Origin of the sequence: Nocardia sp. NPDC023852, assembly GCF_040639505.1 — a bacterium.
Taxonomy (GTDB): domain Bacteria; phylum Actinomycetota; class Actinomycetes; order Mycobacteriales; family Mycobacteriaceae; genus Nocardia.
Genome location: NZ_JBFAAB010000026.1, coordinates 1 through 56,324, shown reverse-complemented (window position 1 = coordinate 56,324; position 56,324 = coordinate 1). Strand labels below are relative to the sequence as shown.

Here is a 56,324-nt window from a genome sequence, read left to right as displayed (position 1 = left end):
GCCTGGTCGACGGAAGTGGTGACGCCGAGAGCGGTTTCCACGAGTTCAAGGCCGAATACGGCAAGACTCTGGTCACCGGCTTCGCGCGCATCCACGGGCATCCCGTGGGCATCGTCGCCAACAACGGCGTGCTGTTCAGCGAATCTGCCATGAAAGGCGCGCATTTCATCGAGCTGTGCGACAAGCGAAAAATCCCGCTGCTGTTCCTGCAGAACATCACCGGGTTCATGGTCGGCCGCGACTACGAAGCGGGCGGCATCGCGAAGCACGGCGCCAAGATGGTCACCGCAGTGGCCTGCGCGCGGGTACCGAAGCTGACCGTGGTGATCGGCGGTTCCTACGGCGCGGGCAATTACTCGATGTGCGGGCGCGCGTATTCGCCGCGGTTCCTGTGGATGTGGCCCAACGCCAGAATCTCGGTGATGGGCGGCGAGCAGGCGGCCTCGGTGCTGTCGACGGTGCGCGGTGATCGGCTCGACAGCAGCGGACAGCCCTGGTCCCGCCCGGGTGGGGGTAGGGAGAAATCAGACGCCGACGCGGAGGCGTTCAAGGCGCAGATCCGGGAGCAGTACGAGAGCCAGGGCAACCCCTACTACTCGACCGCCCGCCTCTGGGACGACGGTGTGATCGACCCCGCTGACACCAGAACCGTACTCGGACTTGCCCTTTCGGTGTGTGCGCAGGCGCCGCTCGAACCCGTTTCCTACGGCGTATTCCGGATGTGATCGCGATGCTGAACAACTCCGTTCCGGTCGAATTCGACACCGTGCTCGTCGCCAACCGCGGCGAGATCGCGGTACGCGTGATCCGCACGCTGCATGCCATGGGTATTCGTTCGGTGGCCGTCTACAGCGACGCCGACACCGACGCCAGACACGTCCATGAGGCCGACACCGCGGTGCGCTTGGGCCCCGCGCCCGCCAGAGCGAGCTACCTCGCCATCGACAAGGTGGTCGCGGCCGCCACACGGACCGGTGCGCAGGCGGTGCATCCCGGCTACGGATTCCTCTCCGAGAACGCCGCTTTCGCCGCCGCGCTGGCCGAGGCGGGCATCGTCTTCCTCGGCCCGCCCACGCGGGCGATCGAGGTGATGGGCGACAAGATCGCCGCGAAGAACACCGTCGCCTCGTTCGGTGTCCCCGTGGTGCCCGGCATCGCGAAGCCAGGGCTGACCGACGACGAGCTGATCGCCGCGGCCACGGAAGTCGGATATCCGGTGCTGGTCAAGCCCTCCGCCGGCGGCGGAGGCAAAGGCATGCGCCGGGTGGACGGCCCGGAACGGCTGCCGGACGCGCTGGTCAGCGCACGGCGCGAGGCCGCGGCAGCGTTCGGTGACGACACGCTGTTTCTGGAGCGCTTCGTCACCCGACCCCGGCACATCGAGGTGCAGATCCTCGCCGACCAGTTCGGCAACGTCCTGCACCTGGGCGAGCGCGAATGCAGCCTGCAGCGCCGCCACCAGAAGGTGATCGAGGAGGCCCCCTCGCCACTGCTCGACGCCGACACCAGAGCCAGGATCGGCGCCGCCGCCTGCAACACCGCGCGCAGCGTGGACTACGTTGGCGCGGGCACCGTAGAGTTCATCGTTTCCGCCGACCGGCCCGACGAGTTCTTCTTCATGGAGATGAACACCCGCCTGCAGGTCGAGCACCCGGTGACCGAGCTGGTCACCGGCGTCGACCTGGTGGAATGCCAGATCCGCGTGGCGGCCGGGCAGAAGCTCGCGGTGGCGCAGGACGACATTCGCATGGTCGGCCACGCGATCGAGGCCAGGGTCTACGCCGAGGATCCAGGACGCGGATTCCTGCCCACCGGCGGCACGGTGCTCGACCTGGCCGAGCCGGAAGGCCGAGGTGTGCGGGTCGATTCGGGCCTGCGGGTCGGCACGCTGGTCGGCAGCGACTACGACCCGATGCTGTCCAAGGTCATCGCGCACGCCGGAGACCGGACCGCCGCGCTCGCGAAACTCGATCGGGCGCTGGCCGATACGGTGTTGCTCGGGGTGACCAGCAACCTCGAGTTCCTGCGGTTTCTGCTGGCCGACCCCGACGTCGCCGAAGGACGGCTGGACACCGGCCTGCTGGACCGGCGGGTGGCCGACTTCCATCCCATCGCCGTCGGCGACGACGAGTTCGTCGCCGCCGCCACTTGTCACTGGCTGCGGCGCTGGCCCAGAACGCAGGGCAATCCCTGGGACGTCCCTTCCGGGTGGCGGATCGGGGCCGCCGCGCCTACGCCGATCCGGCTCGCGGGTGGCGATCGGGTCGAGCACGTCTATCTGTCCGGCACGCCCGATAACGGAACGGTTCGCATCGGCGACGGCGAAATATCGTCGCTCACCGCGACCTTCACCGGACGCACCGAGTCGTACACCGGTGTGCTCACACTCACCAGGCATGGCCTGCGGCGCGAATATCGCGTCGCGGAGCAGGACGGCCACCTCTGGGTGGCCGGACCGTCCGGCGTCGCCGTGCTGCGCGAGGTCGCCGAGGTCGATGTGCGCGGCGGGGACGAACACGTGGGCGACGCCGAGATCCGCAGCCCGATGCCCGGTTCGGTGATCGCGGTGCCGGTCGCCGCGGGCGCCACCGTCGCCGCAGGCGCTCCTGTGGTCATCGTGGAGGCGATGAAGATGGAGCACTCGCTCACCGCGCCAGTCACCGGAACCGTCGAACTGCTGGTCGAGCCCGGCGCCCAAGTGCGCCTCGACCAGGTGCTGGCGCGGGTCATCGGCGCGCACGCCGAACCGCAATCCGCCGAGCACAAAGGAATCCCCCTATGACCGACTTCCTGTCCACCGGCACGCTGCCGCAGGAGTACCGCGATCTCGCACTGACAGTGCGCGACTTCGCGCGGTCGGTGGTCGCTCCCGTGGCCGCCGAGCACGACGCGAATCACACCTTCCCCTACGAGGTGGTCGCGGGGATGGCCGAGATGGGGCTGTTCGGCCTGCCGTTCCCCGAGGAGTACGGCGGTATGGGCGGCGACTACTTCGCGCTGTGCCTCGCACTGGAGGAACTGGGCAAGGTCGATCAGAGCGTCGCCATCACCCTGGAGGCGGGCGTCTCCCTCGGCGCCATGCCGATCTACCGGTTCGGCAACGACAAGCAGAAACAGGAATGGCTGCCGCGGCTGACCAGCGGCCGCACCCTTGCCGCGTTCGGGCTCACCGAGTCGGGCGCGGGCAGCGACGCGGGCGGCACCAGGACCACGGCGGTCGCCGACAGCGGCGAGTGGATCATCAACGGCAGCAAGCAGTTCATCACCAATTCCGGCACCGACATCACCGAGCTCGTCACGGTGACCGCGGTGACCGGGCAGTCCGGCGGCAAGAAAGAGATCTCCACCATCCTGGTGCCCGCCGATACTCCCGGCTTCGTCGCCGAGCCCGCGTACAACAAGGTCGGTTGGAACGCGTCGGACACCCATCCGCTCAGCTTCACCGACGTGCGCGTGCCCGAGGAGAATCTCCTCGGCGAGCGCGGCCGCGGCTACGCCAACTTCCTGCGCATCCTGGATGAGGGGCGCATCGCCATCGCCGCACTCTCGGTCGGCGCCGCGCAAGGCTGTGTGGACGAGAGCGTGCGCTACGCCAAGGAGCGCGAGGCGTTCGGCCAGGTGATCGGCCGCAACCAAGCGATTGCCTTCAAGATCGCCAGGATGGAAGCGCGGGCCCACGCCGCCCGCACGGCCTACTATGACGCCGCGGCGCTGATGCTGGCAGGCAAGCCGTTCAAGAAGCAGGCGTCCATCGCCAAACTGGTGGCCAGCGAGGCCGCGATGGACAATTCTCGCGACGCCACGCAGATCTTCGGCGGGTATGGCTTCATGAACGAATACGCGGTCGCCAGGCACTATCGGGACAGCAAGATCCTGGAAATCGGCGAGGGCACAACGGAGGTGCAGTTGATGCTGATCGGGCGGGAGCTCGGCCTGAGCGAGCAGCGCCCGGAGGAGGTAGCGGAGCGTAACCACGCAGGGCGCCCGCCCAGGCCGAAAGGACGCGGCCTGTGACGCAGCGGCGCGCGGTGGTGCAGCGCGGGCTGTGGTTCGAGGAGTTCGACACGGCGGTGGTCTACGAGCACCGGCCCGGGCGCACCATCACCGAGGCGGACAACGTCCTGTTCACCACGCTGACCATGAACACGCAGGCGCTGCATCTGGACGCTGCGTTCAGCGAGCAGCTGCCCCCGTTCAACCAGCGGCTGGTGAACTCGATGTTCACGCTGTCCACCCTGGTCGGGCTGTCCGTCGCGCAGCTCACCCAGGGCACCATCGTCGCCAACCTCGGCTTCTCCGAGATCGCGTTCCCCAAGCCGCTGTTCCACGGCGACACCATGTACGCCGAAACCGTGGTCACCGACAAGCGCGAATCGAAGAACCGCCCCGGCGAGGGCATCGTCACGTTCGCGCACACGGCACGCAACCAGCACGGCGACATCGTGGCCACCGCGGTCCGCAAGACGCTGGTCCGCAAGGCCCCGGAGCCCGGCAGGAGCGGCCGGCCCGGAGGCGGCAGCCCGCGCGACCACGAAGGGCCCGGGTCTGCCGAAGGAGATACAGCATGAGCTGGCAGATGGCCGGTCCAGCCTGGTTGTTCTGCCCGGCCGATCGCCCGGAACGGTATACGAAAGCCGCTGCGGCAGCCGACGTGGTGATCCTCGACCTGGAGGACGGCGTCGCCGCCGGTGACAAGTTCGCGGCGCGCACAGCACTCATCGAGACGCCGCTGGATCCCGAGACCACGGTGGTGCGCGTCAACGCGGCGGCCACCGCGGAGCATGCGCTCGATCTCGCGGCGCTGGCCGAGACCGGCTACCGCCGGATCATGCTGCCGAAATGTGAATCCACCGACCAGATCACGGCGCTGCCCGACCACGAGGTGATCGCGCTGATCGAGTCGCCGCTCGGCGCGCTCGAGGTCGGACGCGCTGTGCTGGCCCGCAACGCGATCGGCGTGATGTGGGGCGCCGAGGATCTGATCGCCGGGCTCGGCGGCAACGCCAGCAGGCACGCGGATGGCAGCTACCGGGACGTGGTCCGCCACGTCCGGGCCACGACGTTGCTGGCCGCCAAAGCGTACGGGAAGTTCGCGCTGGACTCGGTATATCTGGACATCCGCGATCTGGACGGCCTGCGGGCCGAGGCGCTGGACGCGATCGCGATCGGCTTCGACGCCAAGGTCGCGATCCATCCGAGCCAGGTTCCGGTGCTGCGGGCGGCATACGCGCCGTCCGAGGACGAGATCGCCTGGGCTCAGCGGGTACTCGACGAGGTGCCGAAGCATCGCGGGGTATTCGCCTTCGAGGGCAGGATGGTCGATGCCCCCGTGCTGCGGCATGCCGAGCAGATCGTGCGGCGCGCCGACCGCGACTGACCACTGAGTTCGTACAGCCAGGAGGACTGCGATGCAACCACAATGGGTGCCGACCGAACGCGACATCGCGGAGGCGAGGATCACCGACTTCGCGGCGTTCGTCGCGAAGCGCACCGGGGTGCGGGCGCCGGACTACGCCGCGCTGTGGCAGTGGTCGGTAGCGGATCCGGCCGGGTTCTGGCGGGCACTGTGGGACTATTTCGAGCTCGGTGAGGTTGCTGGCGAAGTACTGGCGAACGCGGAAATGCCCGGCGCGCAATGGTTCCCCGGCACCCGGCTGAATTACGTGGACCAGGTGATCCGCCAGCTGAATACCGACCGGCCCGCGATCAAGGCGGTCAGCGAGGACGGTCCGATTCGCGAAGTGTCCTGGGCCGAATTGATCGACAGCACCGCCACCTTCGCCCGCACCCTGCGCTCCCTCGGCGTGCGACCCGGCGACCGGGTGGCCGGATACCTGCCGAATATTCCCGAGGCGGTCATCGCGTTTCTGGCCACCGCGAGCATCGGTGCCGTCTGGAGCGCCTGCGGGCAGGACTATTCGGCGAAGGCGGCGCTGGATCGGCTCGGTCAGCTCGAACCGACCGTCCTGGTCACCGCCGACGGCTATCGCTTCGGCGGCAAGGCGCACGACAAACGTCCCGACGTCGCCGCGCTACAGGCCGGGCTCGGCACGCTACAGGCCACCGTCGCGGTCACCCAGCTGGGGCTGGACGTGCCGGACACGATGCCGTGGCACGACGCGATCGACAACACCGAGGCAATGCCCGCGGTGATCACCACGGAGTCGGTCGATTTCGACCACCCGCTGTGGGTCGTGTTCTCCTCCGGCACGACCGGACTGCCCAAGGGAATCGTGCACGGGCACGGCGGCGTGGTGCTCGAACACCTCAAAGCCGCTGCCCTGCAATCCGACCTCGGCCAGGAGGACACGTTCTTCTGGTACACCAGCCCGAGCTGGATGATGTGGAACTTCCAGATCGCGGGCCTGCTGGTCGGGGCGACCATCGTCTGCTACGACGGCAGCCCTACCTATCCGACGCCGGACGCGTTGTGGCGCATCACCTCCGAGGTCGGCGCCACCGTGCTCGGCACAAGCCCCGGCTACGTGCTCGCCTGCATCAAAGCAGGCTCCGTGCCGCGCGCCGATCACGACCTGTCCACACTCCGCATGGTCGGCATCACCGGCGCGTCGCTGCCTACCTCCTCGGCGCTGTGGCTCGGCGCCAACGTCGGCGACCACGTCCAGGTGTCCTCGATCAGCGGCGGCACCGACGTGGTGTCCGCGTTCATCGGCGGCGCGCGCACCGTACCGGTGTGGCCTGGCGAGCTGTCGGCGCCGTACCTCGGCGTCGCGCTGGACGCCTTCGACGCCGCGGGGCAGCCGGTGCGCGGCGAGGTCGGCGAACTCGTCATCACCGCACCGATGCCGTCCATGCCGGTGTGCTTCTGGCGCGACGACGACGGAAAGCGCTATCACGACGCGTATTTCGACACCTATCCCGGCGTATGGCGGCACGGCGACTGGATCACCATCACCGACCGGCACAGCGTGATCGTGCACGGCCGCTCCGACTCCACGCTCAATCGGCACGGCATCCGGATGGGCAGCGCGGACATCTACCAGGCCGTCGAGCGGCTGCCCGAAATCGCCGAAGCCCTGGTGATCGGCGCCGAGCAACCCGACGGCGAGTATTGGATGCCGCTGTTCGTGGTCCTCGCGCCCGGCACCGAGCTGACCGACGAACTGACATCGCGGATCAACGACACCATCCGTACCGAGGTGTCGCCGCGCCACGTCCCGGACGAGATCATCCTCGCCCCCGGCATCCCACACACCCGCACCGGTAAAAAGCTGGAGGTGCCGATCAAGAAGCTCTTCCAGGGCGCCGATCCAGCTCGGGTCGTCGAACCCAGCGCGGTCGACAACCCGGACCTGCTCGACTGGTACGCGGCCCAGCGGCCACGCCCTGCAGGGTGAGAATTGTGGCTATAATTTAATACGAATATATGGCGACAAGAGGAGGCTTCTGCCATGGACGTCGGAATTCGAGAGCTACGAGATAGCCTCAGTCGACACTTGGCGGAGGTTCGATCAGGACATACGGTGACGGTTACCGATCATGGGCAACCGATCGCCCGCATCGTTCCGGTCGGCCGCCTCACACGGCTGGAACAGCTCCGCAGCGAAGGACGCATTCAACCTGCGCGCAAAAAGAAGCAGCCAGCCCCTGAACCGATCCATGGGAACGGCATCGTCAGTGAGCTCATCGATGAGCAGCGCCGGTGATCGGGTATCTCGATACCTCCGCTTTTGTTCCGTTACTGGTCGGCGAGCCGACCAGTCAAGCCTGCCGCCGCTTTTGGGATGATGCCGACGCAGTGGTGTCGAACAGACTCCTCTACGTGGAGACCGCAGCAGCGCTCGCGCAGGCTCATCGGCTAAGGCGCCTCGATGACCTGGCCTATTCAGGTTGCCGGCGCCTACTGGACCAGCTCTGGCCGCAAGTTGAGGTAATCGAGATCGACGAGGCATTGATGCTGCGCGCGGCCGAGCTGGCTGATGGTTGTGCACTGCGAGGATATGACGCCATCCATTGCTCCTCCGCTGAACAACTCGACGACCCGGATCTCGTCGCGGGGTCAGGCGACAAGCGTCTACTGGATGCGTGGCGGACGCTAGGAGTGGCAACGTTCGACACGAACAATCCAGAGGATGCGATCGAGGCCTGACCCAGACATGGGGTTGTCTGGCCACGGCGGCGATATGGTCGAAGTCGGCGTCGTAGTGCACCAGCACCGCTCCATGGAACTCGGCGACCGCAGCAGTCATCAGATCCACGATCCCCGCGGCTCGGTAGTGGCCCTTGCGCGCCGGCGTTGGATCATCGGGCGCCCGGCTTGGTGCGGCCGCATGCAGTACCATCGCGCGGCGTCCGGTCCGGTGAGTGTCGTTACCATGGCCGCATGAGTGTCGACAATCGCCGTATGGCGCGGAGGGCGGGCAGCGGCGATTCGGCACCTCGGGAGATCCGGCGCAGGCCGAAGAATCGGCGGGCCCAGATCGCTGCTGCGTCGGCCGCCGCGTTCGGCGCACTCGGCTACCACGGTGTGAGCATGGAGGACATCGCATCTGGGCTCGGCATCAGCTCCGCGGCGCTCTACCGCCATTATCCGAGCAAGTACGCGCTGTTCCGAGAGGAATTGCTGCGTGTGGGCCGGGCCATGACCGCATCGGTCCAGCTGCCGGAAGAGGCAGCCGGCCGGTCGGCCGAGCAGCGGCTGCGACACATACTCGACGCGCTCATCGCGATCACGATCGAGAACCGTCCCACGGTCACCCTGGTGCGCTGGGAGGGCCGATACCTCGAACCCGACGACCAGATCACGCTCAACGAGGAGCAGGCGACAGTCCTCGGCGCGCTCGGCGCCCAGCTGGCCGCACTGCGCCCGGAGCTGACCGACGACGATCATCGAGTGCTGCGCGCCGCGCTACTCAGCACGATCACCAGCATCGCCGACCACCACGCCAACCTACCCGTGAAAGCGCTTGCCCGTCTGTTGAGTTCGGCGTGCTGGTCGATCGTGCACGCCGACCTGCCGGAGGAGCGGGATGTGGAGCCGGTCGCGGTGGTGGAGATCCCGGACTCGTTCAAACACGAACTCCTGCTGCGCAAAGCGGTGGAGCTGTTCCACGAGCGCGGATACCCGAACGTCAGCGTGGAGGACATCGCTACCGCAGCGGGTTTGTCAGCCGCGTCTGCGGTGTATCGGTTCTACCGCGGCAAAAGCGACCTGCTCGCCGCCGCGTTCCGCCGTGCCGCGGAACGGGTTTCCGGCGCCATCGGGCCCGCGGTCACGGCGGCCGCCAACTCCGAGGACGCGCTCACCACGCTGATCACCCAGTACGTCGCGGGATCGTTCGCCGAACGCGCACTGACCTTCGTGTATTACACGGAGTTTCAACATGTTCCGGCCGAGGAACGTACTGTGCTGCGCAATATCCAGCGGCTCAGCGTCGAGGAGTGGGCCCGGCTGCTGCGCGAGGTGCGTCCCGAACTCACTCCCGCCGAGGCGCGGTTCCTCATCCACGCGGCCTTCACGGTTGTCGTCGATCTGGGCCGCACCTTCGGCAACGCACCGATGGCCGCGCAGGACCGGGTGCGCCTGCTGATGCGGCTGGTCCTCTTCGGCAGCTCCGCGCGATCATAGGCACCACCGCGGCCGACGGCTTGTGCGCGGCCGTTCATCAGTGTTCGCTGCCGATGAAGGTGTCCACCCGCGCGGCGAGCGCGTCCAGTACCTCGACCTGGGAGTCGGGAACCTCGATGTGCATCACCGACCCCGCATCAGTGGTAGCGAAGGTGAAAGCGAAGAACGAGCAGCAGCCCGATTCACGGGCAGCCAGAGCACGGCCGGCGGGTTCGGCGGTAAGCAGCAGATCCAGCCCAGTCCGTGCAGGCCGATGTGTGCGCCGCACGGACTCGGCGAAGAATCGGTCGAACTCCGCGACCCGAACCGGTTGCTCAGCGGTGGGCAGGGTGCACGAGTCCGGCACCCAATCCCCGGAAGCAGGTGTAATCATCATGACGCCACGGTAAGCCTGTACCCCGGTACAGGATGCAACTCCAATCGGCGAAGTCGGTACCACCGCCGCGTGAAAGTCGACCCCTGACGCCGAGGCGAGCGCCCGTTGGGTTGTACCCATGCGGATCGCGAGGTTCTGGGTCGAGGCCGCCAGCGGCCCTCAGTCGGTGGTGAAGACGAACGAGTACCAGTCTCCGGACAGTTTTTCGAACCGTTGGCCGGCACTCCCTACCGGCTCGGTGCCGGGCGAGTAGACCCAACCGTAGACGTTCGAGCCCACGAACCCGTCAGCATCGTAGAAGTAGACACGCCCCTCGGACTCACGTTGAGCCAAGCTGATATCGAGCCCGTCGAGACTCAGGTCCTGGCGGGTGCCAGGCCCATCCTCGCGCAGCATCTCGACCGCGACTTCCTCCATTTCCGGACGTGCGGAGTCGAAGCTCGCGGGCTGCGTGACCGAGCCGGCTACCAGCCCTGCGAGCGCAACCGCCGGTACCGCGGCGACCTTCCAGGACCACCGGTGCTCCCTGCCGACCAGATATAGCGACTTGATCGCCCACACCAGCAGGGAAGCGCCCACCAGAATCCCGCCGCTCAGCATGCCGATGAGCTGATCGGGATCGGTCGAGTTCGTAACGAACGGAGCCCAGTCGAAGTGAACGCACAATAGAACGGCCACACCGAGGACTGCGCTCGTCAGGGCCGCGAAACCCGGCGCGGTGGCGTGGTCCTGTCCACGCTCGGCCTGCGCACCATGCCCGCGTGATGTCTCGATCGGGAGCCTCCTCGTCTCGGCGATCGTTGCCCGGCGCCTGATCCGCGTTCGGCGAGGGCCCGGTTCGGATCTGCTGCGATCATGCCCGGTCGTGCACGCCGCACCGGCATCGGAGGTCGATCTGGGCCAACGCTTCGGCTCGGATGCCCGTGTGCTCGTGGCTTCGGGTCATCCATCTCATGGGTCATCCGTTTCGGCTGCGTGGCGGCGGCGAATGCGCTGCGGTGAACCCGGCCTCGTCGCCCGGCACAGCACAGAAGCCACCCCTGACCATTCCGCCCACGGCGAACACGGACCACGCTATGGGAATCGACGCCACGGGGATCGCGTTCCCGCAAGAGAGCCGGCGCCCGCACCGCGACGATATGCCCGCGCGGGCGCGACGCTCGCAAGCATTGTCGCGCAGTTCCATTACTTCGGAAGGAACCGAATCCCATGAGCACAGACCTCCACGCACGCCCCGCCGAAGCTTCCGGAACCTTCGCCCTCGGCGGCGACCTTCCGGTGCACCGGCTCGGCTACGGCGCGATGCAGCTGACCGGGCCCGGCATCTGGGGCGACCCGAAGGATCCCGACGAGGCGGTGCGGGTGCTGCGCCGCGCCGTCGAACTCGGCGTCGACTTCATCGACACCGCAGACTCCTACGGCCCATTCGTCAGCGAGCAGTTGATCAGGAAGGCGCTGCACCCCTACGCCGACAACCTGGTGATCGCCACCAAAGGCGGACTGACCCGGGGCGGACCCGGGGACTGGCGTCCGGTCGGCAGACCCGAGTACCTGCGCCAGCAGACCGAACTCAGCCTGCGTCACCTCGGCGTCGACCGGATCGACCTCTACCAGCTGCACCGCATCGACCCCCAGGTGCCGCTGGCCGACCAGCTCGGTGAGCTCGTTCTGCTCCAACAGGAAGGCAAGATTCGCCACATCGGCGTCTCGCAGGTAAGCGTCGAGCAGCTGCGCCAGGCACGCGAAATCGCCACCATCGTGTCGGTGCAGAACCTGTACAACCTGGCCAACCGCACCGACGAGGACGTGCTGGACTACGCCGAGCAGGAGAATATCGCCTTCATCCCGTGGTTCCCCATCGCCACCGGTGAACTGGCGAAGCCGGGCGGCCCGCTCGACGCGATCTCCGCCGACCACGGCGCCACGCCCGCGCAGCTGGCGCTGGCCTGGCTGCTGCGCCGCTCGCCGGTGGTGCTGCCGATCCCAGGCACGTCCAGCGTCGCGCACGTCGAGGAGAACACCGAGGCGGCACGGATCACCCTGACCGACAAGGAGTTCGACACACTCTCCGCCGCCGCCTGATCAGCGGCAGTAGCCGTCGGCCGGCTGCCGGGGACGACCCGCCCGGACGCGACCGAGGTCTGGAACGCCGCTTGCACCTACATCGGCCGCACGGTCGACCGAGCGCGCCGAACAGTTCGACTCGACACTCGAAGCCTGTCCATCAGGGCCGCAACAGGCTTGGATGGTGATCGAATCCCCTCCGCGCCGACGAGTGATCGCGGGCATTGGGCGGGGCGCGCCGATCACCAGCGGGAGGTGACCGGCGCGCCCGCGTATTCAGGTGGTCTTGGTCAGTTCGCCTCGTTGGCCATGGCCTCGATGAGCGACCTGGGGCGCATGTCCACCCAGTGGGTTTCCACGTATCGCAGACAGGACTTTCGGTTGGCGGCGCCATAGGCGATGGTCCAGCCGTCAGGAACGGCCGCGAAGACCGGCCACAAGGAATGTTCGCCCTCGTCGTTGATCAAGACATAGAACTTGGCGTCGTCGTCGTCGAACGGGTTGGTCATTCTTTCCTTCTTCCTGGTCCAGTTCGAGTTGGGGTCCAAGTGCGGTGGGGTCTGTCCGCACCACGGTGCTGGCGTGGCCGATCCTGTCCAGCGCGGAGTCCGGGGTCATCCGCCGGTGCGAGGCATCCACCGCATGGTTGCGCACGGTTCCCGTCCACGGCATACGCGTAGCTCGATGGCGTCGATATCACCGAGTCCGAGCGCAGTCCGCGCACCCTCACCTGATGATCGGTCCGTCCGCTGAAACGTTTCGCGCCGGAGCGGGTCCACCACATCAGGCCTCGGGTCGGGGAGAGCCGCCCGCCCGCGGGAGCGAGGTGTCGGCGACGAAGTGCTCGGCCGAAGGTCCGGACCGCGCACGGCAGTCCGCGCGCCGCGGCGGGGCCGCGCAGGTACACCTCTTCGGTGACCGCGCCGAGGAAGCGGGCCCTGCCCTCGCGCGTATCGGGTGCCACGCCTCATCGAAGAATTCCGTGGCGCGGGTGAATTCCCGGAATCCCCGCCGATGCCGGACCTTCCCCGAGTCCGGCACCGGCAGAGTACTCGGTGACCGTGAGCTGGAGATCGAACTCGGTCACTCCGGTGTCCAGGGTACTGGTGGCCACCGACAGTACGGGCAGTTCGACGGCGATTGCCTCGGCATTGCCGAAGGCGAGCAGGACCTCGAACAGTGGGGGGCGCGGCAGGTCGAGCGCCTCGACCCGCTGCCCGAACGGCCGCCCGGCGTGCCAGAAGACGGCGATGTCACGCTCGCGCACCTGCACGCGCGACCGGGAGAACGGCCCGCCGGCGTCGGCCCCGGTGTGCAGTGCCGCCGTGCTGCGCCGCCGCACAGTATCAAGTGGAACCAGCGGCGGCCGTGGCCGCGCCCGCAGCTGCGCGACCAGGGACGCGCCGCCGGATCCACCCGCCCGCCCGATGAGTTCGGCGAGTTCGGTCACCGCGGTAGCGGTGCACAGCTCGCGGACTCCGAGCAGGCAGTTCAGTTCGGCACCGAGCCGGGCGGCGACCTGTGCCGCCATCCGCACCGCCGGGGCGGGCAACTGCGCGAATTTCCGAGTGCCTGATTCGAATTCGACGCCGTCGGCGACCGGCTGCTCGCTGATTCCGGGCTGGTCACGCACTACGACCACTGGCGGACCACCGAATCGACCGCACCGAGCACGGACTCGATCTCGCCTGGCTCGGTCCGCCACCCACCCCAGCTTCCTCTGGAAGTCGCTGCGCCCGAGGTATTCGAGGTTCGCAATGCGTGGTCCGGCGCACCGGGTTGCCGGCGAACGGGTCGGCGACGAAGCGTGCCGGAGTCGGTCCCGCGCAAGCGAGGTAACGCCGGGTGAGCTGTACCCCCGACAGATACAGCTCAGCCACGACCGGCAACGACCGAAGCCGCGAATCGAGCACGTGGAGCCGGGTGTCGAACACTGCCGCGCCGATCGCACCAAGAGGGTATCGGTATCGGTCACTTCACGAGAGGTGACGTCGACCGCCGCCTCCGCTGGACCATACAGATAGTGCAGACAGGCGGCGGTCGACACCCGCGGCGCCGCGGTGGTGCGCGCGGTCGCCGACAGGCTCGGTATCGCCTCAGCCCGGTCGGCAAGCCGATCCGAATAGGCACCGTTCAGCTCTGGCAGCGCACGGACGCCAGCCGAGTCGCTACCGTGCACCAGAAACCTCCTAGATGGCGAAACCACAGCTGGCCGAGCGCTTCAGAGCAGCAAGAACAAGCCTGCGCCGGTGCTGGCGCACGACGACTGGCACCATGTGCGATTCGGCGAAGGGTGGTGCACACCGCACGCGCGCGGAATCCGAATATGTGTGAAACATCGATGACCCGTGGTCACCGGCGTGGCGAGCGCCGCGCCCGCCGACGGTCTTCCTAGCGCTTGATAGTTCCTCCAACGTCATTGCCTCTTGGAGCGCGCCGCGCCTCGGGTCGGCTACATCGCAGCAGGGCACTCCGTGCATGGCGAATGCTAGGCGCTTCCTAAACAAAAAGGAATAAGTTCCTCTAAAAAATTTGCACGAGCGCCGACGGTCACTACCAGCGCCCGAAGCCGAGGACGCAACTGTGGGCGACCACATTCGCGTCGACCCGGGGCCGAGTTGCCGCGCCACCGGCAGGCCAGGAGCCGAAACCCCCGCACTTCACGAGGTGAGGTACCCGGCGGCCTTTTCCGCGATCATCATCGTCGTAGCCTGTGGTCCACGACTCAGCGGCACGGGCACTACGGAGAGATCCACAACGAACAATCCGGTCACCCCGTGCACTCGACACGACTCGTCCACCACCGCCGCTTCGTCGTTTTCACGTCCCATTCGACAGGTTCCGGATAGGTGTTGCGACGTTGCCAGATTTGCCCGTAGCCAGGCGCCCGCGAGATCCGCACCCGCCGGAATCGGCTCGACGAGCGGGTGGCCGTTCATCCACCGCAGCAGTTCGGCGGCGGTCGACACCGCAGCACGCAACCGGGCCCGATCGTGTTCCGCGGCGAGATACCGATGGTCTATCAGCGGAGCGACGGTGGGGTCGGCCGAGCGCAGCCGAAGCACGCCGGTCGAGCACGGACGCATCAGCGCGACGCCGAGCCGACGCACACCCGGCGTGAAGGACACAGCGTAGGGCCGGAGTTCGACGTCGTCGAGCTCGAGCACGGATTCCAAGGGGACGGTGGCTTGTTCGTCCGACTCGAGCAGGTAGTCGATCCCGATCTCGGGATGATCACTGAACCAGGCGCCGACCTGGCTGGGATGCACCACCGGAATACCCAGTGCGCGAAGCCGGCCGGGGTCACCGATGCCGGAGCGCAGCAGCAACGCGGCCGACTCGATCGCTCCGGCGCTGACCACGATGCGGTCCGCCCATTCGGTGTGGGTCCGGCCCGCACGTAGGCAATCCACGCCGATCGCGCGCGTACCGTCGAAACGGATGCGGGTGACATGCGTTTCCCCGCTGACCGTCAAGTTGGGGCGGGCCAACGCGGGAAGCAGATAGCCCAGTGCCGCGCCGATCCGTCTGCCCTGGGCGACGTTGCACGGCACCGCGCCGACGCCTTCGTCACCCTCCGGTGCGTTGAGATCAGGAACTTCGGTGAATCCGGCGGCCAGGCACGCCGTCACGAACGCTGCGCTGAGCGCGGCGGGATTCGCCGTGCGGCGCACCGGAATCGGACCAGAGCGTCCGTGCCACGGCTGATGGCCGAAGTCCAGATCGTGCTCGGTGCGGCGGTACATCGGCAACACGTCGTCGAACGACCAGGACGCCGACGCACCCACCGCGCGGGTCCACGCGTCGAAATCCGCCGCGGTGGCACGGAGAAAGTAGCCGCCGTTGATCGATCCCGAGCCGCCGATCACCCGGCCGCGCACGATGTTTCCGACCACCGGCGGGTCGGCGGCGAGCGTGACCTCGTAGCGCCACAGCCACGGCGAATGCGGGCCGATCGGCATGGCGGTCGCGTCGATCAGCTCGTCGGGGACGGCACCGGGGGTGGTCCACAGCCGACCCGCCTCGAGCAGTCGCACCGCGTGGCCTGGGTCCGCACTCAGCCGCGCCGCGAGCACACACCCGGCGGTCCCGCCCCCGACGATGAGCGTGTCGGCCATCCGGACCCGTCCCGTTCAGTATCTCGGCGCCGGCCACGTCGCCGTGCGACGACGATGCGGTTCGGCGGGCAGCGTGCGGGTCATCTCGAGTCGTCCGACTCGATCAACGTGGTGGCGTCGTGGGCTTCAGCGCTTCTACGCTGCGCGCACGGAAGGCGCCGAGCCACAGTCCGGCGCCGTAGGCGATGTCGTCGAGCCGCTTGTAGGCGATGTACCGCACGGGGTCGAGGCCACCGGCGTCGCGATGGGTGAACCAGTCGGCGAGGCCGTCCGCAACGGCCATGGTCAGCGCGATACGGCGAATCCGCCGCGACATGAGCATGGCGAGCAGCGTGACCGGCCAGTAGTGGCGGCACATTGCCGAGGCAAGCCGCCAGAGACCGGCGAAGAAGCCGCGGGACAAATAGATCGCTGCGATCCGGGTCGGGTTGTCCAACTCGGTGAAGACACGGCGTAGTCGAGCCAGTGCGGTGATCAGGGTGATGATCCCGCCGATCAGTCCCCACTTCGTCAGCGTGGCGAACAGGAGAGCGGCGAGCACCGTCCAGGACGGCACCGACAGCGGCGAGACCATTCCCGCGTGCCGCTCGCCCAGCGGTGCGGCGCCGGTTCCATAGAACATCTTTCGACCGAACCAGGCGCGAAAGGAGACCCGGTGATCATGCGCCACGTGCGCGGCGGGTTCGTAGCGCAGTCGGCAGCCCGCCCGCTCCAACCGCCAGCACAGGTCGACGTCCTCGGCGACGTGCATCGACTCGTCGAAGCCGCCCTGGGCCAGCAGCGCCCTGCGGCGCACCAGCAGCGCCGCGCTGGGGACGTAGGACACCAGCCCGCGCGACTGCACGGCAGCCTCCCGCCTGCCGCGGTCGAGTGAGGAACGGGTGTGCTCATAGCGCGCAAGCGCGTTGGACTCCGGGTCCAGCGCGACGATCCGCGGGGCGACCAGCGTCACCTCGGGGTCGCTGAAGTGGCCGAGCATCACCTCGAGCCAGCCGCTGCGCGGCACCACGTCGGAGTCCAGGAACGCGACGAAGTCGGTTGTCGCCGCCCGCAACCCGGCGTTGCGCGCGGCGGCAGGGCCATGCTTGCGGTCGTGCCGCAGCACCGTCACCCGGCAACGGGCGCCGCGGTTGGATGGAATACGGACCGGCTGGTCTGAACCGTCGTCGACCACGATGACGTTGTGCCCGCGTAGCGCGGCCAGCAGCCTGACCAGCCCCTCGCTGTTGTTGTGTAGCGGCACGATAATGGTGACATCGTCCGGCGAGGGCAGTAGCCGGGGACGGGGATTGGCCACCCCGGAGTCGAGCAGCCGTCTGGCAACAATGGCGGACTTCGGGCCGTTCACCTCGAGGTACCCGTCGCCGATCATCTCGGCGGCCTCCGGGGCAAGCCGCAGCAACCGAGCAGGCGAACCGCCGATCAGGACCCGCCCACCGGAGTATGCGCGTACCCGAGGATCGATCCGCACCCCGAATCCATCGGGCAGGCGATCATGGCGCATTCCTGGCATGCTAGGCGGAGTTTCGCGCGAGAGCATCAACAGTCCGGAAAAAAGAAAGGATTTCCGGCCGAATCGATCTCACCGCAGGACGCAGCACTCGCCATAACCAGCGCAGGGACCCCGCTCGTGATCTTGTGCGAGCATCCGGCAACGAACGGGCAATCGCCCGGTCGCAACCGGACGAACGCCGTTGCCGCACAAGTAGCAAACCTCTGGCTACCCACACGGCATCACGCCAGCGGACTCTCGTCACAGGCTCGGGCAGGTCGGCGCTCAGGCGAAAATCCGGCCGGGCGCGTCGCGCTCAGCGTCAGCGGGATCGGGCCGGTCCCGCGCGCACCGGCACGCGGCCCTGTCCCGCGGGAGTGGTCGACCGACGAGCGCGGGATCATCCGGCCGGTGTCGGCCAGCGCCGCCTCGCCGTAGCCCTGCACACATTCGGGATCCGGCCCGTCAGCGGGGAGCCCGGTGAAGAACTTCGCCGCCATGCAGCCACCACGGCACCCGTCGTAGTGGCTGCACGACGCGCATGCGCCGGCGCCGCTGGGCTCGCGCAACTCGGCGAAAACCTTCGACGACCGCCACACAGCACCGAAACCGCCGTCCGCCACCACGTTGCCGGCGTGGAACCGATCGTGAATGGCGAATGGGCAGGCATAGACGTCACCGACCGGGTCGACCAGGCAGACCACCCGTCCAGCGCCGCACATGTTGAGGCCCGGCAGCGCCTGCCCGAACGCGGACAGGTGGAAGAACGAGTCGCCGGTGAGCACACCCGCACCGTTGCGCAAGAGCCAGTCGTAGAGCATGCGCTGCTGTTCGGGGGTGGGATGCAGTTCGTCCCACACGTCGGCGCCACGTCCTGACGGCCGCAGCCTGGTCAAACGCAGCGTGGCGCCGAATCTTTCGGCGATGGCGCGGAACTCGTCGAGCTGGCCGATGTTGTGCCTGGTCGCCACGACCGACAGCTTCGCGTCCCGGAAGCCCGCCACCGCAAGGTTTTCCAGCGCGCGGATGGCCATGTCGTAGGAGCCTGGCCCGCGCACGGCATCGTTGACCGCGGCGTCTGCACCGTCGAGCGAGACCTGCACGTCGACATAATCACTGGCCGCGAGGCGGGCCGCGACCTCGGGCGTGATCCGCACGCCGTTGGTGGAGAACTTCACTCCCACGTGGTGCGCGGTCGCGTAGTCGACCAGCTCCCAGAAGTCCGGGCGCACCGTGGGTTCGCCGCCGCCGATGTTCACGTAGAACACCTGCATCCGCTCGAACTCGTCGATCAGCGCCTTGCACTGCTCCGTGCTCAGCTCGCGCGGGTCCCTGCGTCCTGAGGAAGACAAACAGTGCACACAGGACAGATTGCAGGCGTAGGTGAGTTCCCAGGTGAGGCAGATCGGCGCGGCCAGACCGGATTCGAAGCGGTCCACCAGGCGTACGGCACCGTCCGACGGCCGGACCACTCCTGCCTCCGAGGCTGCCGAAGCAGCGCTGTGCCCTCGGTTCGCTCGCTGGCGCTCACTCACGGCGGCAGGCGCCGCCGGTGCACAGGCGGGCACACCGATGATCATCTCCGAATCGACCAGCTGGGTCAGTGCTTTCACGTACGACGGGACACCGTCGTCCGGCACGCCCGCCGCACGGACGGCGGCGCGGGCCGAGGCGTGCTCCGGCAGCGACCGCACGATCTCGACGATCCGCGGATTCTTCAGGAACGAGAGCTTGCGCGTGCCGAAGTGGTAGAGCAGCGCGCCGAACGGTTCCGGGCGCAGCGCCACTCGCGGATGCAGCTGCCAGCGGGTATCGAGATCGAGCATCGTCGTGTACCGCCCGTCTAGTAGACGCCGCACATACCGTCGATGGATACCTCTTCGATGAGGCTCTCCTCCACCAGGGGCGTCTCGTCGGACGACCGCGCGGCCGCTGTCTCCACCCGTCCGATGTTGTCGGTGTGTCCGATGGATCCGTATTCCGGCATGTCTACCTCCGAGAGGACGATCCGTGTGCCCGGCTACCCGATGCAGCCGCGACCCCACGATAACGTCATCAGCTGACAAAATGGAACAGGTATCAGTCAGTGGGATGACGACCGGCTGTATCACGCCGGCCATCGGGGGCGACCGGATGATTCCCTCTGCGGCCCGAGTCGAACGCGCGCTGACGGGCCAGCGGCGCGGCACTCTAGACTTCGGATGGAAATCGGGTGAACAGCACGTGGCGGGCGACGCGCGCCCACAGCGGTAGAGGTGGCATGGGAGTCGGACGAATGCAGGCGAACGGAGGCGGCAACACACTGTCGGAGTCCGAGATCGTCGAGGCGGCACTGCGGGTGGTCCGCGCGGACGGCGTGGAGAAGCTCTCCATGCGGCGGCTCTCGCGCGAACTCGGCGTCTCCCCCATGGCGCCGTACTACTACGTCGCCGACAAGCGGGAGCTGCTCGACCTCGTCGCGACCGCGGCGCTGACCGGGGTTCGCACACCACCGCCGCAGTCCGGACCGTGGCAGCACCGGCTGCGTGACCTCGTCGACCAGATCGACGAGAAACTCCGCAAGCACCCCGGGCTCGGCGACATCTTGATCGAACAGATGCTCGGCAAACAGCTGGACCTGATCGCGGCGGTGATGGACATCCTGGCCGACGCGGGCTTCGACGACCGCAACGTGCTCGCCGGCTACGCGACCATTCACACTTATCTGTTCGGCCGCAGCCGGGTGAATCCCCGCGATCGGTCCGCACCCGTCGACGTGACGCTGCCCTCCGTTGTCGAGCGAGCCACCCGGCACATCGCGGACCTGCGCGGACGGTATTCGTACGACTTCGGCATGGAGGTGTTGATCGCCGGTCTCGAGGCCCAGCTTGTGAGGCAGGCGACGACCGACGTACGATGAAACTGAAACACGTTCTAGTTTTTGCGCCCCGCGGCGCCCGTGTCAGGTTCGAGAGGACGACATGACCACTGTCGAGGTTCCACACGGCTCGCGCTCGGTCGTGCTGCGAGTATCCACCGTCATCACCGAGACGGCCGACACCTGCTCGCTGGTCTTCGACGTCCCAGACGAACTGGCCGAAAAGTTCCGCTACCAGCCCGGCCAGTTCCTCACACTGCGGATTCCCAGCAACCGAACCGGCTCGGTTGCCCGGTGCTACTCCCTGGCCAGCTCGCCTTACACCGACGATCGGCCGAAGGTCACCATCAAGCGGACCGAGGGCGGCTACGGGTCGAACTGGGTGTGCGACAACGTGAAAGCGGGCGACCAGCTCGAAGTGCTGCCACCGTCGGGCGTCTTCACCCCCAAGGACCTGGACGAAGACCTGCTGCTGTTCGGCGCGGGCAGCGGTATCACACCTGTGATGTCCATCCTGAAGTCGGCGCTCGCGCGCGGCACCGGCCGCATCATGCTGGTGTACGCCAACCGTGACCACGAGTCGGTGATCTTCGCGGGCGAGCTGCGCGATCTCATGGAGAAGCATCCGCAGCGACTCACGGTGGTCCACTGGCTGGAATACCTGCAGGGGTTGCCGACGGCCGACGCGCTGGCCACCCTGGTCGCGCCCTACCGGGGCTATGACGCGTTCATGTGCGGGCCGAAGCCGTTCATGGACCGGGTGCACGACGCGCTCGCGCAGCTGGGCGTGCCTCGTGCGCGTACGCACGCCGAGGTCTTCAATTCCCTCGCCGGAGACCCGTTCGCCGACCAGGCACCGGCCGAGGTGTCCGACGAAGAGGCAGCCGACGCAGCGACCGTCGAGGTCGAACTCGACGGCGAGGTGCATGAGCTGACCTGGCCGCGCAAGCAGACTCTGGTGGACATCATGCTGGCCAAGGGATTGGACGTGCCCTACTCCTGCCAGGAAGGGGAATGCGGCTCCTGTGCGTGCACGGTGCTGGAGGGCAAGGTCGACATGGACAACGCCGAGATCCTCGATCCGGAGGATATCGAGAACGGCTACATCCTCGGATGCCAGGCGCATCCGGTGACCGATCACCTGAAGATTCAGTTCTGATCGGGCACCGATCGGTGCCGGAAACACATTCTCATCGCCGCCGGTTGCAGCCGAACGGCCTGCGCGGCAAGGAGTTCACAGGTTCGACGTGTCGGCGATGCGGATTCCTCGATCGCCAGAACGGCTAGTGTGCGCGATAGCGGGCGCGAACGGCGGGCTCGAGATGTTCGGTCGCGTAGCTCAATGCGGTGCGACCCATAACCGCGGCGTGCTGGTCGAGGAAGCTGATCAGCAGCGATCGATCGATACGTTTACCGACTTCGCGCAGCATCCAGCCCAGCGCTTTCTGGATCAGATCGCGCCGGTCGTCGAGCAGCCCTGCACAGAGCGCGAACGCGGTCGAGGCGTCGCCCGCCTTGATGAACGCGAAGCTGGACAGCAGGGCCACCCGCCGCTCCCACACCGAATCCGCCTGCGCCAGTTGGAAAAGCAGCTCGCGCGGTTTATCGAGCAGCCACGGGCCGAGAATATTCTCGGCCGACACGTCGACCAGATCCCAATTGTTCACCCTGCCACGACGCACCGCCGCCAGGTACAGCTCGACCACGGTCGCGCGAGCCGCGTCGTCGAAGGTGCGCGGCTTGGACACCGCGGCGAACCTGGCGTTGAGGATGACCAGGCCGGCGAACCGGTCCTCGTGCACAGTGCTGTCGAGCAATCGATCGATCTCGTCGAGCGGAAGCGCCGCAAAACGTTTCGCAACGCCCCTGGTCGCGGGCACTCGGACTCCGATGAATACGTCGCCCTCACCGTACTCACCGGGACCGGTCTTGAAAAAACGCCGCAGATGAATCGCATCGGCCGGGTTCGCGATCGCCCGCAGCGCTTCCTGGACCTCCACGGCGGACTGTCGCACCACGCCAGTGTTCACTCCTGCGCGCCCAAGATACGGCCCGACTCGAACGCGGCCGCACTGGCAGGCAGTTCACCGGGCCTACCACTGTCGAGCACCTGGACCTCGCCGTTGCCGGTACTCGGGCGACCGAGGGAATCCATGCGCCGGATGGTCTGTGCCGCAACGGCTTGTGCGCTGTCGAAGAGGCGGACGCCATCGGGCAGCGCGGCCATGATCGAATCGATCACCAACGGGTAGTGCGTACAGCCGAGCACCACGCCCTGCACGTCCCGCGGAGTCCGCTCGGCGGCGCTGGTGATCGCGGCGCGGGCAGCCACCAGGTCACCGCGATCGATCGCGTCCGCCAGACCGTGGCAGGCGACGCCGACCACGTTCGCGTCGCCGCCGAATTTCGCGATCAAATCGGCCTGATACCGGCTTGCCGTGGTCGCCGCGGTGGCCCACACCGCTACCGAGCGGCACACGGCCGCCGCGGGCTTGATCGCGGGAACGGTGCCGATCACCGGCACACCGGGACCGACCTCCGCTCGAACATGCTCCAGCGCCGTGACGCTGGCGGTGTTGCACGGCAGAACTATCACGTCCGCACCCGACCGAACCGAAGTCCGCGCGGCGTCCACCACCCGTTCGACCACCCAGTTCTCCGGCTTCGGCCCCCACGGCGCACCCTCCGAGTCCAACTGCAGCAGCAGATCCACATCCGGCCGCAACTTGCGCAACCAAGCGGAGGTAGGCAGCAACCCGAGACCCGAGTCGATGAGCGCGACGATCACTCGACCACCGTATACAGCGGCGCGCCGAGCCACGCCCGCGCCTCCGGCAATCCTCATCGTCCTCGAGCGCGGGTTGGCTCCTTGTGCCGCCCGCTGCGCCGGTCAGGAGGTATGCGAACTGTCGGCGTCGGCTTCAGTCCCGGCGCGGCTCGGGTGCGTTCTCAGCTGGGTGTGAGCAGGTCAGTCACCGGCGCAGCAGCGGCGATCTTCGCGCGGGCCTTCATGACCTGGGCGGTCATGCCCGCGCCGACCACTCCGGTCAGGTTGCCACCCCGGGAGTAGTAGGCGAGGAACTTGCGTCCGTCGGCGGAGACGATCTGGACGTCGTCGGTGGCGTTCGGGGTGCCGAGGGCCTGGATCTTGACGTCGTACTGGTCGCTCCAGAAGTACGGAACCCGGGCGGCGGTCGACGGCTCGGCCCCGAGCAGCGCACAGGCCAGCAGCTTGGCCTGTTCGCCCGCGTTGGTCCAGTGCTCCACCCGCTTGCGCAGTCCCGTCCCGTGCGGCCAGGCCGCCACATCGCCGACCGCCCAGACGCCTTCGGCGGAGGTGCGCCCGACCTCGTCGGCGAGAACCCCGCCGCCCGTCGACGGTTCGGCCAGCGCGATGCCGGAATCGGTCAGCCATTCGGTCGCCGGCCGGGAACCGACCGCGATCACGACCAGGTCGGCCACGATTTCCGTGCCGTCGGAAAGCTTCGCGCCGCGCACCCGGCCCGCATCATCGGCGAGGAGTGAGTCGAGGCCGGTGCCGCAGCGCAGGTCGACGCCTTCGTCGCGGTGCATCGCGGCGACAAGGGCACCCACCTCCGCACCGAGCACGGAGGCCAGCGGCGTCGGCTGCGGCTCGACCAGCACGACGGCGACACCATGGGCACGGAAACTCGCCGCGAGCTCGCAGCCGATAAACCCCGCACCTACCACGAGCGCCGTCGCGGCATCCGCCAATTCGGCGCGCAGCGCGGCGGCGTGGGCATGGCCGCGCAGTACGTGGACGCCCGTCAAGTCGGGCAGGCCCGGCAAACGGCGCGGGCGTAGGCCGGTGGCGATGATCAGCTGGTCGTAGGCCAGCGTGCTGTCGTCGGCCAAGCAGATCCGCCTCGCTTCGGTGTCGACGCCGACGGCCTCGGTGTTCAGCCGCAGGTCGATCTTTTTCTCGGCGAAGAACGCACGCGGCCGCAGCGTGGTGTCATCGGTTTCGCCGCGCACGAACTGCTTGGACAGCGGCGGACGGTCGTACGGCAGGCGTGACTCCTCGCCGACGAGGACCAGCTCACCGTCGTAGCCGGCGCGGCGCAGTTCCTCCGCGGTGCGCAGGCCCGCGAGGCCGGCCCCGACGATCACGATCGGCGCAGTCATGCGGCCATCCCTTCGCTGAAACCGGACAACCGGTTCTGGTCGACATGCGAAGCCCACCCTAACGTCTGCTTGTTTCCTCCCGCGGTGACGTCCGTCACGTCCGATCCGTCGAGGCAATAGCGGCACAATCGTTTCGCTCTAGATATTGATCGGTCGGTCAATCAGGGCTATACCGAGGAGAGGACATACTCACAGCCCGAGGAGGCACACATGTTCACCGAGAGCCGCGCGCAAGATTTACTGGCTGTCGTGCTCGGGATCTTCGCCGCACTGTCACCCATCTGGGTAGAGACGACCGACAAGGCCATGTGGTCGCTGATCGTGCTCGGCGTACTCATCGCACTCACCGGCCTCGCGCAGATGTCCCGACCCGCCATGGCGGCAGCGGACTACGCGATGGGCCTGTTCGGCGTGCTGTTGTTCCTATCCCCCTGGGTCATGGACTTCACGGAGTACCGCGGCGCATCCTGGACCGCATGGATAGTCGGAGTAGTGACGGCGGTGGTCGCGGTAGCGGCACTGCCGACCGTGTCGGGGCGCCTGCACGGCATGGTTCCGCATCACTGATGCAGATGCCGAAACCCCGGCGCGCCGGGCGTCGCCGTAGTGCGAAAGTCGACGGCGACGCCCGGCAGCTCATCCTGGATGCCGCTGAGAAACTCTTCGCGGCACAGGGATTCGACGCCACCGCGACCGCGGCCGTCGCCGCTGCGGCAGGCGTCCCCAAAGGACTGGTCTTCTACTACTTTCCGACCAAGGACTCGATACTCACCGCGCTGATGGCCGAGCGGATACCCCCGCGGCCGATCGCTGACATCGGTACCGTGGTGGCACCCGGCGATCCGGCGGCGAGCCTGGTCAATCTCGACGCCGCCCTGAACCTGCGCGACCACCATTCGTCGGTGCTTCGGGTGATCATGTGGCGCGAAGCCGACACCCACCCGGACGTGCGGCGCCAGGTCCGCCACCTGCGCGATCAAATGCTGGACGTGACCGCCAAGGTGCTCCAGGCGAGCGCGCCGGGTCCGGTCCGCCCCGGCACGCTCCGCGCGTGCGCTGCCGCGTGGGTCTCGGCAATGTTCGCCATCGCCAGCACGGACCGGTTGCACGCACTCGACGGCATCCCCCTCCCCACCGGGGACGAGGTGCTCAATGTCGCCCAGGTAGTCGCCGCGGGAATGACACAGCTCGGCTGACTTCGCGCATCCTCGTACACGCGCGGGCCGGGATCCGATCCGATCTCGACGTCGTGGCCGGCGGCGCGCGCACAGTAAGCCGGTGGCCGCGGTAAATCATCGGGAATGAAGTTATCCACAGCGGGCGTGTTGTCCACATTCGATGCTGAGGTGGGTGTTTGGTGACCGGCTGTGGAGCACGATCGGCGTATGGAAGCACCGCAACTGATCTCGCGGCGGCAGGCGCTCGCGTCCGGACTGTCCGATAAGGACCTGCGTCGTCTCTGCCGAACCGGAAGGTGGCAGCGGCTGCGGGCCGGGCACTACCTGAACTCGCCGGGATGCGACGTCAGCGTGACTGGTCGTCACCTGCTCATGGTGCTCGCAACCGCGGAGACAACGTGTGATTCCGCGATCACCAGCCACTGTTCCGCAGCGGTGCTGCACGGGATGTCGACCTGGGATATTCCGCTCGACCGTGTACATCTGACGAGGGATCGCATCAACGGCGGCCGCATGGGCCGGCGCGTCGTCGTGCACTCGGCACGGTTGGAGCCCCACGAGATCACCCTCGTCAACGGCATCCGGGTGACCACCCCTGCGCGGACGATCATTGATATCGCCCGCTCGGAAGGCTTCGAGCAGTCCGTCGCACTCGGCGATTCGGCGCTGCGCCAGGGGTTGACGACCATCGCCGAGCTACGGGAGCACGTGCGACAGGCACGGCACCGCCCCGGCTGCCGCAAGGCCGCGCAGGTCGTCGAGTTCCTGGACGGGCGCAGCGAGAGCATTGGTGAATCGCTCAGCAGGATCGTGCTGCACCGATGCGGACTCCCCGCCCCCGAACTGCAAGCACGTGTCTTCTCCGATGACGATATCTGTGTCGGCCGTTTCGACTTCCTGTTCCCCGACCTCGGCGTGGTCGCAGATTTCGACGGAAAGATCGAATACCAGAGCGCGCAACGCGACCCACACGCCCCGGAACAGAGGGCGGTCGGCGAGAAGAACTGCGAAGACCGCCTCCGCGCCCTCGGATGGATGGTGATCCGCTGGGCTTGGGACGATCTCGACGCCCCGGCTTTCCTTGCCGACCGCATCCATATGGCAGCACGGATAGCCGGCGGGTCCCAACGGCGCGGCTACTGGACCGCCACACCCAAACATTGACCTGCCTCCCGACCACGTGGCCGGCGGCCTGAGTATGGAATTCACGTACGCGGCAATGCCGAACCGACAGGCGTGCGGCATCCCGAAGAGCGAGATGGAGGTGCGAAGTCCGATGGGATGTGACGTACCCGCGTCCGTATGGAACGTGGATCATCCGCGTACCCGGGTTCGAGGTTGGACTAATTGGGCTGGGTGAGGAAGCTGGTGACGTCTTTGGCGAAGCGGGAGTCTTTGACCGTGCCCATGTGGCTGGCGCCAGGGTAGATGATCAAGTGCGAATTCGGGATTCCGTCGGCGGTGTGCCGGAAGTTGGCGGTGCTGTATGCGGCGTCTCGCTCGCCGCCGACGACGAGGGTAGGTGCTTGGATCTCGGAGAGGCGATCGGTCAGATCGAAACCGTCTTCGGCGCGGAGAAAAGCGTGCGTGTCGGCGGGATTCTTCGGACGGGCCACAGGATCGAAAAACCACAGCGCGGCGGCCGCGAGACGGGCGACCACCGGCGAGGCGGAGATGCCCGGCGCCAGGTGGTGCATCGCCCGGCGACCGTGCAGTACCGCCTCGGCGTAGCGCATCTGGCCTTCCTTGACGACCGGATCCAGCCGGTATCCTGACGACGCGATGACGAGGCGGCGCACGACCTCGGGATGATCGGCGGCGAGTTGCAGTGCGACAGAACCACCCGACGAGACGCCAAGAACGTCGACCGGCTCACCGAACTCGGTGCGCAGGGCGTCCGCATGCTCAGCGGCGATCTCTCTCATCGTGATGCCCTCGGCCATCCCGGGTGGACGGCTCACCGCATAGATGCGGAAGTGCCGCGCGAGTGGTTCGAACAGCTTGATCTCGGAATCACGCAGCCAGCCTTGCGGATTCGTGTGGTCCGGACTGAACCACCGCAGGAATACCAGAGGACGACCGGAGCCCATCGCCAGATACGGCATGCCGTGCTCTAGCACCCCTTCCTCGATCGCGAGTTCAGCAGCCAGGGCGGTCTTACTCATGATCCCTCCAAGTCGTCGGTCGTCATCTGTCGCCTTGACGCTAACGGAGCTCACCCTCCCTCCGCGATGACCTCCCAGGTCATGGAGCCGCAACCGCGGCAGCCATCGATGGCCCTGTGCGCGGTCGGTTTGTGCCTCGCACGTTCGCGCCTAACCGGACACAGCTATACCTGACAAGATGACGGGTTGGTCTGGTCGCCAGGGCCGGAAAGGACTGGGGCGCAGCGGCTACTGTTGCCGCATGCGGATTGCGGCACTTGTAGCCATTGCCCTGGTGCTGAGCGCCTGCTCCCAGACCACGGCAGGGAAACCACAGAGTTCGGCGGGTGGTTCGTCGCAGACGAACGCTTCGTCGGCGGCGCCCAGCCGGGAGAGTAGTTTGCAGGATCGGATCTCGTGGGTTCAGCAGGGGACACCGATCGATCTGGGAGGCTTTCATTCGGCCAGGATGGAGAACGGACCGGCTACCGACCTGAAGACCGACATCGCGTTCGTCAGCCCGACCGGCAAGATCAGCTGTATCACCGGTGTCGCCTACGGCATCGAGGGATTCGACTGCGAAGTCGAGCTGAAGGCACCGATGCCCCAGCCGAGCGAAGGCTATGGGAACTGGTTCGGCGGCTTTGTCTCCTACTCCGGGCAGCGGTTGACAGTCGGCCAATTCCGCGGCGACCCGGGGCTTTTCATTCATGGCAAAGGGCACACGCTGCCGTACGACAGCACCTTGACCTTCGGGAACTACACCTGCCGCCTCGCGACTACCGGCCTCACCTGCGTGAACCCCACCGAGCGCACCGGAGTGCAGATCAGCGACGAAGGCATCGTCCCGGTCGGCTGCCTGCAAGAAGTCCCCGAGTCGCAACGCGAATCCTCCGTCGGCCGCGCCTACGCCTGCTGAGCCGACCACACAGGCACTGCCGTCCACACAGTTATCAGCGTATTTCGACGATCTTCTCGCCAGCTCCGAGAAGCTCCAATACAGTCGGCAGGATTGGCAGGAAAGCAGCGAGAAGCGCTTTCCGGGAGCAATTGCCCATTCGGATCCACACGACAGCAGGCGCCGCAGCGTCGGGATGGCTCCTACCGATCAAATGAAGTCCTCGTCCTTCGAAATGATGACGGCGTCGCGCCGAAGGGCCTCATTCCACACTTCCGAGTCGGCGGCGGACGTCAAGTCGATGTCACAGACATGCACGGCGTCATGCCCCTCGTCGGTCAACACACGTGCACGTCGCAAGAATCAGAAAGCGATCTCATCCGCCGGCCTCCCGGACGCCGAAGCCGCTCCGGAATAGCGAACGGCGCCGCTCCATTCGGAGCGGCGCCGTTCAGTTCAGCGATTCAGCGAATCACTTGATGATCTTCGTGACGCGACCGGCGCCGACGGTGCGACCACCCTCGCGGATCGCGAAGCGCAGACCCTCGTCCATGGCGACCGGCTGGATCAGCTTGACGGCCATCTCGGTGTTGTCACCGGGCATAACCATCTCGGTGCCCTCGGGCAGGGTCACAACGCCCGTCACGTCAGTCGTACGGAAGTAGAACTGCGGACGGTAGTTGTTGAAGAACGGGGTGTGGCGGCCGCCCTCGTCCTTCGACAGGATGTACGCCTGGCCTTCGAACTCCGTGTGCGGAGTGGTGGTGCCCGGCTTCACGACGACCTGGCCGCGCTCCACATCCTCGCGCTTGATACCGCGAACCAGCAGACCGACGTTGTCACCGGCCTGGCCCTGGTCGAGCAGCTTGCGGAACATCTCGATGCCGGTGACCGTGGTCTTGGTCTTCTCCGTACGGATGCCGACGATCTCGACTTCCTCGTTCACGTTGATCACGCCACGCTCGACACGACCGGTGACGACGGTGCCACGACCCGTGATGGTGAACACGTCCTCGACCGGCATCAGGAACGGCTTGTCGGTCTCGCGCACCGGGTCCGGGATGGACTCGTCGACCGCGGCCATCAGCTCGAGAACCGACTCGGTCCACTTCGGGTCGCCCTCGAGCGCCTTCAGACCGGAGACCCGCACGACCGGCGCGTCCTCGTCGAACTCCTGCGAACCCAGCAGCTCGCGGACCTCCATCTCGACGAGCTCGAGGATCTCCTCGTCGTCGACCATGTCGGCCTTGTTCAGCGCGACCAGGATGTAGGGCACGCCGACCTGACGGGCGAGCAGCACGTGCTCACGGGTCTGCGGCATCGGCCCGTCGGTCGCGGCGACCACGAGGATGGCGCCGTCCATCTGCGCCGCACCGGTGATCATGTTCTTGATGTAGTCGGCGTGACCCGGCGCGTCGACGTGCGCATAGTGGCGCTTCTCCGTCTGGTATTCGACGTGGGAGATGTTGATCGTGATACCACGAGCCTTCTCCTCCGGCGCCTTGTCGATCTGATCGAACGCGAAGCTCTCGTTCAGATCCGGGTACTTGTCAGACAGCACCTTGGTGATCGCTGCGGTCAGCGTGGTCTTGCCGTGGTCGACGTGACCGATGGTGCCGATGTTGACGTGCGGCTTCGTCCGCTCGAACTTCGCCTTCGCCACTTCTTTGTCCTCCTGGACTTGTTGGTGCGTGCAGTTGCAGCAGTGCGGTTATTGAATGGGGTCGTGCTGACGCCCGGCTGTCGGGGCAAGTGTCCCACCTGCCCCGAACGGTGTTACTCGCCGGTCGCCTTGGCGATGATCTCCTTCGACACGTTGGCCGGAACCTCCGCGTACGAGTCGAACACCATGGAGTAGTTCGCCCGGCCCTGGGTCTTCGACCGCAGGTCACCGATGTAACCGAACATCTCCGAGAGCGGAACCAGCGCCTTGACGACACGGGCACCACTGCGTTCCTCCATGGCCTGGATCTGACCACGGCGGGAGTTCAGGTCGCCGATCACATCGCCCATGTAGTCCTCGGGCGTGATGACCTCGACCGCCATCAGCGGCTCGAGGATCACCGGACCGGCCTTGCGAGCCGCTTCCTTGAGCGCCTGCACGCCGGCGATCTTGAACGCCATTTCTGACGAGTCGACGTCGTGGTACGCGCCGTCGAGCAGCGTGACCTTCAGGTTCACCAGGGGGTAGCCCGCGAGCACACCGTACTGCATGGCGTCCTGCGCACCGGCGTCCACCGAAGGGATGTACTCCCTCGGCACGCGGCCACCGGTGACCTTGTTCTCGAATTCGTAGTGCGCGCCGTCCTCGCCGACGAACGGCTCGATGGCGATGACCACCTTCGCGAACTGGCCGGAGCCACCCGTCTGCTTCTTGTGGGTGTACTCGAGCTTCTCGACCCGCTTGGTGATCGTCTCGCGGTAGGCCACCTGCGGCTTGCCGACGTTCGCCTCGACCTTGAACTCGCGCTTCATGCGGTCGACCAGGATGTCGAGGTGGAGTTCGCCCATACCGCCGATGACGGTCTGACCGGTCTCCTGGTCCAGCTTGACCGAGAAGGTCGGGTCCTCTTCCGAGAGACGCTGGATCGCGGTGCCCAGCTTCTCCTGGTCGGACTTGGTCTTCGGCTCGATGGAAACCTCGATGACCGGGTCCGGGAAGGTCATGGACTCGAGCACGATCTGGTTCTGCGGATCGCACAGGGTGTCACCGGTGGTGGTGTCCTTGAGGCCGATGACCGCGTAGATGTGCCCCGCCGAGGCGGCGCCGACCGGGTTCTCCTTGTTGGAGTGCATCTGGAACAGCTTGCCCAGACGCTCCTTCTTGCCCTTGGTCGAGTTGATGACCTGGGCGCCGGAGTCGACCTTGCCGGAGTACACGCGGACGTAGGTCAGCTTGCCGAAGAACGGGTGCACCGCGATCTTGAACGCCAGGGCCGCGAACGGCTCGTCGGCGCTCGGCTTGCGGGTCAGCAGTTCCTCTTCCTTGCCGGGCGCATGGCCGGTGGTGGCCTCCACGTCCAGCGGCGAGGGCAGGTAGTCGATGACCGCGTCGAGCATGGGCTGCACGCCCTTGTTCTTGAACGCGGAGCCACAGAGCACCGGGTACAGCTCGGAGTTGACCGTCAGCTTGCGGATAGCGCCCTTGATCTCATCGATCGAGAGCTCCTCGCCGCCGAAGAACTTCTCCAGCAGCGCCTCGTCGGATTCGGCGACGGTCTCCAGCAGTTCCTGGCGGTACTGCTCGGCCTTCTCCTTCAGGTCCTCGGGGATCTCGACGACCTCGTACTGCTCGCCGAGCTTGGTCTCACCCCGCCAGACCTTGGCGTTGTTCTCGACCAGGTCGATGATGCCCTCGAAGGTGTCCTCCGCACCGATCGGCAGCTGGAGGACCAGCGGCTTGGCGCCGAGGCGGTCTTTGATGGTCTGCACGGTGAAGTAGAAATCCGCACCGAGCTTGTCCATCTTGTTGACGAAGCAGATTCGCGGCACGTCGTACTTATCGGCCTGACGCCACACCTGCTCGGACTGCGGCTCGACGCCCTCTTTGCCGTCGAACACCGCAACGGCGCCGTCGAGCACGCGCAGCGACCGCTCCACCTCGACGGTGAAGTCGACGTGCCCGGGGGTGTCGATGATGTTGATCTGGTTGTCGTTCCAGAAGCATGTGGTAGCCGCGGAGGTGATGGTGATACCACGCTCCTGCTCCTGCTCCATCCAGTCCATCGTGGCAGCGCCGTCGTGGACCTCACCGATCTTGTAGGTGATACCGGTGTAGAAGAGGATGCGTTCAGTTGTGGTCGTCTTGCCCGCATCGATGTGGGCCATGATGCCGATGTTGCGGACCTTGTTCAGGTCGGTGAGCACGTCCTGTGCCACGGAAATCTTCCCCGCTCGTAGCTAGTTGGGATTATCGGGGACGACCCTGTGGTCGTCTCTATGTCAACGCCGGGCGCGGCAGGTAAGTGCCGCGCTCCGGCTGTGCCTCCCGACCCAGACGACGGGCCGGGCAGACGTCACCAGCGGTAGTGCGCGAAGGCCCGGTTGGACTCGGCCATCTTGTGGGTGTCCTCACGACGCTTGACGGAGGCACCGAGGCCGTTGCTGGCGTCGAGCAGCTCGTTGGCCAGACGCTCGACCATCGTCTTCTCCCGCCGCGCACGCGAGAAGTTGACCAGCCAGCGCAGGGCCAGGGTGTTGGCGCGGCCCGGACGGACCTCGACCGGAACCTGGTAGGTGGCGCCACCGACGCGGCGGGGCTTCACCTCCAGCGACGGCTTGACATTGTCCAGCGCGCGCTTCAGCGTGACGACCGGGTCGGTGCCGGTCTTGTCGCGCGCCTGCTCCAGCGCGCCGTAGACGATGCGCTCGGCAGTGGACTTCTTGCCATCCAGCAGGATCTTGTTGACCAGCTGAGTAACTAGCGGCGAACCGTAGACCGGGTCGTTGATCAGCGGACGCTTGGGTGCGGGGCCCTTGCGTGGCATATCAGCTCTTCTCCTTCTTGGCGCCGTAACGGCTGCGGGCCTGCTTGCGGTTCTTCACACCCTGCGTGTCGAGCGAGCCACGGATGATCTTGTAGCGGACACCGGGGAGGTCCTTCACACGACCGCCGCGCACGAGCACCATCGAGTGCTCCTGCAGGTTGTGGCCCTCACCCGGGATGTAGGCCGTGACCTCGACCGCGCTGGTCAGGCGAACACGCGCGACCTTGCGCAGCGCGGAGTTCGGCTTCTTCGGGGTCGTGGTGTACACACGGGTGCACACGCCACGACGCTGCGGGCTCCCCTTCAGGGCCGCGGTCTTCGTCTTGGCGACCTTGTCGCGGCGACCCTTGCGGACCAGCTGGTTGATGGTTGGCATAGACCGGCTTTCCTTATTAGTTAACGCGGTGTCTGGAACTTCATGTCTGTTCAGTTGGCGACGTTCCCGGGACCCTTCGTGGTCACGCAAGCTTTCGCCTCCGGGCCCGTCGTTCACGTCGCTGTCATCGAGCTTTCACTCGCACGTCCGGCCACGTTTCTCGCGTCCCGAGGTCGGGCGTGTCGCACGCGGCGCAAGGCCCGAAATCCGGGCACGCTGGAGTAGTCAGCCGCTTTCGCTGGCCTACGATCACGCACGAACCTGCCCGCATGCTTCCGGGCACAGCGGTCCACGATACCCGCGGCCGGGACACAGGGTCAAAGCGGGTGGTATGGACCCCGCTACCGCGCCAAATTCAAGGTCAACTCGACCAGCTTCTTCGCTGCCCCGCACGGGTCGGGATGACTGGAGCCCGGACGGTAGTTGACCCAGAAGCCGATGACGCCTTGATCCGCCGCGCCCGCGCTGACGCCGCAGGAGTCCGGATCGTTGGGACGGCGCGTCTCCAGCGCACGCCTGCCCTCGACGGTGATGTTGTTGGTGATGTAGCCGAGCTTGTCGTTGTTGGCCTTCTCGTTGTTCAGCGCACCGATCTCGTACCAATTGAGCGTCACCATGGCGTTGCCGCCGGGCGCGCCCTGCAGGTCCCACATGCAGACCGCGCCGTAGAAGGACGGCTGAACGAGGGAGTCCGTACCCACCGCCTTGGCGATGTCCTCGCTGGTGACAACCTCGCATTCACGCAGCAGCTTGTCGAAATCGGTGTTGACGGTGTCCCCGGTACCGGATCCGGCCGGATAGGCGGACCCACTGACCGTTCGGCCGCACCCCGCGGCGCCGAACACGAGGGTCAACAGGGCGACCGCGGCGAATATTCCGCGGGTGTAGCCGCGCCGAAGTGTCATCGGTCCTCCCCTACCCCAGCCGTTGCACGGTCAGTTCCGCCAGCTTGTGCATGCGGTCGCACGGATTGCCGTTGGCGCCGAACAGGCCGAAGGACATCGACCATTCGAAGAAGTCGTCGTCGAGCCGCACCGCGAGGTCGCAAACCTGCCCGCTCGGCTCGAGCGCCTGAAAACCGGTACGCCCTCCGACTTCGATCGTCTGCGGATTGCGGCCCTGAGTGGAGACCCATGCCTTCTCTCGCTCGATCGGGCTGCCCCGGTAGGAGGCGAAGGTGACGCTGGACGAACCGGTCCCCGCGGACTGCCAATTGCAGCCCACCGAGTTCTTCAGCACCTGGGAGATCTGGCCGAGACCCGCGATATCGCGCACCTCGTCGTCGGTCACGTGCCCGCATTCGCCGACGAACGGGCCGAGCGCGGCCACCTTCGGCGGCGGCCGCAGCGAGGTCTGGGAGTCGTCCGTGTCGCCTCCCGAACCGCACGCTGTCAGCATCAACGCCAGCACCGCCGCGCAGCCGACCAACGCCCCTATCCGCATAGCTGCACTCTACCCACGGCGTGGCATTCGGGTCCGGATCGCGCGAGCGGCAAAGGTTATCCGCCCTCGACGCGCAGCACGTAAGTGTCTATGGGCGCGATATAGACGCACTCCGCCCGCCCGGTCTTGAAGTTCGACATCGCCGTCAGGCACGCGTCCAGATTCGGGTGATAGCTGGAGGGCGGCACCGCCCGCGCGGTCGGACCCGCGCCACCGCACAGCGCGATGACGATCGAAGCCACCGCGGCGGTTTTCCCGGCCACCGCGACCCTCCCCCCGTGTCCGGCGAATGATCCGACCAGGAGAGTACTGCTAAATACACAGTGCGACAACCGATCACAAATTGCCGCGGGCCTCCTGTTCGCGTTCGATCGCCTGGAACAGCGCCTTGAAATTGCCCTTGCCGAAGCCGAGGGAGCCGTGCCGCTCGATGAGCTCGAAGAAGACGGTGGGACGGTCGGTGAGCGGTCTGGTGAAGATCTGCAGGAGATAGCCGTCCTCGTCGCGATCTACCAGGATGCCGCGGCCCTGTAATTCCTCGACCGGCACGCGGACCCGGCCGATGCGGGCGCGCAGTTCGGGGTCCTCGTAGTAGGCGGCGGGCGTGTCGAGGAATTCGACGCCCTCGCGGCGCAGCGCGTCGACACAGGCGAGGATGTCGCCGGTGGCGAGCGCGATGTGCTGCACACCGGGGCCGCGGTAGAACTCGAGGTATTCATCGATCTGCGAGCGCTTCTTGCCGGCGGCGGGTTCGTTGAGCGGAAACTTCACCCGGTGGTTTCCATTGGCGACCACCTTGCTCATCAGCGCCGAATACTCGGTGGCGATGTCGTCGCCGACGAACTCGGCCATGTTGGTGAAACCCATGACGCGGCGGTAGAACTCGACCCACTGGTCCATCTGCCCGAGTTCCACATTGCCCACGACGTGGTCGATCGCCTGGAACAGTCGAATGGGCGAGCCCGCCCGCCGCTGATAGTTCGAGCGCCGATGTACATAGCCGGGCAGATAGGGGCCGTGGTAACGGGACCGGTCGACCAGCGTGTGCCGGGTCTCGCCGTAAGTGGCCAGCGCGGCCGAGCGGACAGTGCCGAAGTCGTCGGTGTCGTCGTGTGGTTCGACCAGGATGGTGGCGCCTTGCGTGCGGGCCCATGCCATACAGCGATCCACGTCCGACACCTCTAGCGCGATGTCGACCACACCGTCCCCGTGCCGATCGTGATGGGTAATCAGCGTACTGCTCGGGTCGACTGCCCCGGTAATCACGAAACACGCTGAGCCACTGCGTAAGACGAACGCTTTGTGGTCACGGTTTCCGGTCTCGGGACCGGAGTATGCCTCCAGCCGCATCCCGAAAGCGGATTCCAGGAAGTGCGCGGTCTGTGTGGCGTTGCCGACCACCCAGACCAGCGCGTCCCAGCCGACCACGGGGAAGGGGTCGCCGCTGTCGTCGTGGTCGACCAGCCCGACGAGCGTAGGCAGCTCGCCGTCGCTGGGGGCGGTGCCGCGCCGGGCATCGGGCAGGTGATCGATGGTCATGCTCCAAGGAAATCGCCGGGTCGGCACGGTAGGCAACAGCACCAATTATCGATAGACAGTGTGGCGAATTCGCCTAGGAAATCACGCGGAATGCTGGACAATCTGAATAGTATTTGCAAGACAGACCGCAAGCTGGTCCATGCCCCGAACGGAGGCCGTCATGTCGCGCACGCCCGCGAAAATCGACGAACTCGATCTCGCCATCCTCACCGCGATGCATGAGCACCAGAAAGCGGGCATTCTCGAGCTGTCCCGCCGCACCCGGGTCGCCAGGGCCACGGTGCAATCCCGGATCGGGCGTATGGAGGAGTCCGGCGTGATCGCCTCTTACGACCCGCAAATCGACGTCACCGCGGCCGGGTTCGACGTGCAGGCGTTCGTCACGTTGGAGATCGCACAGGGCGCTCTCGACACCGTCGCGGCCGAACTAGACGCCATCCCCGGCGTGCTCGAGGCCTACGCGACCACCGGCTCCGGCGACGTGCTCTGCCGGATCGGCGCCGACTCGCACGCTGGACTGCAGGCCGCGTTGCTGAGCATCGACCGGACCTCGTCGGTGGTGCGCTCGCACAGCGTCATCGTGCTGTCGACGGTGGTGGCACGCCGCTCGCTGCCGCTGCTGCGCACGGTGAGTCCGGCCGCTACCACCAAGGCGCCCGCATACCGCTCGACCCACGAACCGTAGCCGCGGCAACCGTTCGATCGAGGTGCTTTCCACGCTCAGGGACGCAGGCCGGCGTCCACGTCGAGGATTTCCACGCTGGCCCGCCTGCCTGCCTCCAGAAAGCCGAGCAGGGCGTGCGCTTCGGCCGCAACGTCGGCGCTTTCCTTCTTGGTCCACGTCCGGGTCGGGCTGATCCGGAGCCGGGCGGTCTCGGCGGTGACGAAGACTTTGTACAGACCCGCGAGGAACCCGTCGACCAGCACCGGAGACACTTGCGCCGCGAAGGCGCGCAGCGGAGGGGCCGCACCATCCGGCACGATCCTGGCCCGATCCCGATGGGAGAGAAGGGCATTGTCGTACCAGCCGAGCAGGCGCACGGGAGCGGGCATGTCAGGGTCGGCGAGCTCGCCGTCGGCGACGTCGTAGAGAGTCCGTCCGCGCTCGTCGGTGTAAGTGCGCACGCGGTCGCCGAGTTCGTCGATCGCCCGCTTCATGCCGAGCAGTTTCGACCAGGTCTGCATGTCCATGGTGCAGGCCGGGCCGAAAGCGCGCAGATATCGGACGAGCAACTCCGCCAGCGGGTAGCTCGGGTCGAGCGGAGCGGCGAGCCACGGCTCGACCCGGGACCAGATCGGCCTGCTGTTGTCTTTCCACGTGCCCCGCGGCGGGGTCTGCAGCACCGATAGCTGATAGAGCCAGGTCTGCACCACCGCGCCGGCGTTGCGGTCCGGATAGAGTTCGGTAGCACGGGCGCGCAGCTCCGCAGCGGACATCGGCTCGTCGCCGAGAACCGCCTCGCCGTGCCCGCGCACCTCCTCCGGGTCGAGTCCGACCATCGCGCCGTAGTTGAATCCCTTGCGGAACGGCACTTTCTCCAGTTCCGGCTGCACGTGCGGCGCGATGCGTAGCGCGTCGGGCGGGGTGACCAGGTGAATCGTGCCGCGCATCAGGGTGATGCGGACCAGCGAGCGGTCTTGCAGCGCGTCCGACACCGTCGTCGGATCGAAATCCGCGAGCCGGCTCCATAGTCCGACGAACGGCGGCAGCGAATCCTGCGCCTGCAGCCCGACGAGATGGTCACACATCTGGTGCACGGTGCGCGAGGAGCGCTCCAGCAAGTGCTGGCGGGCGAGCAGGGTGCGATTCAGCACCCGGGTGGACAGCTTCATAGCGCACTCCAGAGACGGCAGGTCCGTGCGCGTCAGCGCAGCGTGACAACAACCTTGCCGGTGGCGGTGCGGTTGTCCAGCGAGGCGACCGCCTCGGCCGCCTTGTCCAGCGGGTACAGCGCCGGCTCCGGAGGCGCGATTTCGCCGGAGGCGAGCAAAGGCTCCACCTCGGCCCACTGCTCGGCCAGATACCCCGGATGCGACATTACCCATTCGCCCCACAATGCGCCGACCACCTCGACGTTCTTCAGCAGCAGCCGGTTCACCTTGACGGTGGGGATCTCGCCGGCGGTGAACCCGACCACCAGCAACCGGCCCGCCGAGGCGAGCGAACGAACACTGTCGGTGAAGCGGTCGCCGCCGACTGGGTCGAGCACGATGTCCACGCCGCGGCCGGCGGTCAATTCCTGCACCGCCGCGAGCCAGCCGTCGGCGAGCACTACGTCGCTGGCTCCGTTGGCGCGGGCCACCGCGGCCTTCGCCTCCGTGCTCACCACTGCGATCACCCGACCCGCGCCGAGCGCGGCCGCCATCCGCAGAGTCGAGGTGCCGATGCCGCCCGCGGCGCCGTGCACGAGCACGGTCTCGCCCTCGGCCAGCCTGCCGCGGTTACGCAGGCAGAAGTGCACGGTCAGATCGTTGAACAGGATGCCGGCGCCCGCCTCCAGCGAAACGTTGTCCGGCAGCCGGAACACCATCTGCGCGGGCGCGACGGCCACCTCGGCCATGGCGTTGCCGCGCAGAGTCAGTGCGACCACCCGGTCACCGACCTCGACGTGCGAGTCCTCCGGCGCCTCGCGCACGATGCCCGCAACCTCGCCGCCGACGACGAACGGCAGCTCGGGCTTCACCTGGTACAGGCCACGCGTCATCAGCACGTCCGGGAACGCGACACCTGCCGCGTGCACGTCGATCACGACACCACCCCGGGACGCGGGCTCCGGGATGTCCACGACCTGGATCGCCTGCGGTCCTTCCAGTTTGCTGACCTGGGCTGCGCGCATGTGCTGACCTCTCTGTCTCGTGGCGGCGGGTGGCCTCGCCGACGCCGCCGGAACCAACCTAACCGGCCGCCGCGGACCAGTGTCCGTCCGGTATGCCGCACGCCCTACAAGACGCCCGGCCACGACGACGTCTGGAATCCGGCGGACGGGTCCCAGGGCTGCTGATCGAAGCTTCGCGACCCGCCCACATCGGCCGTCCCCACCATCCCGCCTGGTCCAAGCATTTTTTGGCGGATTATGCGGGAGTACAGGCGGCTCGACGCGAGGGTGTGACGTACGCCCCGTAAAGTCGTGTCACAACAGCACCGCATGAAGAAACGCAGCACACCGTGCAGCGCGAGGAGCACCAGTGTCACTCGATCAGCCACTCGCCCCGCTTCCCCAGGAGGGCATGGGCTTTACTTCGGCGTGGCCAGTCCGGGCTGGCGATGTGGATCCTTACGACCGGTTGCGGTTCGATGCCGTCGCCCGCTATCTGCAGGATATTGCCTGGGAAAATCTGCAGACAACGTTCTTTCACCGGACCGACCCGAATTGGATCGTCCGACGGACGGTCATCGACGTCATCCGACCGATCCTCTGGCCGGACGAGGTGCGGCTATTGCGCTGGTGCTCGGCGTTGTCCACTAGGTGGACCAATATGCGCGTGCGTATCACCAGCGGAAACGGTGGCTTGATCGAGACCGAGGGCTTCTGGATCAACATCAGCGAGTCGACCGGGATGCCCGCCCGGATCAGCGACGAGGGCCTCGCCTACCTGGGCCGCACGACCGACGAGCATCGGCTGCGCTGGCGGCCGTACCTGGCAGACGCCACGCCGCCGGAATCGGACACCGACATGCCGTTCCCGGTGCGCGCCACGGATATCGATCAGTACAACCACGTCAACAATGCCTGTTACTGGCAGGCGGTGGAACAGTTCCTGGTCGACTACCCCAAGCTGCTCGCCGGCCCGCACCGCGCGGTGATCGAATACGTCGCCCCGGTCCTCGCGCGCCAGCATGTGACCATACGCAGCCGATACGAGCCCAGCGACCGGTCAGGACAGCCGGTGCTGCGGTTGTGGTTCGTCGTCGGTAGTACGACCACCACAGTGGTCCGCATCATGCCGCTGCCCGGTGCCGCCTCTCCGAGTCTTTAGGCTGCCCGCCTCTCCGAGTCTTCAGGCTGCCCGCCTCTCCGAGTCGGAAGCCGGTCGGATCTCGGATGATCCGACCGGCAACCGGCACTGTCAGCCGCGCGCGGCCTTCAGCAGATCCTCGCGCGTAGTGAACTTGACCCGCGGCCGCCCCGCGGACTTGCCCGCGACCTTCTCCGCCTGATCGATCGCCCGCCAGCCCGTCCGGTCCACCAAGTCGGCCTGCCGCTGCGTGAGCAGCGCCTTCAGCGCGGCCCGATCGCCTTTCGGCACAGCGAGTTTGCCCGTGGTGAAGTCGGAAAGGAGCTGTTCCACTGTCTCCTCGGAGTCGACCCGGTTCGAGCCGATCACACCGCGCGGACCGCGCTTGATCCAGCCGCTGACATACACGCCGGAAATCGGTATGCCGTCGGCGCCGATCACCCGGCCGTGCTCGTTGGGCACGACACCGCGCCGTTCATCGAACGGCAGGTCGACGACCGGTTCCCCGCGGTAGCCGATGGACCGCAGCACCAGCGTGGCGTCGATGCTCTCGGTCCGGTCGGTTGCCACGGCCACCAGCTGACCGCCCTCGCTGACCAGCTCGTTGTGCACGAACTCGATCGACTCGACGCGGTCGGCGCCGGTCAGCGCGGTCGGCGAGGCGAGGTAGCGGAAGACGATCCGCTTGTTGCTCTCCGCGCGCCGACCGGCGGCGTACTCTTCGGCCAAGGTGTACTTCAGCGTCAGCGACGGCTCGATCTCCGGATCGTCCAGCATTGCTTGGCTCGCCTGGTCGAGTTGCAGATCACCCTCCTCGACGAGGACGTCGACGCCCTTCAGGTGAGCAAGGGCGAGGAACTCCGACGAGGTGTAGGCCGCCTGCAGCGGGCCGCGCCTGCCGAGCACGACGACCTCCCGAATGTTGCTCTGGCGCAACGCGTCCAGCGCGTAGTCCGCGATGTCGGTCTTGGCCAGTTCGTCGGGGTCGACGGTCAGCACCCGGGCCACGTCCAAGGCGACATTGCCGTTGCCGACGATCACGGCCCGCTCGCCGGACAGGTCGAAGGTCCGGTCGGCGTAGTCCGGGTGGCCGTTGTACCAGGCGACGAACTCGGTGGCCGAGTGGCTGCCCGGCAGATCCTCGCCCGGCACGCCGAGACGGCGGTCGGTCGAGGCGCCGACCGCGTAGATCACGGCGTGGTGGTGCCGCAGCAGTTCGTCATGCGAGATGTCCGTGCCGACCTCGACGTTGAGGTAGTACTGCAGTGCCTCGCGGCGGAACGCGGACTCGAACATGCCCGAGACCGTCTTGGTGCCGGGGTGGTCCGGAGCGACGCCCGCCCGGACCAGACCCCACGGGGTGGGCAGCCGGTCGAACATCTCGATTTCGACGTCTGCCCTGCGCAACAGTTCGTCGGCGGCGTAGCAGGCCGCCGGCCCGGCTCCGACAATCGCGACGCGTAGAGTGCCCAGCTGCTTCGGCGGACGCGCGGGAGTGACGATGGGATCGAAGTTCGACTCGAGCGGATGCCTTTGGAAGTAGGCCGCATTGATATCCCGGTATCGCGCCAGCGAGGCGGTGAGGTCGTCCTCAGGGAAGATGGCCTCCACCGGGCAGGCGTCTACGCAGGCACCACAGTCGATGCAGGTGTCGGGGTCGATGTAGAGCATCTCGGTAGTCGCGAACTCCGGCTGGTCCGGGGTGGGACGGATGCAATCGACCGGGCACTCGGAAACGCAGCTGGCGTCGTTGCAACAGCGCTGCGTGATTACGTAGGCCATATTGTGCTGATCCTCGAAGATGTACGTGGGCTGTGGCCACCCAAGGGTTGCGGTGGGCAGAAGTGGCGTCCATCACTTCCACCCCAGGGATCCCCCGCGGCAGGCGTGATGTGATGCCGCTTTCAGTCTGCCTCGAGTATGGTCGAGACCTCACGTCCGGAGGCCTTACGGTATCCGCATGGCGCGGACTCTGATCCTCATGCGGCACGGCAAGTCGGCGTACCCGGACGGTATCGGCGATCACGAACGACCACTGGCGCCGCGGGGTCGGCGTGAGGCCGGGCTGGCGGGTCGCTGGTTACGCGAGACCCAGCCACCGATCGACGCCGTACGCTGCTCCACCGCCGTTCGCACCCGGCAGACGCTGATCGCCACCGGGATCACGGCGCCGGTCGTCTTCGAGGCCGGGATCTACGAGGCCGCGCCGCCTTCGGTCATCGAGCTGATCCAGCTCAGCGACGACGACGTCTCGACGCTGCTGGTGATCGGACACGCGCCCGGCATGCCATGGACGGCATGGGAGTTGGCGAGCAACCGCGATTCGGTACCGGCCGTCGAGCTCAGCAGGAACTTCCCCACGTCGGCGCTCGCCGTGTTGGAATTCGACCGGCCATGGGCCGATATCGACCCCGGGACCGGGAAGCTGACCTACTTCCATATTCCGCGCTGACTACTCGCGGTCAGCGCAGTAACTTGCCGCCGACCACCACGACCGCACCGAGGATCACCAGCAGCACGAACGCGGCGAAACCGCCGAACAGCCACCACACGACACCGAGCGCGAGCACGAAGGGCGCCACCGCGATGGCGGTGATCACCGGGCTTTCTTTGACCGTCGCCCAAGCCGAACGAGCCCTGATCCGGTCGATGTCCTTTCCAGGCATGTCCCCAGAGTAGGCGGGAAGTGGGGACTTTGTCGGTGGCGGGTGAAATGCTCGGCGGATGGACTGGAAAATTGAGCTCGTCGCCATTCCGGTGACCGACGTCGACCGTGCCAAAGACTTCTACACCAAGATCGGCTTCAACGCCGACCACGATCACCGGGTCAACGAGAACCTGCGCTTCGTTCAGCTGACCCCGCCCGGTTCCGGCTGTTCCATCTGTCTGGGCGAGGGCATCACCGAGGCAGCGCCCGGCAGCGTCGAGGGCATGCAGATGGTGGTGGCCAACGCTGAGGATGCCTACCGGCAGCTGGTCGCAGCCGGTGTGCAGGCCACTCCGGTGCAGGACCTCGGCTGGGGCCTGTTCACGTTCTTCTCCGATCCGGACGGCAACAAATGGGCCGTTCAGCAAATGCCCGACTACAGCAGCTGACCAGCTCAGCGCCTCAGCAAAAGGCAGACCTCATCGGGCAGGCGATTGTCTGCCCGTCTTCAGGTGCAGACCGAAATTTCGGACCCGGGATCGGGACTTCGGCAGAATGGGGCTTGCTTGGAGTGCACTCCAGGTGACTAGCGTCGTCGATGTTCAACGAGAAGGGCGAGGGCATGAGGGAGCGCAGCGAGCGAATCACCAACACAGCGCGCATCGCGCATGACGGAGCCGAGCGGCAGCGCGGCGAGGGCATGAGCGAAACCGCACCTCGAGAGAGTGTGAGCGAATGGGAGCACCCGCGGTACTCGATCGGTGCCGTGGCTGAGCGGTCGGGGCTGAGCCGGGACACGTTGCGCTGGTACGAGCGGATCGGGCTGATGGATTACATCGGCAGGGACCACACCGGCAAGCGCCGGTTCAGTGATCGCGATCTGGAATGGCTGGCGCTGATCGGTCGCCTGCGCACCACTGGCATGTCGGTGGCGGACATGGTCCGCTACGCCGAACTGGTGCGGGCAGGGGAATCCACGTTCCCCGAGCGGCTGGCGATGTTCCAGAACACGCGCTCGGAGGTACTCGCCAAGATCGATGAACTTCATCAGACCCTGGCCGTGCTGGACTACAAGATCGCCGTCTACGAGGGCAGAGCCCAGGCGGGCCGGCCGGCCGCGGTCATCGCGCACGACAGCGAAGGGATCAAGGTATGAACGCCGTATCGCGGAGCGATTCGATGAAAGGTGGGGGCCCGGCGAGGAGTGGGCCCGACACCCTTTCCACCACCCCACTGGGCACCAGCGGCATACGGGTAGGGGCGCAGGGGTTGGGCTGTATGGGGATGAGCGAGTTCTACGGCCCCAGCGACCTGACCGAATCGCGGGCGACGCTGGAACAGGCCCTGGAACTGGGTGTCACGCTCTTCGACACCGCCGACATCTACGGCTCTGGCCATAACGAAGAATTCCTCAGCGATTTTGTCGGCGCCCATCGCGACCAGGTGGTGCTGGCCACCAAGTTCGGCATCGTCCGCAAGGCCGACGACCCGACCTACCGCGGCTTCGACAACTCCCCCGGCTACATCCGCAGTGCGGTGGAGGCCAGCCTGCGCAGGCTCGGGATCGACACCATCGACCTCTACTACATGCACCGCAAGAGCCCCGCCGTGCCGATCGAGGACACCGTCGGCACCATGGCGGAACTGGTGCAGGAGGGCAAGGTTCGCGCGCTGGGCCTGTCCGAGGTGACCGGAGCCGAATTGCGGGCCGCACACGCGGTGCATCCGATCGCCGCGGTGCAGTCGGAGTGGTCACTGTTCTCCCGCGATGTCGAACGGACCGTGGTGCCCGCCGCCGCGGAACTGGGCGTGACGTTCGTGCCGTACTCGCCGCTCGGCCGCGGCTTCCTCGCCGGATCGTTCACCGGCTCGAGCGGATCGGCGGAGGGGAAGGACTTCCGCGTCTCGATGCCACGGTTCTCCGGCGACAACGCGGTGCACAACGCCGAACTGCTCGCACCACTGCGGGCGATCGCGGACGCGCGCGGCAGCACGCTCGCGCAGGTCGCGCTGGCCTGGGTGCACGCGCAGGCCGGGGTGCACGACCTCGCGGTGGTCCCGATTCCCGGCACGCGCAGCCGAAGCCGGCTCGCCGACAACGTGGCCGCCGCGACCATCGCGCTGACCGCCGACGAACTGGCTACGCTGGAGCCGATCGCAGATAAGGTGGCCGGCAACCGGTACGCGGATATGTCTTTCACCTCGGCGGGCCGGGAATAGCCGGCAGCACGAGAAATCAGGAGACAGCCGTGTCCACGTTGACGCTCAACGTCCGCTTCACCGCCGAGCCGGGCCGTGAGGCGGATCTGAAGGAACTGCTGGAGAGCATGATCGAACCAACCCTGGCGGAGGAGGGCTGTCTCGGCTACGAGCTCTACCTGCATCCCACCGATCCGAGACGGGTAGTGCTGCTGGAGGAGTGGGTCGAGGCGGACGCCCTGGCGACGCATTTCCAGACGCCGCATCTGAAGGCTTGCGCGGCGGCACTGGAGGGCATCCTGGTCGAGCCGTTCGAGCTGCGACGGTTCGCCGAGATCGCTTGATCCGCGGCCGCAACCGTCCGGCGATCCTCGGAGCGCCGGAGGGTTGCGCGACCGTTCCTGGTCCGAGAAGCGCTCGCCCGCTGAGATCGCGGGCGGGCGTTCGGCGTTTCACCAGGTCGGTACGTATCTGCCGGTTCAGATCATGGCGCCCCAGCGGCATTGCGGACAACACTCCAGCACCCGGACTGAAGTCCGCTTATTCGGTGGTCGTTGTCTGCGTGTTTACCGGCGGCGACTAACATCCGACGAATATGAAGTTCTCCGCACCCCATGACCGTGTCTGGATCGACAAACAGACACCGACCGCCTTTCGCGCGCTCAACAGCGTCGCGAGCGAGGTGCGGGCGGCGGGCGCCGCGGTCGGGCTCGACCGCAGGATCATCGAACTGATCAACCTGCGCGTCTCCCAGATCAACGGCTGCGCGTACTGCCTGGACGTGCACTACCGGGCCGCACTCGCGGCCGGAGTCACCGAACAGGAGATCGCGGTACTACCGGGATGGCGGCGCGGCGGAACGTATACCCCATTCGAGCAGGGCGCACTCGCGGTCGCGGAGATCACGGCGACGCTTCCGGACGAAGACACCCTAGAGCGTGAGTACGCTTTCGCTCGCACGTACCTGACGGATGATCAGCTGTCTGCCGTCGCCTGGGTGGCGACCACGATCGGCGCGTTCAACCGCGTGTCGATCCTCAGCAGGCACCCGGTCCGCGCACGGAAGGAGAAGGCAACCATGACCGCATCGACTCCGGAGTCCGAGGTCGTCCGCAACGACGAAAAGCACCGATACGAGGTGTTCTACAGCGGAGAGCCGGCCGGCTTCGCCGACTACGAGGAGCGCGCCGACGAGACGGTGTTCACCCACACCGAGATCGACGGCGCGTTCTCCGGCAAGGGCCTCGGCACAGCCCTGGCCCAGCGCGCGGTCGAGGACACCATCGGCCGCGGCCGTGTGATCCGGCCGCTGTGCCCGTTCATCAAGGCATACCTGGACAAGCACGCGGAATACGACGCCCACGTCATCGGCAAGGGCGTCACTCGTGAGTGACCTCGACCCGCGGCCCGCGGAGACGCTCTGTGAGCCGGCACCAGGCCCCGGTCCTGCCGTGGAGCTGTATCCGGCGCGCGAGGTGCCGCTCGGCGGTGTCCGAGGAGTCTTCGTGGAACGCGTCCTACCGCAACGGGACCTGCCGACGGTGGGCGCATGGTGCTTCCTCGACCACTTCGGCTCGCCGACCGTCACCAAGACCGGCGCGCCGCCGGACATAGATCCGCACCCGCACATCGGCCTGCAGACAGTGACCTGGCCGTTCGAAGGACGCATCCGGCACCGCGACTCGGTCGGCTCGGACGTCGAGATCGAGCCGGGCCAGCTGAACCTGATGACCTCGGGACGCGGCATTGCGCATTCGGAGTATGCCGTCCCGGGCGCCCCAGCAGGGCACGGCCTGCAATTGTGGATCGCTTTGCCCGGCGATCAGGCCTGCATCGACCCGCACTTCGAGCAGCATCGCGAGTTGCCCGTCCTCGAGGCTGCCGGCCTACGGGCGATCGTCCTGATCGGCTCGCTGGCCGGGGTCGCTTCGCCCGCGATCGCGTACACACCTCTGGTCGGCGCCGACGTGCGGGTGGAGCCGGGCGCCGACGTCACCCTCCCACTGAACCCTCGTTTCGAGCACGCGGTGTTGGTGATCGAGGGCGAGTTGACGGCCGCGGAGACCGAGCTGGCGCCGGGGCCCCTGCTGTATCTGGGCACCGATCGCGACGAACTCCGGCTTGCCAGCGCGGACGGTGCCCACTTCGCACTGATCGGTGGCGAGCCGTTCGGCGAGGAACTGGTGATGTGGTGGAACTTCGTCGGCCGCGGCCATGAGGAGATCGTCGCCGCCCGAAACGACTGGGAGAGCCGCGAACTCCACCGTTTCGCCGACATCGCGGGGCACCCGCCCGAGCAGCGCATTCCCGCACCGCCACTGCCGGGCCTGCATCTGAAGCCGCGCAAACGCCGGATCGGTTCGGCCAGAGACTAAGTGACACAACGTGATTCGACCCCGATCACCCGGGGCCGAACACGTTCCCGGTCAAGATCCAGCGGCCAATAGGGCGTCCAGCGCCCGATAGCTCGCGTTGAGCCCGGTCTCCATGCCCGACTGCAGCATTCCGTCGCGCTCCTGCGACGTATGGAACTGACTGTCGGTGACCACCTTCGTCCGGCCGTCGCCGAGGTCGACGAAGCTGACGTTGTCGACCGCGACATAAGCGGGCATACCGTCCCACTCGAAGGAGTAAACCATCCGCTCCTGCGGTGTGATCTCGCGAAATCTGCCCTCGAAGCCGTTTGTTTCGCCGTCGGAGTGTTCGACGAAGCGCCAGTGCCCGCCCCGGCGGAACTCCCAGCGCTCGACGTCGAGTCGATTGCCGCGCCCCCACCATTGGGTGAGCAGCTCGATCCGGCTGTAGGCGGCCCACACGCGCTCGCGCGGGGCGTCGAAGATCCGCTCGACGTGGATCTCGCGGTCGGTGTCGGCGGTGACGACGGCGTCGTTCGTGGTTGTGCCCATCAGTCCTGCTCCGTTCGCTCGAGAAATTCACCGAGACGGTCCATCCGGGCTTCCACCATGCGCCGATAGCCCTGCATCCAGGCCACTTCTCGGTCGAAGACGTTCTCGCCGAGTCGGCAGTACCGCACCCGGCCACGCTTCTCCGTGCGGATCATGCCCGCCGCCTCCAGCAACTGGATGTGCTTCTTCATGCCGGTCAAGGTCATCTCGAAGCGTTCGGCCAGCTCGCTGACGGTCGCGGGCCCACGGCCGAGGCGCTCCAGAATTCCACGTCGAGTGGGATCCGCGAGCGCCCCGAAAGAGGCATCCAGGAAGTCATACTGAACCATCTAGTTCAGTGTTACGTGCCGGAGCGAGTTCGTCAAGGGGTCGGCGTCAACTCTTCTCATGCCGCAGGCCGGACGGCATCGTCATCGGACAAACTGGACAGGGCAGGCTCAGGCTGTTCGTGCTCGACTCCATCACGGCGCCGCGGTCGCGGGGCCGGCTGAGCTGGCACGCGGCGGGCATCTACCGCATCGGCGACGGCTGCGGCGGCGGTCAAGGCGCCCCAGCGCTTCGCACCGCTCAACAGCTGGCCGGACACGCGCGATCGGCGCATGGGCCGGGTTCGGCGGCTGCGGACGGCCGTCGTCGATACGGCGTCGCAATACGTGACCAGCACGCCCTAATCGAGAGGGTCGGCCATTGCGTCGACGCCGGCGGGGGCCAGCGTCTGGTCGCCGATCACGCGCAGCAAGTCCAGCTTCTCGGCCGCGTCCGTGCCCGGACGCGGCAGGTAGACCACGAGGCGGTGCGCGGCGTTGGGGCGTGAGCAACGTTTCGCAGACGGTGTCGGTCAGGCCGACTCGCGGATGCAGGATGCACTTGGTGACCGAAAGATGCACCGCCACTTCGTGTTCGTCCCAGTGTCGATCGAATTCCATACTCGACGAACGCAACTTCGTGATGAACTCGGCGACATCGGCGTGACCGCCTACGGCGTGCTCTCGCGGGGCCTGCTCAGCGACTCGATCCGGGCCGCGACCGGGTTCGCCGCCAACGACTTCCGCGCACACAGTCCGCGCTTTCAGGGCGAGAACCTGGACTGGAATCTCGAACTGGTGCGCGCGCTCGGCGCGATCGCGGCGGACAAGGGCGTCTCGATGGCGCAACTGGCTATCGCGTGGGCGCTCACTCGGGGCGAAGACATCGTGCCGGTCATCGGCGCGCGGCGTCGCGAAAGTTTAGCTGAAAGCCTTGGCGCCTCGTATATCTCGCTCAACACAGAGGAGCTGGCCATCATCGAGGCGGCAGTGCCGGCCGACCAGGTCGCGGGCGAGCGCTACGCGAGCGCGCAGATGGCGTTGCTCGACAGCGAGCGCTGAGGCCGCAGTCGGAGTCGGAGTCGGAGTCCAGCACTCGGCGTCAATTCGATAGCCCCCTGCAGTCGGGCGCGCTAGCATCGCTTGTTCGTATTCGACCTGGTGAGCAACCTGAGGAGGTGGGGCGGGATGACCGCGCCGAAGACCGCCGTCACACACGACGCCCAGACTGTCCAGTCGTCTCGGGTCCCGGTCTGATCTCTCTTCGTCCGGCGTTCGTGCTGCGAGCTATCCGGCTCGTGTGACGGCGGTGTTGTGTCCGCGGACGGGCCCGACCCCCATCACGAATACGGAGAATCCGAGTTGAATTCCCCCATCGATTGGCACACGCGCGCCGAAAACGATGCCGACATTCCCGCTGTCCACGCGATCAACCATGCGGCCTTCGACAGGGCCGAGGAGGCCGATCTGGTCGACGCACTACGCGACGACCCTGCCTGGATCGACGGACTGTCCCTTGTCAGCACACTGCCGGATGGCACACCGGTCGGCTACGCACTGCTGACCCGCTGCCATGTCGACACCACGCCGGCGCTATGTCTCGGTCCGTGCGCCGTACTGCCCGAATACCAGAAGACCGGCGCCGGTAGCGCCGCGATCCGGGCGGGGCTCACGGTCGCGGCGCGGATGGGCGAGCGTTTCGTCATTGTGCTCGGCCATCCGACGTACTACCCGCGCTTCGGCTTCGGGAAGGCATCCGAGCACGGCATCGGTCTCACCATCGAGGTGCCGGATGAGGCGTTGATGGCGCTGACGCTCACCCCTGCTCACCCACTACCGCGCGGCACGGTTCGCTACGCCGAGCCATTCGGTATCGACTAGCGAAAACCATTGGCACTCATGGGCTGACAGTTCCGAGGGTGGGCGACTCAGGTCTTCCCACCCTCGGTGGTCGGGCCCCATGCCTCGGCTATCCGTGAAACAACGATTGCCCGCTCCCAGCTGGAGCGGGCAATCGCACTGACCAAAACCTGGTCTCAGAACTTGGTGGCGGCACGACAAGCGAAAGCCTATGCGGCCTCCCCTCCGTTGACATGCAAGCGGACACTTGCCTAAAATCGTGTCCGTGGCGACAGACCCTGACCTGTTCAAGGCTATCGGCGACTCGACGCGACGCATCATCCTGGACGAGCTGACCGACAAGGACGGTCAGACGTTGTTCGAGATCTGCGGCCGACTGACCATGAAGCACGGCCTGGCCTCCTCGCGTCAGGCCATCTCGCAGCACCTCGCGGTGCTCGAACAGGCCGGCCTGGTGCACACCCGACGGCAGGGCCGGTACAAGTTCCATCACATCGACACGAGCCCGCTGCGCTCAATCGTCGAGCGGTGGCCCATCGACCGAGAGGAACCAAACCCGTGATCCGCATCAACCTCACCAGCGTTTTCGTCGACGACCAGGCCAAGGCGCTCGCCTTCTACACCGAGAAGCTGGGGTTCATCAAGAAGACCGACGAGCCCGCCGGCGAGGCCCGCTGGCTCACCGTGGTCTCCCCCGCCGACCCCGACGGCGTCGAGCTGCTGCTGGAGCCGGACGGCCACCCAGCGGCGAGCCCGTTCAAAAACGCCCTGGTCACCGACGGCATCCCCTTCACCCAGTTCGCCGTCGACGACGTGTACGCCGAGGTCGAGCGGCTCAAGGGGCTGGGCGTCGAGTTCACCCAGGACGCCACCGAGATGGGGCCGGTGGTCACCGCGGTCCTCGACGACACCTGCGGCAACCTGATTCAGATCGCCACCATGAAGTAGTCGCTCACGCGTCGGCAAACGTCGGGGCGGCTGGTTCGCCGGCGCCTGCACGTGTCGGTACGTGACCTATGCTCACATATCCTCCGACAATCGTCGCAACATCTGCGCCACATACTCCGCGAGTTCGTTGTTCGCCCCTCTGAGCACGCACGGATCCGCGTGAAGTGGTTCGAGAAGTCGGCGTGCACCCGCGACATCACCTGTCTCGCAGAGTAATTCACCGACCTCGACGCGGCGAAACGCCTCTGGATTGGTTGCGAACTGCGCCATTCCCTTGCGCAACTGCTCTGCGATCAGGCCCCTGCCCCGCGGGCCACGAAGGCGATGTAGCTCCTCACGCGCCGCCTCGAGTTGCTGGTATTCCTGCAGCGAGACAATTACCTCAACCGCACCGTCTGGACCTGTGATCACACGGTGCGGACTCGCCAGCAGGCAGGGGGCTCGCAGGAGGAATCACCTCATCATAGGTGATCCAGTCCGCACCAGCCCGCAACGCATTCGGCCCCCACTCCGGAATGAAGCGGGGGCCGAATGCTGCCGTACTCTACCGAATTACCGGTAGTCGCTGAACCCGTAGTCGTCCAGCGGGACCGCGGCACCCGTGGTCTGGCCGAAGCTTTCCGGGCTGTAGTAGGTGTCGTCGTAAGACGGCACCGCGTACGCGGCGGCACGGGCTTCTTCGGTCGGCTGCACCTGGATGTTGCGGTAGCGGTTGATACCGGTACCGGCCGGGATCAGCTTGCCGATGATCACGTTCTCCTTGAGGCCGATGAGCTTGTCGGAGCGGCAGTTGATCGCCGCGTCCGTCAGCACTCGAGTGGTCTCCTGGAAGGACGCCGCCGACAGCCACGAGTCGGTGGCCAGCGACGCCTTGGTGATACCCATCAGCACCGGGCGACCCGCCGCGGGCTCGTTGCCCTCGGCGACGACGCGGCGGTTGGATGCCTCGAACTCGGCACGCTCGGTGAGCGAGCCGGGCAGGAACTCCGTCGCACCCGAGTCGATGATGGTCACGCGACGCAGCATTTGGCGCACGATCACCTCGATGTGCTTGTCGTGGATCGACACACCCTGGGAACGGTAGACCTCCTGGACCTCGTGGACCAGGTGCACCTGCACCTGCCGGGGGCCCATGATGCGCAGCACCTCATGCGGATCCGCCGCGCCTTCCAGCAACTGCTGGCCGACCTCGACGTGGTCACCGTCCGAGAGCAGACGCTCGGTGCCGTCGTCATGCTTGAACACACGCAGACGCTGCCGCTTCGAGAGCTTGTCGTAGACAACCTCTTCGCCACCGTCATCCGGGATGATGGTGATCTTGTAGAAGCGATCGTCGTCCTCCAGCCGCACGCGACCGGAGACCTCGGCGATGGGCGCCTTGCCCTTCGGCACGCGAGCCTCGAAGAGTTCCTGAACACGCGGCAGACCACCGGTGATGTCGTCGCCCGCGACACCACCCTGGTGGAAGGTACGCATGGTCAGCTGAGTACCGGGCTCACCGATGGACTGCGCGGCGACGATACCGACGGCCTCACCGATGTCGACCAGCTTGCCGGTCGCCATGGAGCGGCCGTAGCAGGTCGCGCACACGCCGGTGCCTGTGGTGCAGGTCAGCACGGAGCGGACCTTCACCTCTGTGATGCCCGCATCCAGCAGCGCCTCGAGAGCCGGGTCGCCGAGGTCGGCGCCCTTGCCCACCACCACATTGCCCGCGGCGTCCACCGCGTCGGCGGCGAGGGTGCGCGCGTAAGTGGAGGTCTCCACGTGCGCGTCGCGAATGATCGAGCCGTCGAGCAGCTTCTCCGCGATCGGCACCACGATGCCGCGCTCGGTGCCACAGTCGTGCTCGCGCACGATGACGTCCTGCGAGACGTCCACCAGACGACGGGTCAGGTAACCCGAGTCGGCGGTACGAAGCGCGGTGTCGGCCAGACCCTTTCGGGCACCGTGGGTGTTGATGAAGTACTCCAGAACCGTCAGGCCCTCACGGAAGGAGGACTTGATCGGTCGCGGGATGAACTCACCCTTCGGGTTCGTCACCAGGCCCTTCATGCCCGCGAGGGTACGGGTCTGGGTGAAGTTACCCGTGGCGCCCGAGTCGACGATCGTGATGATCGGGTTGTCGGCCGGGTAGTGCGTGCGCAGCGCCTTACCGACCTCTTCGGTCGCCTCCTGCCAGATCTTGACCAGGGCGTTGTTGCGCTCCTGGTGATCGAGCGCACCACGCTGGTACTTCTTCTCGATCTGATCCGACTGCGCCTCGTAGCGCTCCATGATCTCGGCCTTCTCCGGCGGCACGAGCACGTCGGACATGGAGACCGTCACGCCGGAACGCGTGGCCCAGTAGAAGCCCGCGTCCTTGAGCTTGTCGACGGTCTGCGCGACCACGATCATCGGGTAGCGCTCGGCGAGATCGTTGATGATCGTCGCCTGACGCTTCTTCGGCATCTGCTCGTTGATGAACGCGTAGTCCACGGGCAGCAGCTCGTTGAACAGCACCCGGCCCAGCGTGGTCTCGGTGATCCACGCATCGCCGCGCCGCCAGCCCTCCGGGAACCGCTCCGCCTCGATGTCCTTCGGCGGACGCTGGTCGGTCAGCCGGACCTTGATCAGCGAACGCACGGTGAGTTCACCGCGGTCCACCGCCATCTGCGCCTCGGCGGGCGAGGAGTACACGCCATGCTCCGGTGCGTCCTTGGTGGCCGGACGGTACGAACCCTTCGCGCCCTCTTCCAGGCGGGTCAGGTAGTACAGGCCGGTCACCATGTCCAGGCGCGGCATGGCCAGCGGACGACCCGAGGCCGGCGACAGGATGTTGTTCGAGGACAGCATCAGAATGCGGGCCTCGGCCTGCGCCTCCGCCGACAGCGGCAGGTGAACGGCCATCTGGTCACCGTCGAAGTCGGCGTTGAACGCCTCACAGACCAGCGGGTGCAGCTGAATGGCCTTGCCTTCCACCAGCTGCGGCTCGAAGGCCTGGATGCCGAGGCGGTGCAGGGTGGGCGCACGGTTGAGCAGCACAGGGTGTTCGGCGATGACCTCTTCGAGGACATCCCACACCTGCGGCCGCTGCCGCTCCACCATCCGCTTGGCCGACTTGATGTTCTGTGCGTGGTTCAGGTCGACCAGGCGCTTCATCACGAACGGCTTGAACAGCTCCAGCGCCATCAGCTTGGGCAGACCGCACTGGTGCAGCTTCAGCTGCGGGCCTACAACAATGACAGAGCGACCGGAGTAATCCACACGCTTACCGAGCAGGTTCTGCCTGAACCGGCCCTGCTTGCCCTTGAGCAGATCGGACAGCGACTTGAGCGGACGATTGCCCGGCCCGGTGACCGGGCGGCCGCGGCGGCCGTTGTCGAACAGCGCGTCGACGGACTCCTGCAGCATCCGCTTCTCGTTGTTGACGATGATCTCGGGCGCGCCGAGGTCGATCAGTCGCTTGAGGCGGTTGTTGCGGTTGATCACGCGGCGGTACAGGTCGTTCAGGTCGGAGGTGGCGAAGCGGCCACCATCGAGCTGAACCATCGGACGCAGCTCCGGCGGGATCACCGGAACGGCGTCGAGCACCATGCCCATCGGCGAGTTGCCGTTGGACTGGAAGGCCGCGACGACCTTGAGCCGCTTGAGCGCGCGCAGCTTCTTCTGACCCTTGCCGCTGCGGATCGTCTCGCGCAGCAACTCGGCCTCGGCGTCGATGTCGAAGTTCTCCATCAGCTTCTGGATGGACTCCGCACCCATGGCGCCGGTGAAGTACTCGCCGTAGCGGTCGATCAGCTCGCGGTAGAGCACCTCGTCCACGATCAGCTGCTTGGGGGCCAGCTTGGTGAAGGTGTTCCAGATCTCTTCCAGCCGGTCCAGCTCGCGCTGAGCACGGTCGCGGAGCTGGCGCATCTCACGCTCGCCACCGTCCTTGACCTTGCGGCGCACGTCGGACTTCGCGCCCTCGGCCTCCAGCTCGGCGATGTCGGCCTCGAGCTTCTGGGCGCGGGCCTCGAGGTCGGCGTCGCGCTGGTCGGCGACCGCCTTCTTCTCGACCTCCATCTCGGCCTCGAGCGTGGACAGCTCGTTGTGCCGCAGCTCCTCGTCGACGGCCACGATGACGTAGGCGGCGAAGTAGATGATCTTTTCCAGATCCTTCGGCGCCAGGTCGAGCAGATAGCCCAGACGCGAAGGCACGCCCTTGAAGTACCAGATGTGGGTGACCGGCGCGGCCAGCTCGATATGGCCCATCCGCTCACGGCGCACCTTGGCGCGAGTCACCTCGACGCCACAGCGCTCACAGATGATGCCCTTGAAGCGGACGCGCTTGTACTTACCGCAGTAGCACTCCCAGTCCCGGGTGGGACCGAAGATCTTCTCGCAGAACAAGCCATCCTTCTCCGGCTTGAGCGTGCGGTAGTTGATGGTCTCCGGCTTCTTCACCTCGCCGTAGGACCACTGGCGGATGTCGTCGGCGGTGGCAAGGCCGATCCGGAGTTCATCGAAGAAGTTGACGTCTAGCACGTAACTTCCTTTCCCCTATTCGGGTCGAATTCGAGCAAAAGTTCACTAGTCGGTGTCTTCCGAGCAATTGCTCGGCCGAGCACGCACGTGCAAAACGCGGAAGGCCGGATGCCGTTCGCGGGAGCGGCATCCGGCCGGCCGCCTAGTTCGCCAGATCGTCGACGGTGGCCGCTTCGTTCCTGGACAGGTTGATGCCCAGGTTGGCCGCCGCGCGCTCCAGATCCTCGTCGTCGCCGTCGCGCATCTCGATGGCGGCGCCGTCGGACGACAGCACCTCGACGTTGAGGCA

The 56,324-nt window shown here is 66.7% G+C and carries 57 protein-coding genes and 4 pseudogenes (1 of these 61 running past the window's edge); 30 read left to right on the top strand and 31 right to left on the bottom strand.

Annotation, left to right across the window (positions count from 1 at the left end; all coding sequences use genetic code 11):
• The 9 genes and pseudogenes from AB0H00_RS26695 to AB0H00_RS26655 form a co-directional block, all read left to right on the top strand.
• A protein-coding gene (locus AB0H00_RS26695) for a carboxyl transferase domain-containing protein (RefSeq protein WP_357271546.1) crosses the window boundary here: on the top strand, positions 1-725 show its final stretch. 901 nt of this gene lie to the left of the window's left edge; 725 of the gene's 1,626 nt are visible here — the last part of the coding sequence; its start codon lies off the left edge, out of view; its stop codon occupies positions 723-725.
• Between the two features lie 5 nt (positions 726-730).
• Positions 731-2,782: an acetyl/propionyl/methylcrotonyl-CoA carboxylase subunit alpha gene (locus AB0H00_RS26690; protein ID WP_357271543.1), complete on the top strand. Its 2,052-nt coding sequence runs from the start codon at positions 731-733 to the stop codon at positions 2,780-2,782.
• A pseudogene (locus AB0H00_RS26685) lies at positions 2,779-3,936 on the top strand (acyl-CoA dehydrogenase family protein); the annotation flags it as partial. The gene AB0H00_RS26690 and the pseudogene AB0H00_RS26685, both read left to right, overlap by 4 nt.
• Positions 3,937-4,010: 74 nt before the next feature.
• Positions 4,011-4,568: a MaoC family dehydratase gene (locus AB0H00_RS26680; RefSeq protein WP_357271540.1), complete on the top strand. Its 558-nt coding sequence runs from the start codon at positions 4,011-4,013 to the stop codon at positions 4,566-4,568.
• Positions 4,565-5,377, top strand: a complete 813-nt coding sequence (locus AB0H00_RS26675) for a CoA ester lyase (protein ID WP_357271537.1) — start codon at positions 4,565-4,567, stop codon at positions 5,375-5,377. The genes AB0H00_RS26680 and AB0H00_RS26675 overlap by 4 nt, the downstream gene beginning before the upstream one ends.
• 31 nt (positions 5,378-5,408) lie before the next feature.
• Complete coding sequence (locus tag AB0H00_RS26670; RefSeq protein ID WP_357271535.1) at positions 5,409-7,358, top strand: acetoacetate--CoA ligase; 1,950 nt, start codon at positions 5,409-5,411, stop codon at positions 7,356-7,358.
• A 54-nt stretch (positions 7,359-7,412) separates the two neighbouring features.
• The gene (locus tag AB0H00_RS26665) at positions 7,413-7,667 is read left to right on the top strand and encodes a type II toxin-antitoxin system prevent-host-death family antitoxin (protein WP_357271533.1); all 255 of its coding nucleotides are present in this window, start codon (positions 7,413-7,415) and stop codon (positions 7,665-7,667) included.
• A complete protein-coding gene (locus AB0H00_RS26660) occupies positions 7,664-8,110 on the top strand; it encodes a type II toxin-antitoxin system VapC family toxin (protein ID WP_357271531.1) in 447 nt (148 codons plus the stop codon). The genes AB0H00_RS26665 and AB0H00_RS26660 overlap by 4 nt, the downstream gene beginning before the upstream one ends.
• A gap of 234 nt (positions 8,111-8,344) precedes the next feature.
• The gene (locus tag AB0H00_RS26655; protein WP_357271529.1) at positions 8,345-9,589 is read left to right on the top strand and encodes a TetR family transcriptional regulator; all 1,245 of its coding nucleotides are present in this window, start codon (positions 8,345-8,347) and stop codon (positions 9,587-9,589) included.
• Between the two features lie 37 nt (positions 9,590-9,626).
• On the opposite strand, the gene AB0H00_RS26650 is transcribed toward AB0H00_RS26655, so the two are convergent.
• Positions 9,627-9,965, bottom strand: coding sequence for a hypothetical protein (locus tag AB0H00_RS26650; RefSeq protein ID WP_357271527.1), 339 nt, complete (start codon positions 9,963-9,965; stop codon positions 9,627-9,629).
• A 159-nt stretch (positions 9,966-10,124) separates the two neighbouring features.
• Positions 10,125-10,643, bottom strand: a complete 519-nt coding sequence (locus tag AB0H00_RS26645) for a hypothetical protein (protein WP_357271525.1) — start codon at positions 10,641-10,643, stop codon at positions 10,125-10,127.
• Between the two features lie 531 nt (positions 10,644-11,174).
• On the opposite strand from AB0H00_RS26645, the gene AB0H00_RS26640 reads away from it, so the two are divergent.
• Positions 11,175-12,047: an aldo/keto reductase gene (locus tag AB0H00_RS26640; protein WP_357271523.1), complete on the top strand. Its 873-nt coding sequence runs from the start codon at positions 11,175-11,177 to the stop codon at positions 12,045-12,047.
• Positions 12,048-12,319: 272 nt separating this feature from the next.
• Here the strand turns inward: AB0H00_RS26640 and AB0H00_RS26635 are convergent, their stop codons facing one another.
• From AB0H00_RS26635 to mftA, 7 genes and pseudogenes are all read right to left on the bottom strand, one after another.
• Complete coding sequence (locus tag AB0H00_RS26635) at positions 12,320-12,538, bottom strand: MbtH family protein (protein ID WP_357271520.1); 219 nt, start codon at positions 12,536-12,538, stop codon at positions 12,320-12,322.
• Positions 12,539-12,996: 458 nt separating this feature from the next.
• Positions 12,997-13,662 carry a hypothetical protein gene (locus AB0H00_RS26630; RefSeq protein WP_357271517.1) on the bottom strand — a complete coding sequence of 222 codons (666 nt, stop codon included), beginning with the start codon at positions 13,660-13,662 and terminating at the stop codon, positions 12,997-12,999.
• Positions 13,663-14,689: 1,027 nt separating this feature from the next.
• Positions 14,690-16,147 (bottom strand): mycofactocin system GMC family oxidoreductase MftG, encoded by a 1,458-nt coding sequence (mftG, locus tag AB0H00_RS26625; RefSeq protein ID WP_357271515.1) that lies wholly within the window; start codon positions 16,145-16,147, stop codon positions 14,690-14,692.
• A gap of 103 nt (positions 16,148-16,250) precedes the next feature.
• Positions 16,251-17,651: a mycofactocin biosynthesis glycosyltransferase MftF gene (gene mftF / locus AB0H00_RS26620; protein ID WP_357271512.1), complete on the bottom strand. Its 1,401-nt coding sequence runs from the start codon at positions 17,649-17,651 to the stop codon at positions 16,251-16,253.
• Positions 17,652-17,881: 230 nt separating this feature from the next.
• Positions 17,882-19,111 (bottom strand): mycofactocin radical SAM maturase, encoded by a 1,230-nt coding sequence (gene mftC, locus AB0H00_RS26615; protein ID WP_357271610.1) that lies wholly within the window; start codon positions 19,109-19,111, stop codon positions 17,882-17,884.
• Positions 19,112-19,225: 114 nt separating this feature from the next.
• Positions 19,226-19,465, bottom strand: a pseudogene (mftB, locus tag AB0H00_RS26610) (mycofactocin biosynthesis chaperone MftB); the annotation flags it as partial.
• 17 nt (positions 19,466-19,482) lie between these two features.
• Complete coding sequence (gene mftA, locus AB0H00_RS26605) at positions 19,483-19,581, bottom strand: mycofactocin precursor MftA (RefSeq protein WP_357271607.1); 99 nt, start codon at positions 19,579-19,581, stop codon at positions 19,483-19,485.
• A gap of 333 nt (positions 19,582-19,914) precedes the next feature.
• Between mftA and mftR2 the strand changes: the two genes are divergently transcribed.
• Both mftR2 and AB0H00_RS26595 read left to right on the top strand, forming a co-directional pair.
• A complete protein-coding gene (mftR2, locus tag AB0H00_RS26600; protein WP_357271509.1) occupies positions 19,915-20,538 on the top strand; it encodes a mycofactocin system transcriptional regulator MftR2 in 624 nt (207 codons plus the stop codon).
• Between the two features lie 61 nt (positions 20,539-20,599).
• On the top strand, positions 20,600-21,655 hold the full coding sequence (locus tag AB0H00_RS26595; protein ID WP_357271506.1) for a ferredoxin--NADP reductase: 1,056 nt from the start codon (positions 20,600-20,602) through the stop codon (positions 21,653-21,655).
• 124 nt (positions 21,656-21,779) lie between these two features.
• Here AB0H00_RS26595 and AB0H00_RS26590 read toward each other — a convergent pair whose 3' ends face one another.
• The 3 genes from AB0H00_RS26590 to AB0H00_RS26580 all read right to left on the bottom strand — a co-directional run bounded on the left by AB0H00_RS26590 (position 21,780) and on the right by AB0H00_RS26580 (position 24,642).
• Complete coding sequence (locus tag AB0H00_RS26590) at positions 21,780-22,514, bottom strand: DNA alkylation repair protein (RefSeq protein ID WP_357271503.1); 735 nt, start codon at positions 22,512-22,514, stop codon at positions 21,780-21,782.
• An 8-nt stretch (positions 22,515-22,522) separates the two neighbouring features.
• Positions 22,523-23,284 carry an aspartate/glutamate racemase family protein gene (locus AB0H00_RS26585; RefSeq protein ID WP_357271500.1) on the bottom strand — a complete coding sequence of 254 codons (762 nt, stop codon included), beginning with the start codon at positions 23,282-23,284 and terminating at the stop codon, positions 22,523-22,525.
• Between the two features lie 161 nt (positions 23,285-23,445).
• Positions 23,446-24,642: an FAD/NAD(P)-binding oxidoreductase gene (locus AB0H00_RS26580; RefSeq protein ID WP_357271497.1), complete on the bottom strand. Its 1,197-nt coding sequence runs from the start codon at positions 24,640-24,642 to the stop codon at positions 23,446-23,448.
• Between the two features lie 210 nt (positions 24,643-24,852).
• Between AB0H00_RS26580 and AB0H00_RS26575 the strand changes: the two genes are divergently transcribed.
• The 3 genes from AB0H00_RS26575 (at position 24,853) to AB0H00_RS26565 (ending at position 26,984) form a co-directional block, all read left to right on the top strand.
• Positions 24,853-25,209, top strand: coding sequence for an SPW repeat protein (locus AB0H00_RS26575; protein ID WP_357271494.1), 357 nt, complete (start codon positions 24,853-24,855; stop codon positions 25,207-25,209).
• Positions 25,209-25,838 (top strand): TetR/AcrR family transcriptional regulator, encoded by a 630-nt coding sequence (locus AB0H00_RS26570; RefSeq protein WP_357271491.1) that lies wholly within the window; start codon positions 25,209-25,211, stop codon positions 25,836-25,838. Before AB0H00_RS26575 ends, AB0H00_RS26570 begins: the two co-directional genes overlap by 1 nt.
• A 189-nt stretch (positions 25,839-26,027) precedes the next feature.
• Positions 26,028-26,984 (top strand): type IV toxin-antitoxin system AbiEi family antitoxin domain-containing protein, encoded by a 957-nt coding sequence (locus tag AB0H00_RS26565; RefSeq protein WP_357271488.1) that lies wholly within the window; start codon positions 26,028-26,030, stop codon positions 26,982-26,984.
• A 179-nt stretch (positions 26,985-27,163) separates the two neighbouring features.
• Here the strand turns inward: AB0H00_RS26565 and AB0H00_RS26560 are convergent, their stop codons facing one another.
• Entirely contained in the window at positions 27,164-27,985 is an 822-nt protein-coding gene (locus AB0H00_RS26560) for an alpha/beta hydrolase (RefSeq protein ID WP_357271486.1), read from the bottom strand.
• 241 nt (positions 27,986-28,226) lie between these two features.
• Here AB0H00_RS26560 and AB0H00_RS26555 point away from each other — a divergent pair, with 241 nt between their 5' ends.
• Positions 28,227-28,883 carry a hypothetical protein gene (locus AB0H00_RS26555; RefSeq protein WP_357271483.1) on the top strand — a complete coding sequence of 219 codons (657 nt, stop codon included), beginning with the start codon at positions 28,227-28,229 and terminating at the stop codon, positions 28,881-28,883.
• A gap of 189 nt (positions 28,884-29,072) precedes the next feature.
• Here AB0H00_RS26555 and AB0H00_RS26550 read toward each other — a convergent pair whose 3' ends face one another.
• The 9 genes from AB0H00_RS26550 to hppD form a co-directional block, all read right to left on the bottom strand.
• A complete protein-coding gene (locus AB0H00_RS26550) occupies positions 29,073-29,207 on the bottom strand; it encodes a DUF5615 family PIN-like protein (RefSeq protein WP_357271480.1) in 135 nt (44 codons plus the stop codon).
• A 127-nt stretch (positions 29,208-29,334) separates the two neighbouring features.
• Positions 29,335-30,525: an elongation factor Tu gene (gene tuf, locus AB0H00_RS26545; protein WP_357271477.1), complete on the bottom strand. Its 1,191-nt coding sequence runs from the start codon at positions 30,523-30,525 to the stop codon at positions 29,335-29,337.
• A 113-nt stretch (positions 30,526-30,638) separates the two neighbouring features.
• Positions 30,639-32,741 (bottom strand): elongation factor G, encoded by a 2,103-nt coding sequence (gene fusA, locus AB0H00_RS26540; RefSeq protein ID WP_357271474.1) that lies wholly within the window; start codon positions 32,739-32,741, stop codon positions 30,639-30,641.
• Between the two features lie 137 nt (positions 32,742-32,878).
• Positions 32,879-33,349 (bottom strand): 30S ribosomal protein S7, encoded by a 471-nt coding sequence (gene rpsG, locus AB0H00_RS26535; RefSeq protein WP_014988439.1) that lies wholly within the window; start codon positions 33,347-33,349, stop codon positions 32,879-32,881.
• A gap of 1 nt (position 33,350) precedes the next feature.
• Entirely contained in the window at positions 33,351-33,725 is a 375-nt protein-coding gene (gene rpsL, locus AB0H00_RS26530; protein WP_014353064.1) for a 30S ribosomal protein S12, read from the bottom strand.
• Between the two features lie 341 nt (positions 33,726-34,066).
• A complete protein-coding gene (locus AB0H00_RS26525; protein WP_357271469.1) occupies positions 34,067-34,630 on the bottom strand; it encodes a DUF3558 domain-containing protein in 564 nt (187 codons plus the stop codon).
• Between the two features lie 10 nt (positions 34,631-34,640).
• Positions 34,641-35,168 carry a DUF3558 domain-containing protein gene (locus AB0H00_RS26520; protein WP_357271465.1) on the bottom strand — a complete coding sequence of 176 codons (528 nt, stop codon included), beginning with the start codon at positions 35,166-35,168 and terminating at the stop codon, positions 34,641-34,643.
• 56 nt (positions 35,169-35,224) lie between these two features.
• Positions 35,225-35,431, bottom strand: coding sequence for a hypothetical protein (locus AB0H00_RS26515; RefSeq protein ID WP_357271462.1), 207 nt, complete (start codon positions 35,429-35,431; stop codon positions 35,225-35,227).
• 73 nt (positions 35,432-35,504) lie between these two features.
• Positions 35,505-36,707, bottom strand: coding sequence for a 4-hydroxyphenylpyruvate dioxygenase (gene hppD, locus AB0H00_RS26510; RefSeq protein ID WP_357271459.1), 1,203 nt, complete (start codon positions 36,705-36,707; stop codon positions 35,505-35,507).
• A gap of 160 nt (positions 36,708-36,867) precedes the next feature.
• On the opposite strand from hppD, the gene AB0H00_RS26505 reads away from it, so the two are divergent.
• Positions 36,868-37,392: an Lrp/AsnC ligand binding domain-containing protein gene (locus AB0H00_RS26505; protein ID WP_357271456.1), complete on the top strand. Its 525-nt coding sequence runs from the start codon at positions 36,868-36,870 to the stop codon at positions 37,390-37,392.
• A 35-nt stretch (positions 37,393-37,427) separates the two neighbouring features.
• Here AB0H00_RS26505 and AB0H00_RS26500 read toward each other — a convergent pair whose 3' ends face one another.
• Entirely contained in the window at positions 37,428-38,540 is a 1,113-nt protein-coding gene (locus tag AB0H00_RS26500; RefSeq protein ID WP_357271453.1) for a winged helix DNA-binding domain-containing protein, read from the bottom strand.
• Positions 38,541-38,572: 32 nt separating this feature from the next.
• On the bottom strand, positions 38,573-39,544 hold the full coding sequence (locus AB0H00_RS26495) for an NADPH:quinone oxidoreductase family protein (protein ID WP_357271450.1): 972 nt from the start codon (positions 39,542-39,544) through the stop codon (positions 38,573-38,575).
• 349 nt (positions 39,545-39,893) lie between these two features.
• Here AB0H00_RS26495 and AB0H00_RS26490 point away from each other — a divergent pair, with 349 nt between their 5' ends.
• Positions 39,894-40,685 (top strand): acyl-ACP thioesterase domain-containing protein, encoded by a 792-nt coding sequence (locus AB0H00_RS26490; RefSeq protein ID WP_357271447.1) that lies wholly within the window; start codon positions 39,894-39,896, stop codon positions 40,683-40,685.
• 90 nt (positions 40,686-40,775) lie between these two features.
• Here the strand turns inward: AB0H00_RS26490 and AB0H00_RS26485 are convergent, their stop codons facing one another.
• On the bottom strand, positions 40,776-42,446 hold the full coding sequence (locus tag AB0H00_RS26485; RefSeq protein WP_357271444.1) for an FAD-dependent oxidoreductase: 1,671 nt from the start codon (positions 42,444-42,446) through the stop codon (positions 40,776-40,778).
• Positions 42,447-42,624: 178 nt separating this feature from the next.
• On the opposite strand from AB0H00_RS26485, the gene AB0H00_RS26480 reads away from it, so the two are divergent.
• Positions 42,625-43,116, top strand: a complete 492-nt coding sequence (locus AB0H00_RS26480) for a histidine phosphatase family protein (protein WP_357271441.1) — start codon at positions 42,625-42,627, stop codon at positions 43,114-43,116.
• Positions 43,117-43,126: 10 nt separating this feature from the next.
• Here AB0H00_RS26480 and AB0H00_RS26475 read toward each other — a convergent pair whose 3' ends face one another.
• A complete protein-coding gene (locus AB0H00_RS26475; protein WP_357072985.1) occupies positions 43,127-43,330 on the bottom strand; it encodes a hypothetical protein in 204 nt (67 codons plus the stop codon).
• Between the two features lie 58 nt (positions 43,331-43,388).
• Between AB0H00_RS26475 and AB0H00_RS26470 the strand changes: the two genes are divergently transcribed.
• The 6 genes from AB0H00_RS26470 to AB0H00_RS26445 all read left to right on the top strand — a co-directional run bounded on the left by AB0H00_RS26470 (position 43,389) and on the right by AB0H00_RS26445 (position 47,885).
• On the top strand, positions 43,389-43,760 hold the full coding sequence (locus AB0H00_RS26470; RefSeq protein ID WP_357271438.1) for a glyoxalase superfamily protein: 372 nt from the start codon (positions 43,389-43,391) through the stop codon (positions 43,758-43,760).
• A 149-nt stretch (positions 43,761-43,909) separates the two neighbouring features.
• On the top strand, positions 43,910-44,467 hold the full coding sequence (locus tag AB0H00_RS26465) for a MerR family transcriptional regulator (RefSeq protein ID WP_357271435.1): 558 nt from the start codon (positions 43,910-43,912) through the stop codon (positions 44,465-44,467).
• Positions 44,464-45,531, top strand: coding sequence for an aldo/keto reductase (locus AB0H00_RS26460; RefSeq protein WP_357271432.1), 1,068 nt, complete (start codon positions 44,464-44,466; stop codon positions 45,529-45,531). Before AB0H00_RS26465 ends, AB0H00_RS26460 begins: the two co-directional genes overlap by 4 nt.
• Before the next feature lie 29 nt (positions 45,532-45,560).
• Complete coding sequence (locus AB0H00_RS26455; RefSeq protein ID WP_357271429.1) at positions 45,561-45,854, top strand: putative quinol monooxygenase; 294 nt, start codon at positions 45,561-45,563, stop codon at positions 45,852-45,854.
• Positions 45,855-46,105: 251 nt separating this feature from the next.
• Entirely contained in the window at positions 46,106-46,903 is a 798-nt protein-coding gene (locus tag AB0H00_RS26450) for an N-acetyltransferase (protein ID WP_357271426.1), read from the top strand.
• Complete coding sequence (locus AB0H00_RS26445) at positions 46,896-47,885, top strand: pirin family protein (protein ID WP_357271423.1); 990 nt, start codon at positions 46,896-46,898, stop codon at positions 47,883-47,885. The genes AB0H00_RS26450 and AB0H00_RS26445 overlap by 8 nt, the downstream gene beginning before the upstream one ends.
• Positions 47,886-47,936: 51 nt before the next feature.
• Here AB0H00_RS26445 and AB0H00_RS26440 read toward each other — a convergent pair whose 3' ends face one another.
• The gene (locus AB0H00_RS26440) at positions 47,937-48,416 is read right to left on the bottom strand and encodes an SRPBCC family protein (RefSeq protein ID WP_357271420.1); all 480 of its coding nucleotides are present in this window, start codon (positions 48,414-48,416) and stop codon (positions 47,937-47,939) included.
• A complete protein-coding gene (locus tag AB0H00_RS26435) occupies positions 48,416-48,745 on the bottom strand; it encodes a metalloregulator ArsR/SmtB family transcription factor (RefSeq protein WP_357271417.1) in 330 nt (109 codons plus the stop codon). Before AB0H00_RS26435 ends, AB0H00_RS26440 begins: the two co-directional genes overlap by 1 nt.
• Positions 48,746-48,864: 119 nt before the next feature.
• On the opposite strand from AB0H00_RS26435, the gene AB0H00_RS26430 reads away from it, so the two are divergent.
• Entirely contained in the window at positions 48,865-49,230 is a 366-nt protein-coding gene (locus AB0H00_RS26430) for a hypothetical protein (protein ID WP_357271615.1), read from the top strand.
• A gap of 46 nt (positions 49,231-49,276) precedes the next feature.
• Here AB0H00_RS26430 and AB0H00_RS26425 read toward each other — a convergent pair.
• Positions 49,277-49,342, bottom strand: a pseudogene (locus AB0H00_RS26425) (hypothetical protein); the annotation flags it as partial.
• Between the two features lie 24 nt (positions 49,343-49,366).
• On the opposite strand from AB0H00_RS26425, the pseudogene AB0H00_RS26420 reads away from it, so the two are divergent.
• The 4 genes and pseudogenes from AB0H00_RS26420 to AB0H00_RS26405 all read left to right on the top strand — a co-directional run.
• Positions 49,367-49,783, top strand: a pseudogene (locus tag AB0H00_RS26420) (aldo/keto reductase); the annotation flags it as partial.
• 300 nt (positions 49,784-50,083) lie between these two features.
• Positions 50,084-50,602 (top strand): N-acetyltransferase, encoded by a 519-nt coding sequence (locus AB0H00_RS26415; RefSeq protein ID WP_357271414.1) that lies wholly within the window; start codon positions 50,084-50,086, stop codon positions 50,600-50,602.
• Between the two features lie 244 nt (positions 50,603-50,846).
• The gene (locus AB0H00_RS26410; protein ID WP_357271411.1) at positions 50,847-51,143 is read left to right on the top strand and encodes a metalloregulator ArsR/SmtB family transcription factor; all 297 of its coding nucleotides are present in this window, start codon (positions 50,847-50,849) and stop codon (positions 51,141-51,143) included.
• Positions 51,143-51,529, top strand: a complete 387-nt coding sequence (locus tag AB0H00_RS26405) for a VOC family protein (RefSeq protein WP_357271604.1) — start codon at positions 51,143-51,145, stop codon at positions 51,527-51,529. Before AB0H00_RS26410 ends, AB0H00_RS26405 begins: the two co-directional genes overlap by 1 nt.
• Before the next feature lie 72 nt (positions 51,530-51,601).
• On the opposite strand, the gene AB0H00_RS26400 is transcribed toward AB0H00_RS26405, so the two are convergent.
• Complete coding sequence (locus tag AB0H00_RS26400) at positions 51,602-51,940, bottom strand: hypothetical protein (protein WP_357271408.1); 339 nt, start codon at positions 51,938-51,940, stop codon at positions 51,602-51,604.
• A 141-nt stretch (positions 51,941-52,081) separates the two neighbouring features.
• Entirely contained in the window at positions 52,082-56,035 is a 3,954-nt protein-coding gene (locus AB0H00_RS26395) for a DNA-directed RNA polymerase subunit beta' (protein WP_357271405.1), read from the bottom strand.
• Between the last annotated feature and the right edge of the window lie 289 nt (positions 56,036-56,324).

Excerpts from the sequence above, each read along its gene's own strand:
- AB0H00_RS26485 (WP_357271444.1), bottom strand. The coding sequence starts at position 42,446 with ATGGCCTACGTAATCACGCAGCGCTGTTGCAACGACGCCAGCTGCGTT.
- AB0H00_RS26635 (WP_357271520.1), bottom strand. The coding sequence starts at position 12,538 with ATGACCAACCCGTTCGACGACGACGACGCCAAGTTCTATGTCTTGATC.
- AB0H00_RS26650 (WP_357271527.1), bottom strand. The coding sequence starts at position 9,965 with ATGATGATTACACCTGCTTCCGGGGATTGGGTGCCGGACTCGTGCACC.
- AB0H00_RS26470 (WP_357271438.1), top strand. The coding sequence starts at position 43,389 with ATGGACTGGAAAATTGAGCTCGTCGCCATTCCGGTGACCGACGTCGAC.
- AB0H00_RS26565 (WP_357271488.1), top strand. The coding sequence starts at position 26,028 with ATGGAAGCACCGCAACTGATCTCGCGGCGGCAGGCGCTCGCGTCCGGA.
- mftF (WP_357271512.1), bottom strand. The coding sequence starts at position 17,651 with ATGCGCCATGATCGCCTGCCCGATGGATTCGGGGTGCGGATCGATCCT.
- AB0H00_RS26525 (WP_357271469.1), bottom strand. The coding sequence starts at position 34,630 with ATGACACTTCGGCGCGGCTACACCCGCGGAATATTCGCCGCGGTCGCC.
- AB0H00_RS26500 (WP_357271453.1), bottom strand. The coding sequence starts at position 38,540 with ATGAAGCTGTCCACCCGGGTGCTGAATCGCACCCTGCTCGCCCGCCAG.
- AB0H00_RS26570 (WP_357271491.1), top strand. The coding sequence starts at position 25,209 with ATGCAGATGCCGAAACCCCGGCGCGCCGGGCGTCGCCGTAGTGCGAAA.
- AB0H00_RS26480 (WP_357271441.1), top strand. The coding sequence starts at position 42,625 with ATGGCGCGGACTCTGATCCTCATGCGGCACGGCAAGTCGGCGTACCCG.
- AB0H00_RS26690 (WP_357271543.1), top strand. The coding sequence starts at position 731 with ATGCTGAACAACTCCGTTCCGGTCGAATTCGACACCGTGCTCGTCGCC.
- hppD (WP_357271459.1), bottom strand. The coding sequence starts at position 36,707 with ATGACCATCGATCACCTGCCCGATGCCCGGCGCGGCACCGCCCCCAGC.
- AB0H00_RS26580 (WP_357271497.1), bottom strand. The coding sequence starts at position 24,642 with ATGACTGCGCCGATCGTGATCGTCGGGGCCGGCCTCGCGGGCCTGCGC.
- AB0H00_RS26670 (WP_357271535.1), top strand. The coding sequence starts at position 5,409 with ATGCAACCACAATGGGTGCCGACCGAACGCGACATCGCGGAGGCGAGG.
- AB0H00_RS26640 (WP_357271523.1), top strand. The coding sequence starts at position 11,175 with ATGAGCACAGACCTCCACGCACGCCCCGCCGAAGCTTCCGGAACCTTC.
- rpsG (WP_014988439.1), bottom strand. The coding sequence starts at position 33,349 with ATGCCACGCAAGGGCCCCGCACCCAAGCGTCCGCTGATCAACGACCCG.
- AB0H00_RS26460 (WP_357271432.1), top strand. The coding sequence starts at position 44,464 with ATGAACGCCGTATCGCGGAGCGATTCGATGAAAGGTGGGGGCCCGGCG.
- AB0H00_RS26665 (WP_357271533.1), top strand. The coding sequence starts at position 7,413 with ATGGACGTCGGAATTCGAGAGCTACGAGATAGCCTCAGTCGACACTTG.
- AB0H00_RS26655 (WP_357271529.1), top strand. The coding sequence starts at position 8,345 with ATGAGTGTCGACAATCGCCGTATGGCGCGGAGGGCGGGCAGCGGCGAT.
- AB0H00_RS26560 (WP_357271486.1), bottom strand. The coding sequence starts at position 27,985 with ATGAGTAAGACCGCCCTGGCTGCTGAACTCGCGATCGAGGAAGGGGTG.
- AB0H00_RS26675 (WP_357271537.1), top strand. The coding sequence starts at position 4,565 with ATGAGCTGGCAGATGGCCGGTCCAGCCTGGTTGTTCTGCCCGGCCGAT.
- AB0H00_RS26505 (WP_357271456.1), top strand. The coding sequence starts at position 36,868 with ATGTCGCGCACGCCCGCGAAAATCGACGAACTCGATCTCGCCATCCTC.
- AB0H00_RS26595 (WP_357271506.1), top strand. The coding sequence starts at position 20,600 with ATGACCACTGTCGAGGTTCCACACGGCTCGCGCTCGGTCGTGCTGCGA.
- AB0H00_RS26575 (WP_357271494.1), top strand. The coding sequence starts at position 24,853 with ATGTTCACCGAGAGCCGCGCGCAAGATTTACTGGCTGTCGTGCTCGGG.
- rpsL (WP_014353064.1), bottom strand. The coding sequence starts at position 33,725 with ATGCCAACCATCAACCAGCTGGTCCGCAAGGGTCGCCGCGACAAGGTC.
- mftG (WP_357271515.1), bottom strand. The coding sequence starts at position 16,147 with ATGGCCGACACGCTCATCGTCGGGGGCGGGACCGCCGGGTGTGTGCTC.
- AB0H00_RS26435 (WP_357271417.1), bottom strand. The coding sequence starts at position 48,745 with ATGGTTCAGTATGACTTCCTGGATGCCTCTTTCGGGGCGCTCGCGGAT.
- AB0H00_RS26495 (WP_357271450.1), bottom strand. The coding sequence starts at position 39,544 with ATGCGCGCAGCCCAGGTCAGCAAACTGGAAGGACCGCAGGCGATCCAG.
- AB0H00_RS26440 (WP_357271420.1), bottom strand. The coding sequence starts at position 48,416 with ATGGGCACAACCACGAACGACGCCGTCGTCACCGCCGACACCGACCGC.
- AB0H00_RS26555 (WP_357271483.1), top strand. The coding sequence starts at position 28,227 with ATGCGGATTGCGGCACTTGTAGCCATTGCCCTGGTGCTGAGCGCCTGC.
- mftR2 (WP_357271509.1), top strand. The coding sequence starts at position 19,915 with ATGCAGGCGAACGGAGGCGGCAACACACTGTCGGAGTCCGAGATCGTC.
- AB0H00_RS26450 (WP_357271426.1), top strand. The coding sequence starts at position 46,106 with ATGAAGTTCTCCGCACCCCATGACCGTGTCTGGATCGACAAACAGACA.
- AB0H00_RS26465 (WP_357271435.1), top strand. The coding sequence starts at position 43,910 with ATGTTCAACGAGAAGGGCGAGGGCATGAGGGAGCGCAGCGAGCGAATC.
- AB0H00_RS26475 (WP_357072985.1), bottom strand. The coding sequence starts at position 43,330 with ATGCCTGGAAAGGACATCGACCGGATCAGGGCTCGTTCGGCTTGGGCG.
- AB0H00_RS26520 (WP_357271465.1), bottom strand. The coding sequence starts at position 35,168 with ATGCGGATAGGGGCGTTGGTCGGCTGCGCGGCGGTGCTGGCGTTGATG.